The sequence below is a fragment of the Pseudomonas sp. NPDC086278 genome (assembly GCF_050280905.1).
Taxonomy (GTDB): Bacteria; Pseudomonadota; Gammaproteobacteria; order Pseudomonadales; family Pseudomonadaceae; genus Aquipseudomonas.
Map to the genome: position 1 here is coordinate 1 of NZ_JBNNWE010000046.1, position 45646 is coordinate 45646.

General features: G+C 61.4%; 38 protein-coding genes and 1 riboswitch. Of the genes, 25 read left to right on the plus strand and 13 right to left on the minus strand.

The annotated features are described in order from the left end of the window. The 6 genes from ACQKP4_RS15895 to ACQKP4_RS15920 form a co-directional block, all read left to right on the plus strand. A partial coding sequence (locus ACQKP4_RS15895; protein ID WP_427634571.1) for a carbamoyltransferase C-terminal domain-containing protein occupies positions 1 to 388 on the plus strand: 388 nt, incomplete at its 5' end. Further along, on the plus strand, positions 372 to 1502 hold the full coding sequence (locus ACQKP4_RS15900) for a glycosyltransferase (protein WP_427634573.1): 1131 nt from the start codon (positions 372 to 374) through the stop codon (positions 1500 to 1502). The genes ACQKP4_RS15895 and ACQKP4_RS15900, both read left to right, overlap by 17 nt. Continuing rightward, positions 1502 to 2398: an antimicrobial resistance protein Mig-14 gene (locus tag ACQKP4_RS15905; RefSeq protein WP_427634575.1), complete on the plus strand. Its 897-nt coding sequence runs from the start codon at positions 1502 to 1504 to the stop codon at positions 2396 to 2398. The genes ACQKP4_RS15900 and ACQKP4_RS15905 overlap by 1 nt, the downstream gene beginning before the upstream one ends. An 8-nt stretch (positions 2399 to 2406) precedes the next feature. Next, positions 2407 to 3849: a PIG-L deacetylase family protein gene (locus tag ACQKP4_RS15910; RefSeq protein ID WP_427634577.1), complete on the plus strand. Its 1443-nt coding sequence runs from the start codon at positions 2407 to 2409 to the stop codon at positions 3847 to 3849. Continuing rightward, positions 3846 to 5000: a glycosyltransferase family 4 protein gene (locus ACQKP4_RS15915; protein WP_427634579.1), complete on the plus strand. Its 1155-nt coding sequence runs from the start codon at positions 3846 to 3848 to the stop codon at positions 4998 to 5000. Before ACQKP4_RS15910 ends, ACQKP4_RS15915 begins: the two co-directional genes overlap by 4 nt. Beyond that, positions 4997 to 5881, plus strand: a complete 885-nt coding sequence (locus tag ACQKP4_RS15920) for a glycosyltransferase (RefSeq protein ID WP_427634580.1) — start codon at positions 4997 to 4999, stop codon at positions 5879 to 5881. Before ACQKP4_RS15915 ends, ACQKP4_RS15920 begins: the two co-directional genes overlap by 4 nt. A 24-nt stretch (positions 5882 to 5905) precedes the next feature. Here the strand turns inward: ACQKP4_RS15920 and ACQKP4_RS15925 are convergent, their stop codons facing one another. Both ACQKP4_RS15925 and ACQKP4_RS15930 read right to left on the minus strand, forming a co-directional pair. Continuing rightward, the gene (locus ACQKP4_RS15925) at positions 5906 to 7123 is read right to left on the minus strand and encodes an acyltransferase family protein (protein WP_427634582.1); all 1218 of its coding nucleotides are present in this window, start codon (positions 7121 to 7123) and stop codon (positions 5906 to 5908) included. Beyond that, the gene (locus tag ACQKP4_RS15930; RefSeq protein WP_427634584.1) at positions 7123 to 8985 is read right to left on the minus strand and encodes an O-antigen ligase family protein; all 1863 of its coding nucleotides are present in this window, start codon (positions 8983 to 8985) and stop codon (positions 7123 to 7125) included. The genes ACQKP4_RS15925 and ACQKP4_RS15930 overlap by 1 nt, the downstream gene beginning before the upstream one ends. Positions 8986 to 9141: 156 nt before the next feature. On the opposite strand from ACQKP4_RS15930, the gene msbA reads away from it, so the two are divergent. Both msbA and hldE read left to right on the plus strand, forming a co-directional pair. Continuing rightward, the gene (msbA, locus tag ACQKP4_RS15935) at positions 9142 to 10944 is read left to right on the plus strand and encodes a lipid A export permease/ATP-binding protein MsbA (protein ID WP_427634586.1); all 1803 of its coding nucleotides are present in this window, start codon (positions 9142 to 9144) and stop codon (positions 10942 to 10944) included. A gap of 215 nt (positions 10945 to 11159) precedes the next feature. Next, the gene (gene hldE, locus ACQKP4_RS15940) at positions 11160 to 12584 is read left to right on the plus strand and encodes a bifunctional D-glycero-beta-D-manno-heptose-7-phosphate kinase/D-glycero-beta-D-manno-heptose 1-phosphate adenylyltransferase HldE (protein ID WP_427634588.1); all 1425 of its coding nucleotides are present in this window, start codon (positions 11160 to 11162) and stop codon (positions 12582 to 12584) included. 92 nt (positions 12585 to 12676) lie between these two features. On the opposite strand, the gene ACQKP4_RS15945 is transcribed toward hldE, so the two are convergent. From ACQKP4_RS15945 to ACQKP4_RS15960, 4 genes are all read right to left on the minus strand, one after another. Beyond that, positions 12677 to 13645 (minus strand): metal ABC transporter ATPase, encoded by a 969-nt coding sequence (locus tag ACQKP4_RS15945; protein ID WP_427634590.1) that lies wholly within the window; start codon positions 13643 to 13645, stop codon positions 12677 to 12679. Between the two features lie 33 nt (positions 13646 to 13678). Continuing rightward, positions 13679 to 14491, minus strand: coding sequence for an aldo/keto reductase (locus ACQKP4_RS15950; RefSeq protein WP_427634592.1), 813 nt, complete (start codon positions 14489 to 14491; stop codon positions 13679 to 13681). Then, a complete protein-coding gene (locus tag ACQKP4_RS15955; protein WP_427634594.1) occupies positions 14488 to 15663 on the minus strand; it encodes an NAD(P)/FAD-dependent oxidoreductase in 1176 nt (391 codons plus the stop codon). Before ACQKP4_RS15955 ends, ACQKP4_RS15950 begins: the two co-directional genes overlap by 4 nt. A 193-nt stretch (positions 15664 to 15856) precedes the next feature. Continuing rightward, a complete protein-coding gene (locus ACQKP4_RS15960) occupies positions 15857 to 16189 on the minus strand; it encodes a DMT family transporter (protein ID WP_427634596.1) in 333 nt (110 codons plus the stop codon). A 103-nt stretch (positions 16190 to 16292) separates the two neighbouring features. Here ACQKP4_RS15960 and ACQKP4_RS15965 point away from each other — a divergent pair, with 103 nt between their 5' ends. Both ACQKP4_RS15965 and waaA read left to right on the plus strand, forming a co-directional pair. Further along, positions 16293 to 17213, plus strand: coding sequence for a LysR family transcriptional regulator (locus ACQKP4_RS15965; protein ID WP_427634598.1), 921 nt, complete (start codon positions 16293 to 16295; stop codon positions 17211 to 17213). Next, positions 17206 to 18486 (plus strand): lipid IV(A) 3-deoxy-D-manno-octulosonic acid transferase, encoded by a 1281-nt coding sequence (gene waaA / locus ACQKP4_RS15970; RefSeq protein ID WP_427634600.1) that lies wholly within the window; start codon positions 17206 to 17208, stop codon positions 18484 to 18486. Before ACQKP4_RS15965 ends, waaA begins: the two co-directional genes overlap by 8 nt. 187 nt (positions 18487 to 18673) lie before the next feature. On the opposite strand, the gene ACQKP4_RS15975 is transcribed toward waaA, so the two are convergent. Further along, positions 18674 to 20113 carry a TolC family outer membrane protein gene (locus tag ACQKP4_RS15975; protein WP_427634601.1) on the minus strand — a complete coding sequence of 480 codons (1440 nt, stop codon included), beginning with the start codon at positions 20111 to 20113 and terminating at the stop codon, positions 18674 to 18676. A gap of 192 nt (positions 20114 to 20305) precedes the next feature. Next, positions 20306 to 20411, plus strand: a riboswitch (TPP riboswitch). A gap of 168 nt (positions 20412 to 20579) precedes the next feature. Here ACQKP4_RS15975 and thiC point away from each other — a divergent pair. Continuing rightward, a complete protein-coding gene (gene thiC, locus ACQKP4_RS15980) occupies positions 20580 to 22469 on the plus strand; it encodes a phosphomethylpyrimidine synthase ThiC (protein WP_427634603.1) in 1890 nt (629 codons plus the stop codon). A 168-nt stretch (positions 22470 to 22637) separates the two neighbouring features. Then, complete coding sequence (gene cytX / locus ACQKP4_RS15985; protein WP_427634604.1) at positions 22638 to 23930, plus strand: putative hydroxymethylpyrimidine transporter CytX; 1293 nt, start codon at positions 22638 to 22640, stop codon at positions 23928 to 23930. On the opposite strand, the gene ACQKP4_RS15990 is transcribed toward cytX, so the two are convergent. After that, positions 23899 to 24642 (minus strand): RsiV family protein, encoded by a 744-nt coding sequence (locus ACQKP4_RS15990; RefSeq protein ID WP_427634606.1) that lies wholly within the window; start codon positions 24640 to 24642, stop codon positions 23899 to 23901. The two genes, cytX and ACQKP4_RS15990, sit on opposite strands and share 32 nt — an antisense overlap. Positions 24643 to 24870: 228 nt before the next feature. Here ACQKP4_RS15990 and ACQKP4_RS15995 point away from each other — a divergent pair, with 228 nt between their 5' ends. From ACQKP4_RS15995 to ACQKP4_RS16035, 9 genes are all read left to right on the plus strand, one after another. Then, positions 24871 to 25488: an NUDIX domain-containing protein gene (locus ACQKP4_RS15995; protein ID WP_427634608.1), complete on the plus strand. Its 618-nt coding sequence runs from the start codon at positions 24871 to 24873 to the stop codon at positions 25486 to 25488. Beyond that, the gene (locus ACQKP4_RS16000; protein ID WP_427634609.1) at positions 25479 to 25931 is read left to right on the plus strand and encodes a DUF1249 domain-containing protein; all 453 of its coding nucleotides are present in this window, start codon (positions 25479 to 25481) and stop codon (positions 25929 to 25931) included. The genes ACQKP4_RS15995 and ACQKP4_RS16000 overlap by 10 nt, the downstream gene beginning before the upstream one ends. Before the next feature lie 111 nt (positions 25932 to 26042). Next, positions 26043 to 26852, plus strand: coding sequence for a 3',5'-cyclic-AMP phosphodiesterase (gene cpdA, locus ACQKP4_RS16005; RefSeq protein ID WP_427634611.1), 810 nt, complete (start codon positions 26043 to 26045; stop codon positions 26850 to 26852). Between the two features lie 197 nt (positions 26853 to 27049). Further along, positions 27050 to 27658 carry a YqiA/YcfP family alpha/beta fold hydrolase gene (locus ACQKP4_RS16010; RefSeq protein ID WP_427634613.1) on the plus strand — a complete coding sequence of 203 codons (609 nt, stop codon included), beginning with the start codon at positions 27050 to 27052 and terminating at the stop codon, positions 27656 to 27658. Positions 27659 to 27700: 42 nt separating this feature from the next. Next, a complete protein-coding gene (gene parE, locus ACQKP4_RS16015) occupies positions 27701 to 29605 on the plus strand; it encodes a DNA topoisomerase IV subunit B (protein ID WP_427634615.1) in 1905 nt (634 codons plus the stop codon). After that, a complete protein-coding gene (locus ACQKP4_RS16020; protein WP_427634617.1) occupies positions 29605 to 30594 on the plus strand; it encodes an esterase-like activity of phytase family protein in 990 nt (329 codons plus the stop codon). The genes parE and ACQKP4_RS16020 overlap by 1 nt, the downstream gene beginning before the upstream one ends. After that, entirely contained in the window at positions 30591 to 31115 is a 525-nt protein-coding gene (locus ACQKP4_RS16025) for a retropepsin-like aspartic protease family protein (protein ID WP_427634619.1), read from the plus strand. The genes ACQKP4_RS16020 and ACQKP4_RS16025 overlap by 4 nt, the downstream gene beginning before the upstream one ends. A 7-nt stretch (positions 31116 to 31122) precedes the next feature. After that, positions 31123 to 33390, plus strand: coding sequence for a DNA topoisomerase IV subunit A (parC, locus tag ACQKP4_RS16030; protein WP_427634621.1), 2268 nt, complete (start codon positions 31123 to 31125; stop codon positions 33388 to 33390). A gap of 176 nt (positions 33391 to 33566) precedes the next feature. Next, on the plus strand, positions 33567 to 34280 hold the full coding sequence (locus ACQKP4_RS16035) for a PqiC family protein (RefSeq protein ID WP_427634622.1): 714 nt from the start codon (positions 33567 to 33569) through the stop codon (positions 34278 to 34280). A 231-nt stretch (positions 34281 to 34511) separates the two neighbouring features. Here ACQKP4_RS16035 and ACQKP4_RS16040 read toward each other — a convergent pair whose 3' ends face one another. Next, positions 34512 to 36053 carry an AhpA/YtjB family protein gene (locus ACQKP4_RS16040; protein WP_427634624.1) on the minus strand — a complete coding sequence of 514 codons (1542 nt, stop codon included), beginning with the start codon at positions 36051 to 36053 and terminating at the stop codon, positions 34512 to 34514. 135 nt (positions 36054 to 36188) lie between these two features. Between ACQKP4_RS16040 and serB the strand changes: the two genes are divergently transcribed. Further along, positions 36189 to 37403 carry a phosphoserine phosphatase SerB gene (gene serB, locus ACQKP4_RS16045; RefSeq protein ID WP_427634626.1) on the plus strand — a complete coding sequence of 405 codons (1215 nt, stop codon included), beginning with the start codon at positions 36189 to 36191 and terminating at the stop codon, positions 37401 to 37403. A 119-nt stretch (positions 37404 to 37522) separates the two neighbouring features. Here the strand turns inward: serB and ACQKP4_RS16050 are convergent, their stop codons facing one another. Then, positions 37523 to 39304 (minus strand): molecular chaperone, encoded by a 1782-nt coding sequence (locus ACQKP4_RS16050; RefSeq protein WP_427634628.1) that lies wholly within the window; start codon positions 39302 to 39304, stop codon positions 37523 to 37525. A gap of 258 nt (positions 39305 to 39562) precedes the next feature. Here ACQKP4_RS16050 and ACQKP4_RS16055 point away from each other — a divergent pair, with 258 nt between their 5' ends. Continuing rightward, positions 39563 to 39964 carry a lectin OAA family protein gene (locus ACQKP4_RS16055; RefSeq protein WP_427634629.1) on the plus strand — a complete coding sequence of 134 codons (402 nt, stop codon included), beginning with the start codon at positions 39563 to 39565 and terminating at the stop codon, positions 39962 to 39964. A gap of 139 nt (positions 39965 to 40103) precedes the next feature. Here ACQKP4_RS16055 and asd read toward each other — a convergent pair whose 3' ends face one another. Genes asd through ACQKP4_RS16070 form a run of 3 tightly spaced genes read right to left on the minus strand, consistent with a single transcriptional unit; the run spans position 40104 to position 43378 of the window. After that, positions 40104 to 40964 carry an archaetidylserine decarboxylase gene (asd, locus tag ACQKP4_RS16060; protein ID WP_427634630.1) on the minus strand — a complete coding sequence of 287 codons (861 nt, stop codon included), beginning with the start codon at positions 40962 to 40964 and terminating at the stop codon, positions 40104 to 40106. A 17-nt stretch (positions 40965 to 40981) separates the two neighbouring features. Beyond that, positions 40982 to 41797: a rhodanese-like domain-containing protein gene (locus ACQKP4_RS16065; protein WP_427634632.1), complete on the minus strand. Its 816-nt coding sequence runs from the start codon at positions 41795 to 41797 to the stop codon at positions 40982 to 40984. Between the two features lie 42 nt (positions 41798 to 41839). Further along, positions 41840 to 43378, minus strand: a complete 1539-nt coding sequence (locus ACQKP4_RS16070) for an HDOD domain-containing protein (protein WP_427634634.1) — start codon at positions 43376 to 43378, stop codon at positions 41840 to 41842. 166 nt (positions 43379 to 43544) lie between these two features. Here ACQKP4_RS16070 and motA point away from each other — a divergent pair, with 166 nt between their 5' ends. Beyond that, positions 43545 to 44396 (plus strand): flagellar motor stator protein MotA, encoded by an 852-nt coding sequence (motA, locus tag ACQKP4_RS16075; protein ID WP_427634636.1) that lies wholly within the window; start codon positions 43545 to 43547, stop codon positions 44394 to 44396. A 3-nt stretch (positions 44397 to 44399) separates the two neighbouring features. Continuing rightward, positions 44400 to 45437 (plus strand): flagellar motor protein MotB, encoded by a 1038-nt coding sequence (gene motB / locus ACQKP4_RS16080; RefSeq protein ID WP_427634637.1) that lies wholly within the window; start codon positions 44400 to 44402, stop codon positions 45435 to 45437. Positions 45438 to 45646 lie beyond the last annotated feature (209 nt).

Genomic DNA, 45646 nt, shown 5'->3' on the forward strand with positions numbered 1-45646 from the left:
TCGGTGCGCCGATGCAGCGTTCGCCGAAAAGTACCGAAGCGGTTTACTTGCTGGCCAAGCAATCCTTTGCGCTGGGCTATCGTCGCCTGGAGTGGCTGAAGAGTGGAAGACCCGCGTGCCGGAAGTCGTCCACGAGGACGGCACGTCCCGGGCCCAGGTGCTCAAGCGCGAATACAACCCGCGCTACTACGACATGATGAAAGCGCTGGAAGTGCTGACCGGCAACGGCGTGTCGCTGAACACCTCGCTCAACCGTCGCGGCGAACCGATGATCTGCTCGCCGACCGACGCGCTGAACATGTTCTTCGGCTCCGACCTGCAGTATCTGATCATGGAAGACATCCTGGTGGTCAAAGAGGGCGCTGACGCTTATGACACGCTCGGCTGAACGCCATGTGCTGCAGTTCTGCCACGGCTATGACGGGCCGTTTCTGGACTGCGCGCGGCAGTACGCCAGCCTGTTCGCGGGGACGGGTTATCGGGTCACCACGGTCTTTCTGACCGGGGTTGCCGATAGCGACGTCGCCGCGGGTTGCGCTTCCGATGAAGTGTTGTTCATGGAATACAGCTCCAAGGCCATTCGCGGCCTGAAGCTGGGCGCCATCGGCGATCTGCGCAAGATCGCCGCCTCGCGCAATTTCAGTTTCTGCATTGCCCATCGTTTCAAACCGATCTACATCGCCTTGCTCGGCACGTCGTTGCCGGTGATTGGCGTGCACCACGGGTTTGGCGATTACAAGCGCGGTACCCGCAAACTATTCGCCCATGTTTTCCGCAAGCGGCTGAGCCTGATCGGTGTCTCCGATGCCGTGCGGGACGACATGCGCAGTTGCCTGCCGAAATGGCCGGCAGCGCGGATTCAAACGCTCTATAACCGCATCGACGTGGACGCGTTGCAGGCCACTCAGGTGTCGGCGCAAGAGGCGCGGGAAACCCTCGGTCTGTCGGCAGATGCCTGGATTGTCGGCAACGTCGGACGGCTGCACCCGGACAAGGATCAGGCCACGCTGCTGCACGGTTTCGCCGCCGCATTACCGGGTCTGCCGGGCAACAGCCAACTGGTGATCCTCGGCAGTGGCCGGCTCGAACAGGACCTCAAGTCACTGGCCCGCGAGCTGGGCATTGGCGACCGTGCGCTATTCCTGGGCCAGGTCCCGGATGCGCGTAACTACTTTCGCGCGTTCGATGTGTTTGCGTTGAGTTCCGATCACGAACCGTTCGGCATGGTGCTGCTGGAGGCCATGGCCGCCGGCGTGCCGTTGCTTGCCACCGCGTGCGGTGGGGCGAAGGAAGTGGTCGAAGGCGTGGGCATTCTGTTCCCGCTGGGCGATGCCGAACACCTGGCGCAAGGCCTGCAACACCTGGCGGCAATGGACGAGCAGCAACGTCGGCAGTGCGCCGGGTTGATGCTGGATCGCTTGCGTGAACGTTTCTCCGACCGCGCCGTGCGCGATGCTTTCTGGCGTTTGCCACACGTTACCGAACTGGCACCGAGGGGCTGATGCTCAACCGATTTCAAGGCTGGCGCGAACGTGGCTGGACGGTGGTCGACGCCTCGACTTATGCACAAGCGTGGCAGCGATTTGGCGGCAGCGTCGCCACTCATCCGATGGTGGTCGAACGCCTGGCGCAGTTGGCTGGCATTCCGGTTCGCTACCTCGCCTGGGAGCAGAACGGTGAAGTCAGCGCCGCGATCCCGACCTGGGGGCGTGACCTGGCGCTGTCCAAGGATGTGCTCAAGCGCAGCGGCAAAAAAGGCCTGTTCGACCTCGGCAACGCCGAGTTGATCCTGCCGGCCGCCGCCGATGCCCAAGCGCCGTTGCGCCATCGCGCGCGGTACCTTTCGGTACTCAACGAAGGCCGTTTTACCGGCATCAAGTTGCAAACCGAACAACTGGCGATGGCGCGCACGCCCGAAGAATTGTCGAAGAAGTTTCGCTACAACCAGCGCCGCGAATTGCGTCTGCTGGAAGAGGCGGGCGGGGTGGTGCGGCCGGTCGCCGAGTTTTCCAGCGCTGAGCTGGCGGCGATCTATTGCGACCTGTTCCAGCGTCGCTGGGGCTTTGCGGCCACCGGCGCGCAGCGCATGGGCGAAGTGATCGAGCTGCTGCGCGAATTGCTGATTGGCTCGGTCATTTTCCTCAATGGGGCACCGATCGCGATTCAACTGGTCTATCGCGTCGAAGCGCCGCAGTGGATCAGCGTCGAGTACATCAACGGCGGCGTCGATCCCCAGACCCGTGAGTTCAGCCCCGGCAGCGTGCTGAGTTTCCTCAACACCCAAAGTGCCTGGGAGCATGCGCGGGCCGTGGACAAACCCCTGCGGTTTTCCTTCGGCCGCGCCGATCGTGAATACAAGGACCGCTGGTGCAATCCCGTGCCGGTCTTCACCGTGTGAGACAGCCCATGAGCCGCAAACAGCAACTGCTCAAACGCCATCGGCGCAATAAACGAATCGGTCTGCTTCTCGCCTTGGCGCTGCTGATCCTCATCGGCGTGCTGGTGGCCTGGTGGTTGCCGCTGATACTCGCGGTGCTGGGCTGGATTGCCCACGAGGCGTGGTTCGCCGATCACCTGTTCTACTCGCCCAAAGACGATTATCAATACAGCTTCCCGCCGTATACCCCGCAGCCCAAGGTGCGGCTCGACGGTGAACACCTGCGGCTGGACGAGAGCGTGATGCTGGTCGACGACGCCACGCTGGTGCTGGCGCTGCGGGTCAAAAGCACGTGGCTGGGACGCTTCATCGACCCGGTAGTCGAGCTGCTCGGCGGTGATAACCCCGACCGACAAACCTTTGAGCGTGGTGTAAACGGTCTGCGTTACCTCAACCTCAGCGGTCAGGCGCAGGTGTTGTCCCGAGGTGAATTGCGCTTGCGTGGCCGTCATTGCCGCCTGCTGGGCGAGCCGGTGCTGTGGGCGCTGGAGCAACCGGATTACCGTCGTCAGCGGGTGATGGTGATTGCGCCGCACGCCGACGACGCCGAACTGGCCGTATACGGTTTGTACAGCCAGGCCGACGAAGCCTGGATCGTCACCTTGACCGCCGGTGAGATCGAAGCCGAACACTATCAACAGATTGGCCTGAACAAGGTCGAGGCGGCGCGGCTCAAGGGCCGTTTGCGCGCCTGGGACAGCATCGCCGTGCCGCGTTGGGCCGGGGTGCCCGAGGCGCATTGCGTGCAGTTGGGGTATTTCTGCCTGCAACTGGCGGCGATGCAGGCCTCGCCGACGAAACCGGTCGGCTCGCGGGAAGCGGAGATGAGCGACACCCGGCTGTTTCGCCAACTCAATCCGTTCACCCTGCCAGGCGATGCCGACGGTGCGCCGACCTGGAACAACCTGCTCGCCGACCTGCGGGAACTGCTGATGCGCGCGCGTCCCGAGGTGATCGTGCTGCCGCACCCGACGCTCGATCCGCACCCTGATCATCTGTGCGCCCAGCAAGCCGTCCTCGAAGCCTTGCAAGGCCTGGACTGGCAACCGACAACCTTGCTCGGCTACGCCAATCACCTGCACGACAACGACCGCTGGCCGATGGGCGATGCCGGTCATGGCATCGCGCTGCCGCCGGCCTTCGACTCGGCGACACCGATGCAACCTTGCTGCCTGCCGCTGCCGCTGGCACTTCAGCGCGATAAAGCCATGGCGCTGGGCATGATGCACGACCTGCAACCGCGCATGCCGTTCAAGCGTCGCGTCCGCCGTTTGATTCAGCAGGTGTTGGCCCGCAGAAAAGCCCCGATCCATGGTGAGAACGAATTCTTTCGCAAGACGGTTCGGCGTCACGAACTGTTGTGGATCCTCAAGCACACACCCATCAACGCTACTTCGCGGGGAGAGTTATGAGCCAGCGGTCAAAGGTCCTGCAATTGCAGCCCGACTACAACGTCAAAGCCCATGATTTTGCCGACCTTGCGGAGCAGATCGTCAAAGCCCTGCCGAGCGAGCGCTATGAAGTGACGGCCGCATTCCTGCGCGGCAAACCCGGGCCGGGCGAGGCGGTGAGCCGGGCCGACCGTTCGGTGTACTTCGAGTTTTCCGACAAGTCCCTCAAAGGCCTGCGCCTGCGGGCGATGTGGACCCTGTACAAGTTTTGCCGCGCCGAGAAATTCGACGTGGTGATCTGCAACCGTTTCAAGCCCGTGAACATGATGCTGGCACTCAACCGCTGGCTGAAAGTGCCGCTGTGCATCGGCATTTCCCATGGTTTTGGCGAGTACGACCGGTTCTATCGGCGCCGTCAGACCCAGCGTCTGATCGATCGTCACTGGCGTTTTGTCGGCGTGTCACCGGCGGTGAAACAGTACTTGCTGGACTGCGACTGCGGTTTCACCGACCAGAACACTTATGCGATTACCAACGCCATCGACATCGAGCAGGCCGAGGGCTTGCAACACAGTCGTGAAAAGGCCCGCGAGATGCTGGGCATCGACCCGTCGGTGCGCTTGATCGGCGCCTTGGGGCGTTTGGTGCCGGTCAAGGGCCACACGTATTTGTTGCAGGCGTTTGCCGCGCTCAAGGACAAATACCCGAACACCCAACTGGCGATCATCGGTGCCGGCCGCGAAGAATCGAAACTGGCTGCCGAAATCGAACAACTGGGCCTGAGCGGTCGTGCGCACTTGTTGGGCTTCAAGGAGATCGCCCTCCAGTACATTCGCGCATTCGACGTCTGGACCATGCCGTCGCTCGCCGAAGGGTTGGGGCTGGCGCTGCTCGAAGGCATGAGCGGTCACCTGCCGGTCATCGCCTCCAACGTGCCGGCCATGCTGCCGCTGATCGAGGGCGCGGGCGGCCTGGCGATTACGCCGAAGGATGTGCCGAGCCTGGTTGCGGCGCTGGATAACTACCTCGGGCTGTCGGATGACGCGCTCAAGGCCAAGGGCGAACAAGCCTTTCGTTATCTGCAGCAAGAACACGACATCGAGGTGTTCCGTCAGGAATACCTGAACCTGATCGACTCCGGCCTGGAACAGGCCCGCAAGGAGCAAGCATGAGCGACGCGCAACCTCTCGTAACGGTCATCATCGCGTCGTATAACCACGGCCCTTACATCGAGGAAAGCATTCTCAGCGTCCTCAATCAGACCTATGAAAACATCGAGCTGCTGGTGGTCGATGACGGCTCGAAAGACGACAGCGTCGAGCGCATCAACCGGTTGCAGGCGCAGTATGGTTTCGATTTCCGGGTTCAGCAGAATCAGGGCCTGACCAATACCCTCAACGGTGCCATCGCTCGCTCAAAAGGCAGCTTGATCGTGCCGTTCGGTTCCGATGACATCATGCTGCCCGAGCGCATCGCGACGCAGGTGGCCTATATGGACGGCAAGCCCGAAGTCGGGATCTGCGCCGGCAACATCGAACTGATCGACGCTGACGGCAATCTGTACCCGGAGAAGCGTCAGCGCCGTGACGTGCCGTTCCGTCGCCTGGACTTCGACGATATGTTCCTGGAGCGCAAGCCTTATCCCCCGGCACCGACGCTGATGATTCGTCGCGAAGCGCTGGACAAGGTGGGCGGGTTTGATCCGAATATTCGTCTGGAGGACTTGCTGATCGAGCTGAAGGTGACGCATGCCGGTTACTTCATCGATGGCTTGAATGTGCTGATGGCGCGCTATCGCAAACACGCCACCAACTCGTACAAGAATCATCGTTTCATGATCGACAACATTCTGCGGTCCTACGCACTGTTCAGCGATCATCCGCTGTACGACGAGGTGCGTTACAAGTTCCTCAGTTCGATGTTCCTCAAGACCGCCAATCGCGACCGCAAGCTGGCCCGCGAACTGCTGGCGCAGATTCCGTTCAAGGCCTGGAACAAGAAGACCTGGCGTGGTCTGGGGCGGTTGTTGTTCTCGCCGCTGGAAAAAGACTGAAACCGGCCTGAAGATCGCTGCGTGCTAGCGGGCGATCTTCTCGGCCAGCGTCTTGTCGGCCTTGCGGCTGCGTCTAAACCACTGCAAAACCGTCTTGCCGGCGGTCATGCCCGGCTTCTCGATGTACAGGAATGTCAGGCTGCAAATGATGATCAGCAGGCATGAGCACACGGCCAGCAGCGCCAGGTAAGTCCACGTGTCACGTGCGTCCAGACCCACCAGCAGCGGCAGGCGCTGCACCATCACCCACAGCACGAAACCGTGCAGCAGATAGGTGCTGTAGCTGATTTCACCGAGCCAGCGGATGCTGCGCGGTCTGAGGGCGCCGAACAGAGTGTTCCCGGACGCGACGATCACGAAGAACAACGACATGAGCAGCAATGGCTTCAGGCTGAACGCGCGGTCGAATGCGGTAAACGCAACCGCCAGCGCCACCAACGCAACAATCCCCGCCAGTCGTGTCTGACCCCATGCCACCAGATTCGGCCGGCGAATCCAGTACGCCGCGCCGATGCCGCCAAGGAAGCTCGCCAGAAAGTGCTTCTTCAGCGAGTGCTCCCAGCCAATCAACTGGTACAGGGCGTAAATGCCGATCAGGCATAGCACCACTTGCAGCCAGCTGCCGCGATAAATGAACACCATGCCGGCCAGTGGCAGCGCCAGGTAGAAAAACACTTCGTAGCCCAGTGTCCAGGTGACGTTGGAGATCAGCATGCCGGTCTGGTGGTACTGGTTGACGTCCGGCCGGTCGAAGGTCAGCCACGCCAGAATCTGCCCGAGCAGTCGAATCCCAGATTCCTTCAGCTCCCAGCCTTGCAGATAGAACACGGTGACAAACACGATGAGCATCAGCGGCAAGTACAGCGGGTACAGCCGAAATACCCGGGATACCGCAAAGGCCAGCCAGTCATGCTGGCGTCCTTGAGTAAGCAAGCGGTTCCAGAACAGAAAGCCGGTGATCATGAAAAAAAGTGCGACGCTGCCTTGGCCAAGCTGTGAGTAGAAATTGCTCGGCGGAAAGTCGACGACTCCAGTGCGCAGGAAGATCCAGGTAATGATCGAGTGGTGCACGAACACACCAAACGCCAGATAGCCACGCAGCCCATCGATGCTGGCGTAACGGCTTTCACCGGAATGAGTGAGGTGCCGATTGATTTTCGGAACGGCGCGCAGCAGCAGCGCGGCGGTCACGATGGCCAGCGCATAGGCTGCCAGCGCAATGAGGGGGTTGGTTTCGGTCATCAATGAGCCCGGGCCGGGGCACTCCCGGCCAGCACTTGCCTGTGCAGATTATCAACAGCTGATTTTGACGCCTTCTTGGCGTATCCCTGGAGCAGCGCGTCGAAGTGGTCTTCGAACAGCCAGCGCCGATCCACCGTATAGCGCTGCATATGCCGCAGATTTCGTTGCCGCAGCGAAAGGCTCAATGAAGAAGGATAGATGCGCATATCGGCGACATCGATCAGGCCGAACTCCCCGTCATCAAGGACGAGGACGTTGCCCAGGTGCAGCGAGCGGAAATACACGCCTTGCTCATGCAGTTGCGCCATGAACTTGCCGAAACGCTCGACGAGCGCCTGGCGCACGGCCGGTGCGGTAATGCCCTGCAGGACCTGGCGCAAAGTGTTGCCCGGCAGCGGCGAATAGTGCACGGCGCTGCTGCCGTTTTCGAGCCGATACAGGGCGAGAATCTGCGGGGTGGGAATTCCCATGGTGCGCAATTGCTCGCTGTTGACGGCAAAGCGTTCGGAATAGGGATTAAAACTGCCCGAGGTGTACCAGCGGCGGCGGCGGAAGAGTTTCAGGAAGCTGCCATCGACCAGGCGCAAGACTTTGGGGCCCAGGCCATCCTCTTCAATGATCTGTGCCTGATCGGACAGTTGTTGCAGCGCCATCGGCGTGAGCGTGTTGACCGGCATTGCCAGCAGGCGTCTGGCACGCTGATTGATACTCAGCGCGGCGATCAGCGCCAACGGAATCCAGAGCAGGAACCAGTGCTCCTTGGGTCGCGAAATAATCCCGCCGCCTTCGGTCAGGCCTGCGCCGATGCCGAACACCAGCCAGGTCGACGCAATGATGAACAGCGGTTGCAGGCGATTGCGCCAGCTGTTCAGCAAACCCCAGGCCTGGAAGAACAACCAGGGCAGAAGACCGAAAATGCCGACGTAATAGAGCACGCCCAGGACAAAGCTGTGGGGTTCCTGAAAGGTGTATCCGACACCGGGGTCAATCGCCAGATTGGCGTTGTAGCCATGACCAATCCACGGGTGATCCGCAATTTCCTTAAGGGCCAGCTGCCATATTTCGAAACGGTAGGAGTCGCCTCGTCCGATGATCATCTGTGAAAAAAGTACGCTCACGGCCGACCCACAGACGAGCAGGGCACCCAGCAAGACGACAGACCTGCGCCCCCAGCAAATGAAGCACAGCCACAACGAAGCCATGGTCAGGGCCACCAGCGGGGTTCTGGAACCGGTTGCGATAACCGCGACGAACATGACAACCATCGCGGGAATACTCAGCCAGAGTATTTGCCGGCGCTTGCAAGTCATGCTCAGGCTTAGCCAGTACGCGCAGAAAAAGCCGAATATGTGGGAGCTGAGAAGCGGGTTGTCGAATGCCCCACCCCCGATCAAGCGAAGCCCGGGTTCATAGACTCGAGCGAATTTGAATAGAAAGTAGGCCGTGCCGATCAGCCCGACCATCGCGGCGCTGAACAGCAGCGGCTGGAGAATATCGTTGCGATAGCGCACCAGCAGATAACAGCCGGCAAACAGTAACAGGGTGTGCATCGGCGGCTTGAACTGGCCGGCGATACTTTGCCCGCCAGGGCTCCAGCACAGGCTCAACAGTGCCCAGGCCGCGAACACCACCAGTGCCACGAAAATGGGCTCACGCAGCAATTCCTTGAATTCACGGGGGCGCAGGCAAATGGCAATCAACGACGGAATGCTGAACAGGCCATAAAAAAGCTTGTGGTGCAAACTTCGGCCCGGCAGGAAAAACAGCGCGCACAAGAGCAGAAAGTAGCCGACCGGAAGAATCCAGAGGCAGATGAAATCGAAAACTCGATTGGACACGCTATTGAAACCGCTGACTTGCATGCTGAGAGATTCAATCCTGAAGTTGATCGGCCATTTCGGGGTGATGGCTATTTGATGCTGAATTCGATGCCTAACAATAACAGCCTTTATGCGATTGCCAGAACCCCAAGAAAGCTGTGCTAAAGTCAGCGTCCTTTTTATCGACATTCGCGTGATATGGCCGACTCCAGTCTCTCCGCAAGCCCTTCGAGCTTGAAAATCTACTTCCGCCTGCTCGGTTATGTCCGGCCGTACATCAGTCTGTTTCTGATCAGCATCGTCGGTTTTCTGATTTTCGCTTCGACCCAGCCAATGCTCGGCTACATCCTCAAGTACTTTGTCGACGGTCTGTCCAATCCGGAGGCGGTGCTGTTTCCGTCCGTGCCTTACCTGCGTGACTTGCAACTGCTGCAGGCCGTGCCGTTGCTGATCATCCTGATCGCCGCGTGGCAGGGGCTGGGATCTTATCTGGGCAACTACTTTCTGGCCAAGGTTTCCCTCGGCCTGGTCCATGACTTGCGAGTGCAACTGTTCAACAACCTGCTGGTTTTGCCCAACCGGTACTTCGACAAGCATAACTCGGGTCATTTGATTTCGCGTATCACCTTCAACGTGACCATGGTCACGGGGGCGGCCACAGATGCGATCAAGGTCGTAATTCGTGAAGGCATGACGGTGATCTTCCTGTTCGCCTCGCTGCTGTTCATGAACTGGAAGCTGACGCTGGTCATGGTTGCGATCCTGCCGTTGATCGCCGTGATGGTGCGCACCGCCAGCAAGAAATTCCGCAAGCAGAGCAAGAAGATCCAGGCTGCCATGGGCGACGTGACCCACGTGTCCTCCGAAACGATCCAGGGCTATCGTGTGGTCCGCAGTTTCGGCGGCGAAGTCTACGAGCAAAAGCGTTTCCTGGCGGCGAGCCAGGGCAACACCGACAAGCAACTGCGCATGACCCGCACCGGCGCCATCTATACCCCGCTGCTGCAACTGGTGATCTACAGCGCCATGGCCGTGTTGATGTTTCTGGTGCTGTACCTGCGCGGTGATGCCTCTGCCGGTGACATGGTTGCCTACATCACGCTCGCCGGCCTGCTGCCCAAGCCGATCCGCCAATTGTCCGAAGTCAGCTCGACCATCCAGAAAGGCGTGGCCGGTGCCGAAAGTATCTTCGAGCAGCTGGACGTCGCCCCTGAAGTCGATACCGGGACGGTGGAGCGCGATGCGGTCAGCGGTCGTCTGGAGGTTCGGCACCTGAGCTTTACCTACCCGGACACCGAGCGCCAGGTGCTCGACGACATCAGCTTCACCGTCGAGCCGGGACAGATGGTGGCGCTGGTCGGTCGGTCGGGCAGCGGCAAGTCGACGCTGGCCAACCTGATTCCGCGCTTCTATCACCACGACAAAGGCGAAATCCTGATCGATGGCGTTGAAGTGGAGCAGTACAAACTGCTGAACCTGCGCAAGCACATCGCTCAGGTGACCCAGCACGTCACGTTGTTCAGCGACACCGTGGCCAACAATATTGCGTATGGCGATCTGGCTGGCGCGCCTCGTGAAGACATCGAGAAAGCGGCGAAAGACGCGTACGCCATGGATTTCATCGCGCAGCTGCCCGAAGGCCTGGACACGCAGGTCGGCGAAAACGGCGTGCTGCTGTCCGGTGGCCAACGCCAGCGCCTGGCGATTGCCCGGGCCTTGCTGAAGAATGCGCCGCTGCTGATTCTCGATGAGGCGACCTCGGCCCTCGACACCGAATCCGAGCGACACATTCAAGCCGCGCTGGACCAGGTCATGAAAGGCCGGACCACCCTGGTGATCGCTCACCGCTTGTCGACCATCGAGAAGGCCGACCTGATTCTGGTCATGGACCAGGGCCGGATCGTCGAGCGCGGCACCCATGCCGAGTTGCTGGCACAGAACGGTTACTACGCTCGCCTGAACGCCATGGGCCTTGACGCCCCGGCCGAAGATATCGCCTGACCCTCATTCACCGGGCGCGCAATGCGCCCGGTGATGCGTATCCAGGTCGCTTGCTCCTCGTGACCAAACCTGAGTAAAGCTGCACGTCTACCGGTTTTTTGATCATTAAATGAGCAAAAAAACCCGATAAAACATCCCGTTGCAGCCGCCGCACAAGCCCGCGCCAACCCTGTGTTAATATCGCGCCCCTGTTCATTTTGTATGTGGGTTGCTCCATGAAGTTGTCCATGCCGCGATTCGATCAAGCCCCTGTCTTGGTGGTCGGCGATGTCATGCTCGACCGTTACTGGCATGGTGGTACCTCACGGATTTCCCCTGAGGCGCCGGTGCCGGTGGTCAAGGTCGAGCAAATCGAGGACCGTCCGGGCGGTGCCGCCAACGTTGCGTTGAACATTGCCGCGCTCGGCGCCCCGGCCTCGCTGGTCGGCGTGACCGGCGATGACGAAGCCGCCGACAGCCTGGCCAACAGCCTCAAGGGCGCTGGCGTGCGGGCGTTGTTCCAGCGCATCGCGCATCAGCCGACCATCGTCAAGCTGCGGGTCATGAGCCGTCACCAGCAACTGCTGCGTATCGACTTTGAAGAACCCTTCGCCACCGACGCGTTGGCGTTGGGCAAGCAGGTCGATGCGTTGCTGGATGGCATCAAGGTGCTGGTGCTCTCCGACTACGGCAAAGGCGCGTTGAAAAACCATCAGGTGTTGATCCAGGCCGCCCGCGCTCGTGGGATTCCGGTATTGGCCGATCCCAAGGGCAAGGATTTCTCGATCTACCGGGGTGCCAGCCTGATCACGCCGAACCTCAGCGAGTTCGAAACCATCGTCGGTGCTTGCGCCGATGAGCACGAGCTGGCGACCAAGGGCGCGCAATTGATGCACGACCTCGATCTCGGCGCGTTGCTGGTGACCCGTGGCGAACACGGCATGACCTTGCTGCGCCCGGATCACCCGGCGCTGCACTTGCCGGCCCGTGCCCGTGAAGTGTTCGACGTGACCGGTGCCGGGGACACGGTGATTTCCACCCTGGCGGCGGCGATTGCCGCCGGCGAAGAACTGCCGCACGCGGTGGCGCTGGCCAACCTGGCAGCGGGTATCGTGGTCGGCAAACTGGGTACGGCGGCGATCAGTGCGCCGGAACTGCGTCGCGCGATTCAGCGTGAAGAAGGTTCCGAGCGCGGCGTGCTCGGCCTCGAGCAATTACTGCTGGCGGTCGACGATGCGCGTGCGCACAACGAGCGGATCGTTTTCACCAACGGCTGTTTCGATATCCTGCACGCGGGCCACGTGACCTACCTCGAGCAGGCGCGTGCCCAGGGCGATCGTCTGATCGTTGCGGTCAACGACGATGCGTCGGTCAGCCGCCTGAAAGGGCCGGGTCGTCCGATCAACAGCGTCGACCGCCGCATGGCCGTGCTGGCCGGTCTGGGCGCCGTGGATTGGGTGATCAGCTTCTCTGAAGGCACCCCGGAAAACCTGCTGCGCGAGGTCAAGCCGGACGTGTTGGTCAAGGGCGGTGATTACGGGATCGACCAGGTGGTCGGCGCGGACATCGTCAGCGCGTACGGCGGCACCGTGAAAGTGTTGGGCCTGGTGGCAAACAGCTCGACGACCGCGATTGTCGAGAAGATCCGCAAGTCTGAGTGAAGCCATAAAAGATCGCAGCCTCGTTTCACCAACAGCGAGTCGCATTTCAATGCGGCAACTGTCGAGTGAAACAAGGCTGCGATCTTTTGCTTTTAAGAGCTGACTTTCTTGCGCGGCACAATCTTCTTCAGCAATTGCTTCGCTTTCCCCCGCAACCGCGCCAGTCCCGAATCCTTCCCCGGCGGCGCCAGCCCTTGTTGCCGCACCCAGTCCTTCCAGCGAATCCGCTCATCCCTGACCAGCCAGCCTTCCTGCTGGGCAAAGCTTTCGGCCAGGTACAACCCACGGGTGCTCGCCGGGTACAACTGATCCTTTTTCAGCGTGTAGAGCTCGGCCATCGGCTGGCCATCCTGCAACGGCATCAGATACAGGTCGGGGCGTTTGCGATCCAGCCGGGCGACCAGTTGATCGCCTTCCAGCCGCTCATCGACATGAAACAGGCTCAAGGATTTGGCTTCTCTGGGCACTTCCAGGCGCAAGTCGTAAATCAATTGCAGTGAGGCCGTCGGCAAATGCACATAAGCCCGGGGCCGTTCGATCAACTGCATGTTGGCGCAACGCACCGGCCGTGCCGAGCCGGACAACGGCGTCAGGCGAAACGGCAGCGCCTCGCGATAATGCAGCGCCGAGGCGTAAGGCGCCGGCAGCCACGTATCGTTGAAGCGTCCGCCGAGCCAGCCTTCCGGAGTTTCCAGCAAGCATTCTTCGGCAATCTCCTGGATGGCCGTGTGCAGTGGCAGGTTCAGCTCATGGGCCGGCACATAACCGGAGATCAGCTTGAGCACCACGTCGCCACGGTCCTGGCGGCGTTGGCGCACCAGTACCCAATAATCGCGATTCTGCCAATGCAGGGTCAGGCGCACCGAGACCCCGAGGTTGGCCAGCTCCACGGCGAACCGCTCGCTGTCCGCCACGGCCACGGGGCGGCGGCGTTGCAGGGTCTGGGAAAAATTGAGCGGCATCCCGACGCTCTGGTAACTCAGGCCTTCGGGAGTCGCTTCGACAAATAACGGCAGGGTCTTGAAGTTGCTCGGGTTCTTTCTTATGAGCGTACGCGGCATGTCGGCTCCTGCTTAAGGCCGCGTGGGGCGGCGTCAGTTGCTACGTAGGACCTGGGCAACGGTCGCGACGTTGTGGGCGAGGTGCAGCGGATTGATGGTCCCGACAATAGCACTGGCAACACCCGGATGTTCAAACAACAATTCGAAGCTGGCGCGCACCGGGTCCACGCCCGGGCTGAGGCAGACGTGACCGCTGGCGAGGGCTTTTTTGACCAGGATGGCTTTGCCGTGAGCAGCAGCATAGTCAATGACCGCTTTCTCATGCTGCTCGTTCAGATTGTAGGTGACCATCGCGCAATCGCCTTGTTCCAGCGCCTTCAGCCCGCCTTCGACGGTTTTACCGGAGAAGCCGAAGCCGCGAATCTTGCCCTCGGCCTTCAGCGCGGCGAGGGTCGCGTAGACCTCACTGTCGTTGAGAATCGCCAGGTCATTGCCGTCGGAGTGCACCAGCACCAGGTCGATAAAATCCGTTTCCAGACGTTGCAGGCTGCGTTCCACCGACAACCGAGTGTGCGCCGCGCTGAAGTCGTGGCTCGACTGGCCATCGGTAAACTCTTCGCCGACCTTGCTGACGATCACCCAATCCCTGCGCTGACCGCGCAGCAGCGGGCCGAGGCGTTCTTCACTGCGGCCATAGGCCGGCGCGGTGTCGATCAGGTTGATGCCCATGTTGTGCGCTAGCTTGAGCAGTCGGCGCGCGTCATCGTCATCGGGAATCTGGAAGCCATTGGGGTATTTGACGCCCTGGTCGCGGCCCAGTTTGACCGTGCCCAGGCCCAGCGGCGAGACCCGCAGGCCAGTGCTGCCCAAGGGACGATGAAAGTCGTGCAGGGTCGGTTGGCTCATGGCAGTAGTTGGTCCCAGGCAGGCACGCCCATCGGCGGTTTCGGTAATTCAGGCAACGGCGCCGGGTGGCTCGGCTGAATGCCGTCGTGTTGCAGGGTCGCGATGACGCGGTCGGCGAAGTCCGGCGCCAAGGCCAGTTTGGTCGGCCAGCCAACCAGCAAACGGCCCTGTTCGGCGAGGAACGCGCTGTCTGGACGGGTCAGGCCCGATTGCAGCGGTTCGGCGCGGTCCACGCGCAAGGTCGCCCAACGCACGGTGCTCAGGTCGATCCAGGGCAGCAACTGGCCGAGCTCTTTCTGCGCGGTGGCGATTTGCTCGGCGGGTTCGCGGGCAACGCCTTCCGACTCGGCGATGTCGCCGCCCAGGTACCAGACCCATTGGCCGTCGGCGGCCGGGTGCGTGGTAATGGTGATGCGCGGTTTGGTGCCGCCGCCCAGGCAGTGGGCGTACAGCGGTTTGAGGCTGGGGCCTTTGGCGATGATCATGTGCAACGGCCGGCGCTGCATGGCCGGCCGGCTCAGGCCCAAGGCTTCGAGCAATGCCGCCGTGCCGGCACCGGCGCTGAGGACGATGCGCTGGGCGCGGATCTCGCGCTCGTCGACCTTCAGGCCGATCAGCACGCCACCTTCCAGCAGCGGTTCGATCTTCTGACCGGCGAGCAAACCGTCACCGGCCAGGTCGGCCAGGCGTTGAACCAGGCTCGGCACGTCGACCACCAGTTCCGCCAGGCGGTAGACCTTGCCCTTGAAGCGCTTGTCTTGCAGCGCCGGCGGCAGTTGGTCGCCCGTGACCTGGTCGACCCGGCCGCGCACCGCTTTGCTGGCGAAGAAACTGGTGAGGTTGCCGGCGATGGTGCCGGGCGACCACAGGTAGTGCGCTTCGGACAACAGGCGCACACCGGACAGATCCAGCTCGCCGTCGCCGGCCAGGGCTTCACGCCAGCGGCGCGGCATGTCGGCGATGGCTTCCGACGCCCCCGTCAGGGCGCCGTGCAGTGCGTACTTGGCGCCGCCGTGGATGATGCCTTGGGACTTCACGCTCTGCCCGCCGCCGAGGCTGGCGTTTTCCACCAACACGGTCGAAAAGCCCTGGCGGCGCAGGCGCGCGTTGAGCCAGAGGCCGGCGACACCAGCGCCGACAATCAGAACGTCGGTGGAAATAACGGATGGCATGCAGCGACCTCAGTGTTCAAGACGAGGGCGCAGTATACAGACTCGAAGAACAGGGGAATTGCTGGCGATCAATCAGCTGGATGCCAACCCGTGTGGGAGCGGGCTTGCTCGCGAAGAGGCCGCGTCAGTCAGCATCGATGCTGCCTGACACGGCCTCTTCGCGAGCACGCCCGCTCCCACAGTGGATTGCGTTTCAGTGGCCGGCAGTTTTGGAGAAGAGCTGGATGACCACAACGCCGAGCACGATCAGCGCCATCCCCAGCATCGCCGGCAGATCCAGTTTCTGCCCGTAGATGAACAGCGCCGCGACGCTGACCATCACGATGCCCATGCCGGCCCACACGGCGTAAGCCACGCCGACCGGTACGCTGCGCACCACCAGGGTCAGCATCCAGAACGCGATGCCGTAGCCGACGATCACCAGCGTCAGCGGCAGCGGCGTGCTGAAGCCTTTGACGGCTTTCATCGAAACGGTCGCGATCACTTCGGCGCAGATGGCGATGGCCAGGTAGTAGTAAGCGGTCATAGGTGCATCCTCGTGTGAAGCGTTGCTCTCTGAGGTCGGCATTCTAGAGATTGTTCAGATGCGGTAAAGTCATTACCTATCTGTATTGGAGATGGGTTGATCGATGAATACGCAATGGAATTTGGAGCAACTGCGCCTGTTTGTCAGCGTAGCCGAGCAGCGCTCGTTTTCCGCTGTGGCGCGGGCGGAGCGCAAGGCGCAGTCGGCGGTCAGCAGTTCGATTGCGTTGCTGGAGGAGGACCTCGGCGTCAGCCTGTTCGAGCGCAGCAGCGGCCGTCAGCCGAAACTCACCGAGGCCGGTAATGCGCTGCTGGAAGAGGCGCGCGAAGTGCTGCGCCAATGCGAGCGGCTGAACGGTCGGGCCCTGGCGATGATGCGCGGTCAGGAGGCGCGGATACGCTTGGCGCAAGACGAAGCCATGCCGTTTCAACCGGTCATCGACAGCCTTGGCGCGCTGGCCGATCAGTTCCCCAGCCTGGAAGTGCAGTTGTCCAACGGCACCCAGGGCGATGTGGCGAGAAAACTGCTGGAGCGCCGCGCCGATCTCGGCTTGCTGTTCTACCACGAGCAAATCCCCGAGGCGCTGGAGCGGCGGGTGCTGGGCAGTATCGAAATGGTCACGGTCTGCGGCGTGGGCCACCCGTTGGCGGCGCTGGAGGAGGTTGACTGCCAGCAATTGGCGCAGCATCGACAATTGCTCATGGCGGCTCAATCCAGTGTCTATCCGGGCAGCGAGCCTGCGAGCCCGCAGGTTTGGCGGGCCGACAGCTTTTATGTGATCGCTGAATTACTGATGCGCGGCCTCGGTTGGGCCTGGCTGCCACGCAACGTCGTGCAGTATTCGGGTTATCGCAGTCAGATAGTTGAACTGGTCAGCGAATGGACCCCGCCGGCGCTGGTGGTGGAACTGGTCTGGCGTCGCGATGAACCGCTTGGCCCGGCAGCCCGCTGGCTGGCCGAACGTTTTGCCGTGCACTTGCAGGCGATCGGCGAAAAAACCGATAAACTCCGCCGCCATGAATAGAACTCTCTACACCGCGCTGTTTTACCTGGGGCTGCCACTGGTAGCGATTCGGCTGTGGCTGCGCTCGCGCAAGGCTCCGGCCTATGCCAAACGCATTGGCGAGCGGTTCTCCTTCGGCTTGCCGCCGATGAAACCGGGCGGCATCTGGGTGCACGCGGTGTCGGTGGGCGAGAGCATTGCCGCCGCCCCGATGATTCGCGCCTTGCTGCAACGTTATCCACACCTGCCGATCACCGTGACCTGCATGACGCCGACGGGCTCGGAACGCATCCAGGCCTTGTTCGCCAACGAGCCGCGCATCCAGCACTGCTATTTGCCGTACGACTTGCCGTGTGCGGCAGCGCGGTTTCTTGATCGGGTCCGGCCGACACTGGCGGTGATCATGGAGACCGAACTCTGGCCGAATCACATTCACCAATGCGCCAAGCGCGCCATTCCCGTGGCGTTGGCCAATGCACGATTGTCCGAGCGCTCAGCCAAGGGGTATGGCCGCTTCCATAAACTGACCGCGCCGATGCTGGCCGAGATGAGCCTGTTCGCGGTGCAGACCGAGGCCGAGGCTGAGCGCTTCCGCTCGTTGGGCGCGCGCCCGGAAACGGTCGAAGTGACCGGTTCGATCAAGTTCGACCTGACCATCGACCCGCAACTGTTGCAGCGCGCCGCCGAGTTGCGTGCGCAGTGGCAGACAGTGGAGCGTCCGGTGTGGATCGCCGCCAGTACGCACGACGGTGAGGACGAAGTCGTGCTGGCGGCCCATCGTCGGCTGCTGGGCGATCATCCCGATGCGTTGCTGATTCTGGTGCCGCGTCATCCGGAGCGGTTTAACGCGGTGTTCGAACTGTGTCGGCAGCAAGGTTTCGCGACGATTCGTCGCTCGTCCGGCGAACCGGTCACCGCGCGCACCTCGGTGTTGCTGGGCGACACCATGGGCGAGTTGCTGTTTCTGTATGCGCTGGCCGACAGCGCCTTCGTCGGCGGCAGTCTGGTGCCGAACGGCGGCCATAACCTGCTGGAACCCGCCGCGCTGGGCAAACCGGTGCTGAGCGGGCCGCACCTGTTCAACTTCCTCGAAATCGCCGCGCAGCTGCGCAACGCCGGGGCGTTGCAGGAAGTGGACGATGCCGAAGGGCTGGCGCTGGCGGTGCAGCGCTTGTTCGAGCTGCCGCGAGATGCGCAGCGCATGGCGCAGGCGGGGTTGAACGTGATGCGCAGCAATCAGGGCGCGTTGCAGCGGTTGCTGGAGGGGTTGGGGCGGTTGATCGATAAATCCTGATCCACCGCTGAGCAAACGGTGGGAGCGGGCTTGCTCGCGAAAGCGGTCTGACAGCCAAGCGGGATGTTGAATGTTATGACCCCTTCGCGAGCAAGCCCGCTCCCACATTAGATCTCCTGCGAACACAAAACTTGTGTACGAACGGACCCAATGTGGGAGCGAGCTTGCTCGCGAATGTTGTTCGCTTTTACTGACCCGGCCGCGCCTTCAGTTGCTCGGCCGCAGCCTTGGCCAGATCCGGCGGCAGGAAGTCTTTGTCCGGGTTGTAATCGGCCTTGAGATAACGCCCCAAATCCTGCAAGTCCCCCGGGTTCAACGTGCCCGCCGCCTGCTTCAGGCGCAGGTTGTCGAGGATGTAGTCGTAGCGCGTGTTGTTGTAATCGCGCACCGAGGTGTACAGCTGACGCTGGGCGTCGAGCACGTCTACGATGTTGCGCGTGCCTACCTGATAACCGATTTCGGTCGCTTCCACCGCGCTCTGGTTGGAGATGATCGACTGTTTGCGCGCCTGCACCTGTTCGACATCGGTGTTCACTGCGCGGTGCAGGTTGCGCGTGCTTTCCACGATTTGCCGGCGCAGGGCTTCACGTTGCTGCTCGGACTGGTCCAGTTGCGCGTACGACTGGCGCACCTGGGAGTTGATCAGCCCGCCGCTGTAGATCGGGATGTTCAATTGCAGGCCCACCGTCGTCTGCTCGACGTCGCCCTTGTAAGGGGCGCCGAACGCATTAGGGTTGGAAAAACCCAGCGCGTCGTTGTCGCCTTTTTCATACTTCGCCACCGCGTCCAGGGTTGGCGCATGGCCGGCCTTGCGCTGCTTGAGGGTTTCTTCGGCGGCGCTGACCGCGTAGTTGCTGGCCAGCAGGTTCAGGTTCTGTCTGGCGGCGGTGTCGACCCACGCCTTGGCGTCGTTCGGCGTCGGCGGCAGGATCGGCAGGGTGTGGACGACGCCCCAGATCGAGTTGTACTGACGATTGGTCAGGGTGATCAGGGCTTCGAACGCATCATCGACCTGACGCTGCGCGACGATTCGGTTCGCCCGTGCGGTGTCGTAGCTGGCTTGGGATTGCAGCACATCGGTCTTGTCCGACAGACCGACATCGAAGCGCTCGTTGGATTGATCGAGCTGACGTTTGAATGCCGCCTCTTCAGCCTTGGTCGAGGCCAGGTTGTCTTGCGTGCGCAGCACGTTGAAGTAGCTTTCGGCGCTCTGCAGGATCAGGTTTTGCTCGGTCGCCGAGAGTTGCAGCGAGGCTTGCTCGTTGACGTCCTTGGCGGCCTGGAACTGGAACCAGCGGTCGGCGCGGAACAGCGGCTGTGCCAGTGTCGCCTGATAGGAATGCGCGCTGCGGTTGGCGATAGCCGAAGGCTGATCGATCGACGTGCGAACGTTGGCCGTTTCGGCGCCGCCCGAGAGGTTGGGCAGCAAGCCTGCGCGAGCCTGGGGTACGACTTCTTTCTGTGCGCCGTATTGGGCGCGAGCGGCCGCGAGGTCGGCGTTGTTGTCCACCGCTTCCTGGTACACGCTGACCAGATCGTTTCGGGTGGATAAGGGCGCTTCAGCTGCCCAGGCCATTCCATTGGACGCACAAGACACGGCAAGGGCCAGTGAGAGTTTGCGCAGCATGAGGCCATCCCTAAAAAATTACGCTGATAATTTGAGCGCCAAAGGTACGGCGCAGCCTGCACACCGTCAAGCCGCGGCACGGCGTAGCGAGTGTAGTGGTGCGCACGTTCGGCAACAATCCGTTAATTACGCCATTCATCACGGTGTTTACTCCGGTGTTGGCGTTCTTCGCCTGTTGTGTCTAGACTGGCCGGGTTCTTGTCGGGGTGCCTTGCTATGAGGCTGAGATCGAATAATTTCGGATCCCGTTGAACCTGATCAGGTTAGCGCCTGCGTAGGGAACAAGATTTCTCGTCACCCGGCGAGTCCTCTTGTGCTTCGTCCGGGATGTTGTTCGACAATCGAACACCCCTCGAGCACTGAGCACAGCACCAACAGCGTTGTCATGGCTGATTGGTCGCGTCCATTCGTTACAGGTTCGCTCCGACAAAATTCCACTGCCTGGATGCTGTCTGGAGAGCCCGTGATGACGATAAAACTAAAAAATACGACGAACCTGAGTGATTCGGCCCAAGTCGATCAACAGTCGGTTCAGCCGTTTACCCGCTCGCAAAAAATTTATGTCCAGGGCTCTCGTCCGGACATCCTCGTGCCGATGCGCGAAATCAGCCTGGACGTGACCCCGACCGACTTCGGCGGCGAAATCAACGCGCCCGTCGTGGTCTACGACACTTCCGGCCCGTACACCGATCCCAACGTCATCATCGATGTGCGCAAAGGCCTGGCCGATGTGCGTTCGCCGTGGATCGAATCCCGGGGCGACACCGAGCGCCTGCCGGGCCTGAGCTCCAACTTCGGCCAGGAACGCCTGGCCGATGCCGAGCTGACCAAGCTGCGTTTCGCTCACGTCAACAACCCGCGCCGTGCCAAGGCCGGGGCCAACGTCAGCCAGATGCACTACGCGCGCCAAGGCATCATCACCGCCGAGATGGAATACGTCGCCATCCGCGAAAACATGAAGCTCGAAGTGGCTCGCGCCGCCGGGCTGCTGGACCAGCAACACGCCGGTCACAGCTTCGGCGCCAGCGTGCCGAAAATCATCACCCCTGAGTTTGTCCGTGACGAGATCGCCCGTGGTCGCGCGATCATTCCGGCCAACATCAACCACACCGAACTGGAACCGATGATCATCGGCCGTAACTTCCTGGTGAAGATCAACGGCAACATCGGCAACAGCGCCTTGGGTTCGTCCATCGAAGAAGAAGTGGCGAAACTGACCTGGGGCATTCGCTGGGGCTCGGACACGGTCATGGACTTGTCCACCGGCAAGCACATTCATGAAACCCGCGAGTGGATCATCCGCAACTCGCCAGTGCCGATCGGCACCGTGCCGATTTATCAGGCGCTGGAAAAAGTCGGCGGCGCCGCCGAAGACCTGACCTGGGAGCTGTTCCGCGACACGCTGATCGAACAGGCCGAGCAGGGCGTCGACTACTTCACCATCCACGCCGGCGTGCTGCTGCGCTACGTGCCGCTGACCGCCAAACGTGTGACCGGCATCGTTTCCCGTGGCGGTTCGATCATGGCCAAGTGGTGCCTGGCGCACCACAAAGAGAACTTCCTCTACACCCATTTCGAAGACATCTGCGAAATCATGAAGGCCTACGACGTCAGCTTCTCGCTGGGCGATGGCCTGCGTCCGGGCTCGATTGCCGACGCCAACGACGCGGCGCAATTCGGTGAGCTGGAAACCCTCGGCGAGCTGACCAAGATCGCCTGGAAGCACGACGTGCAATGCATGATCGAAGGCCCGGGCCATGTGCCGATGCAGTTGATCAAAGAGAACATGGACAAGCAGCTGGAGTGCTGCGACGAGGCGCCGTTCTACACCCTCGGCCCGCTGACCACCGACATCGCGCCGGGTTACGACCACATCACGTCCGGTATCGGTGCGGCGATGATCGGCTGGTTCGGTTGCGCCATGCTCTGCTACGTCACGCCGAAGGAACACTTGGGCCTGCCGAACAAGGATGACGTGAAAACCGGGATCATCACTTACAAGATCGCCGCGCATGCCGCCGACCTTGCGAAGGGCCATCCGGGAGCGCAGATTCGTGACAACGCCTTGAGCAAGGCGCGTTTCGAATTCCGTTGGGAAGACCAGTTCAACCTGGGCCTTGACCCGGACACCGCTCGTTCGTATCACGATGAAACCCTGCCGAAGGATTCGGCCAAGGTCGCGCACTTCTGCTCCATGTGCGGGCCGAAATTCTGCTCGATGAAAATCACCCAGGAAGTCCGCGAGTATGCGGCCAACCAGCGGATCGAAACCGTCGATGCCGAAGTCGCCCAAGGATTGGCGGAACAGGCAGAGCGGTTCAAGCAGGAAGGCAGTCAGCTGTACAAGAAGGTTTGATCTGACCTGTGATTGACGGCGCCTGTGCCGCCGTCTTCGCGAGCAAGCCCGCTCCCACATGGATTTGTGAACCACGCAGATCCACTGTGGGAGCGGGCTTGCTCGCGAAGGCGCCAGACCAGGCCGCGAAGATCTCAATAACAAACTTATCCCTCTGAGATAACACCCTTGAGCATTCAACCCAGCACTTACTCACCCGACATCGCCGTGCCGACCGACAAACGTGTGTTCGGCGGCCGCGATCTGTTTTCCCTGTGGTTCTCCCTCGGCATCGGCCTGATGGTGTTGCAGACCGGCGCATTGCTCGCGCCGGGTCTGGGCCTGTCCGGCTCGTTGCTGGCGATTTTTCTCGGCACGCTGGTGGGCGTGCTGCTGCTGGCCGCCGTTGGCGTAATCGGCAGCGACACGGGCTTATCGTCGATGGCCGCGCTCAAACTCAGCCTCGGTAAACATGGCGCGAGCCTGCCGGCGGTGCTGAACCTGCTGCAACTGATCGGTTGGGGCTCGTTCGAAATCATCGTCATGCGCGACGCCGCCAGCCTGCTCGGCGCGCGGGCCTTCAGCGAAGGCAACCTGTGGTCGAACCCGCTGCTCTGGACCCTGTTCTTCGGCGCGTTGGCGACCTTGCTGGCCGTCAGCGGTCCGCTGACCTTCGTGCGGCAGATCCTGCGCAAGTGGGGGATCTGGTTGCTGCTGGCCGCGTGTATCTGGCTGACCTGGAACCTGTTCGCCAAAGCCGATCTGGCCGCGTTGTGGGCGCAGGCCGGGGACGGATCGATGCCATTCGCCGTGGGCTTCGACATTGCCATCGCGATGCCATTGTCGTGGCTGCCGCTGATTGCCGACTACTCGCGTTTCGGCAAGCGTGCGAAAAACGTGTTCGGCGGTACGGCACTCGGGTTCTTTATCGGCAATTTCTGGCTGATGAGCCTGGGCGTGGCCTACACCCTGGCGTTCGCGCCGAGCGGTGAAGTGAATGCCTTGCTGTTGGCGCTGGCCGGTGCCGGCCTGGGGATTCCGCTGTTGCTGATTCTGTTGGACGAGTCGGAAAACGCCTTCGCCGACATTCACTCGGCGGCGGTGTCGAGCGGGATTCTGTTGCGCTTGAAGGTCGAGCACCTGGCGTTGGCCATTGGCGTGATCTGCACCTTGATCGCCTGCCTGGCGCCGTTGGCCCAGTACCAGAACTTCCTGTTGTTGATCGGATCGGTGTTCGCGCCGCTGTTCGGCGTGGTGCTGGTGGATCACTTCATCCTGCGCAAACGCAGTGCCCAAGTGGCGTCGGCCGCATTGCGCTGGCCGGCGTTACTCGCCTGGTTGGGCGGGGTGAGCACCTATCATTTGCTGGCCAATCTTTATCCGGACATCGGTGCAACCCTGCCGTCGCTGATTCTGGCAGGGCTGCTGCAACTGGTGCTCGGTCGAGCCTTCAGTTACGGCCAGGAAACAGCTCGGGCTTGATAATGCCGTTCAGGCGTGGGTAGGGGATCTTCAACTCGACGTGGCCCAGCGCGTAAGGCGCGATGGTGCTGGTTTCGTACTTGAGGATCACCCCGCCGTAGGTCAGCGCCACGTTCTGGGTTTTCTGGAACGGCCAGCTCTTCACGAACTCCGGTTCCTGATCGAGCTTGGTGCTGATCAACCAGCTGTTGTGCGCCACTTGCGCGGCTTTCCAGAACGCTTCTTCCTGCCCCGGCACCAACATGTCGGACAAGGTCAGCACTTTATGCTGCTGGCGCGAATAGTTGATGAAGCTGCGCCCCGGCGTGCCATGTGCGCCGCCCAGGTCCAGGTAGCTGGAAAACTCGACGATCACCAAGCCGTCATGCTGCTCACGTACCTTGGCTTGCAAGTAGCTGCTGGAACGCGGTTTGGCGGTGCGCAAAAACTGCTCGCGGTAGGCGGCCAGGGTCGGCGCCGCCGGGGTGTCCGGGGTACGGGTCAATTGCAGCAGGTTTTTTTCGACGATGCCGTCCAGCTGTGGCTCGGCCGGGAAGCGCACGGTGTCGATGTTCACCAATGGGCAATCCGGGGTGGTGCAACCCGGTTTCAGCGTTTCGCTGGCATCGCGGGTGACTTCCAGCGGCGTCCGGTAGTTGGGTTGGAACAGACTCTGGCAGGCGCCCAGGGTCAAGGCGATTGCAGCCACGGAGGCGATTTTAAAAAGCGACATGGGCGTCCTTGATAAAACAGGGAAAGGCAAAAAGTTATCCGCTTCGACTCTCAACGAAGCGGTCAGTTCGCCACTAAGCTAATTAGAGTGGGTTTCGCCCTCACCGTCTATCCCGCTGACGGGAAAGGGGCTGCATCAAACGCTGCGAGCGCGTTAGGATGGCGCGAAGTCGAGGTTGCAGGCAAAAAAAGCAACCTCGTAACGGATGTGCAGTAAACGAGGATTGTCATGACTGATTTTGCCAACGCCATTCCGACCGCCGTCGATATCGTGCGGCGCGAAAAGTGCTACGAGGGCTTTTACAAGCTCGACCGCGTGCACTTGCGTCATGAGTTGTTCGCCGGTGGCATGAGTCGCGAGATCAATCGTGAAGTTTTTGTTCGCCACGATGCCGTGTGCGTGCTGCCGTATGACCCACAGCGCGACGAAGTGGTGCTGATCGAGCAGTTTCGCGTCGGTGCGATGGGCAAGACCGACAACCCGTGGCTGATCGAACTGGTCGCCGGTCTGATCGACAAGGATGAAGTGCCGGAAGCAGTTGCTCACCGCGAAGCGCAGGAGGAAGCTGGGCTGGTGTTCGGGGCACTCTGGCCGATGGCCAAATATTTCCCGTCGCCGGGCGGCAGCAACGAATTTGTGCATTTGTACCTGGGGCGTTGCGACAGCACCGGTGTTGGCGGCCTGCATGGGCTGGAGGAAGAAGCAGAAGACATCCGCGTCACGGTCTGGGCATTCGACGATGCCTTGCAAGCCGTACGCGACGGACGAATTGCCAACGCGGCCAGCATTATTGCCTTGCAATGGTTAGCTTTGAACCGCGCTGAAGTGAGGGGGTTATGGTCGTAAACAAGCAGCGCGATCGCTATCGGGTTGACCTCGTGGGGCTGCAAGCCTCGTGCGAGGCCAACTACGCGCGCCTGATGCGACTGTTGCCCGACATGCGCAACGAGCCAGCCGCGCGGCGCATTGCCGTGACCCACGGTGATCAGATGCTCGGTGTGCTGGCGCTGGAAGTGCTGCAGGTCTGTCCATACACCACGACCCTGCAAGTGCGCCAGGAACACAGCCTGCCCTGGCTGCCGGTGCCGCAACTGGAAGTTCAGGTCTATCACGATGCGTGCATGGCCGAAGTGGTCAGCGCCGAACATGCGCGACGCTTTCGCGGCATCTATCCTTACCCGAATGCCTCGATGCATCAGCCGGACGAAAAGGCCCAGCTGAATATGTTTCTGGGCGAATGGCTGAGCCATTGCCTGGCGCTGGGGCACGAGTACGAAGTCGTCCGTTAATTGTGAGCCGCAGTTGTGAACTGCGTCAGGTTCGCAGGTTTCCCCTTTTGATCGTCCCCCAGCATAATCGCGGCATTCATCCATCCCGTGTGCATGCCCTGGGAGAACGCCTTGCCGAGCATTTTGACCACCGCCGATCCGGCGTTGCTGGTGCAGATTTCCGACAGCCACCTGTTTGCCGAAGCAGACGGAACGTTGCTGGGCATGAATACCCGCGAAAGCCTGCAAAAAGTCATCGAGCTGGTGACACTTCAGCAGCCGCAGATTGACCTGATCATTGCCAGCGGTGATTTGTCGCAGGACGGGACGCTGGAGTCGTATCAGCAGTTTCGCGACCTGACCGGGCAGCTGGATGCGCCCGCGCGCTGGATTCCCGGCAACCACGATGAGCCGCAGATCATGGCCGAAGCGGCGGTGCAGAGCGCGTTGCTGGAGCCCGTGGTGGATGTCGGCAACTGGCGCGTGACCTTGCTCGATTCGGCGGTGCCGGGGTCGGTGCCGGGGTATTTGCAGGATGAACAGCTGCAATTGCTGGCCCGCTCGCTGAGCGAAGCGCCGGAGCGCCATCATCTGGTGTGTTTCCACCATCATCCGGTGTCGATCGGGTGCCCCTGGATGGAGCCGATCGGCTTGCGCAACCCTGAGGCATTGTTTGCGGTGCTGGACCGCTTCCCGCAGGTGCGCGCGGTGTTGTGGGGGCATGTGCATCAGGAGATCGATCAGGAGCGCAACGGCGTGCGCCTGATCGCCTCGCCGTCGACCTGCATTCAGTTCGAGCCGGGCAGTGAGGATTTCAAGGTCGGGGAGCAGGCGCCGGGGTATCGCTGGTTGCGGCTGTTGCCGGACGGGCAGCTGGAAACCGGCGTGGAGCGGGTTACCGGGTTCGACTTCACGGTTGATTACGGCTCCAACGGTTACTGAATATTCGGCCAGACCGAGTCGCGGCCTTCGCGAGCAAGCCCGCTCCCACAGTAGATTCGGGAGCGCCATGGATCCCCTGTGGGAGCGGGCTTGCTCGCGAAGGCGCCCTCAAAGGCAACACAAACTTCAAGGATATCCCCCATCCCCCCGACTCCCTGTAAACTCCGCCTTCTTTACCCGACGCACAGGGAGCTCAAATGTCTGGTTCGATCCTTTATATCCACGGTTTCAACAGCGCGCCCTCGTCGAAAAAGGCCACGCAGTTGGTGCAGGTGATGGACCGGCTGGGCTTGAGCGATCAGTTGCGTGTGCCGGCCTTGCATCATCATCCGCGCGAAGCCATCGGTCAGCTGGAACAGGCGATTGCCGAGCTGGGGCGGCCACTGCTGGTCGGCAGCTCACTCGGCGGCTACTATGCGACTCACCTGGCCGAGCGCCATGGCCTGAAAGCCCTGCTGGTCAACCCTGCCGTCAGTCCGCACCGGATGTTCGACGGGTATCTGGGAACCCAGAAAAACCTGTATACCGATGAACACTGGGAATTGACCCACGACCATGTGACGGCCCTGGCCGAGCTGGAAGTGCCGGCGCCCCAGGACCCGCAGCGGTATCAGGTGTGGTTGCAGACCGGCGACGAAACGCTGGACTATCGCCTCGCCCAGCAGTATTACCGGGCCTGTGCCTTGCGCATCCAGGCCGGCGGCGACCATAGTTTCCAGGGTTTTGCCGCGCAGTTGCCGGCCATGTTGAGTTTTGCCGGCATCGGCGCAGATTTGTATCAGTCGATCGATTTCACCGCACTGTGAATCATCGCTCCCCCATTTCACGAACACTGACGACGAGACCCCATGGCCACTCCCAGCGCTAGCTCTTATAACGCAGACGCCATCGAAGTCCTCTCGGGCCTCGACCCGGTGCGCAAACGCCCCGGCATGTACACCGACACCAGTCGGCCGAACCACCTGGCCCAGGAAGTCATCGACAACAGCGTCGACGAAGCCTTGGCCGGGCACGCGACGTCGGTGCAGGTCATCCTGCACGCCGATCACTCCCTGGAAGTCAGCGATGACGGCCGGGGCATGCCCGTGGACATTCACCCGGAAGAGGGCGTGTCGGGCGTCGAGCTGATCCTCACCAAGCTCCATGCGGGCGGCAAATTTTCCAACAAGAACTACCAGTTCTCCGGCGGTTTGCACGGGGTGGGTATTTCCGTGGTCAACGCCTTGTCGACCGAAGTCCGGGTGCGCGTCAAGCGTGACGGCAACGAATACCAGATGACCTTCGCCGACGGCTACAAGAAAACCGAGCTGGCAGTGGTCGGCACCGTAGGCAAGCGCAACACCGGCACCAGCGTGTTCTTCGCGCCGGACCCGAAGTACTTCGATTCGCCGAAATTCTCCATCAGCCGCCTCAAGCACGTGCTCAAGGCCAAGGCCGTTCTGTGTCCAGGCTTGCTGGTCAGTTTTGAAGACAAGGCCACCGGCGAAAAAGTCGAGTGGCATTACGAAGACGGTTTGCGTTCCTACCTGGTGGACGCGGTCAGCGAGTTCGAACGCCTGCCAGACGAGCCATTCTGCGGCAGCCTGGCCGGTAATAAAGAAGCGGTCGACTGGGCGCTGCTGTGGTTGCCCGAAGGTGGCGACAGCGTGCAGGAAAGCTACGTCAACCTGATCCCGACGGCCCAGGGCGGCACTCACGTCAACGGTTTGCGCCAGGGCTTGCTCGATGCGATGCGTGAGTTCTGCGAATTCCGCAGCCTGCTGCCGCGCGGTGTGAAACTGGCGCCGGAAGACGTCTGGGAACGCATTGCCTTCGTGCTGTCGATGAAAATGCAGGAGCCGCAATTCTCCGGTCAGACCAAAGAGCGACTGTCGTCCCGTGAAGCGGCGGCGTTTGTCTCCGGTGTGGTCAAGGACGCGTTCAGCCTGTGGCTCAACGCCCACCCGGAAACCGGCATGCTCCTGGCGGAACTGGCGATCAACAACGCCGGCCGGCGTCTGAAGGCCAGCAAGAAGGTCGAACGCAAGCGCATCACCGCCGGGCCGGCACTGCCGGGCAAACTCGCCGACTGTGCCGGGCAGGACCCGATGCGTTCCGAGCTGTTTCTGGTGGAAGGTGATTCCGCCGGCGGTTCCGCCAAGCAAGCGCGGGACAAAGAGTTTCAAGCGATCCTGCCGTTGCGCGGCAAGATCCTGAACACCTGGGAAGTCGACGGCAGCGAAGTGCTGGCCAGCCAGGAAGTGCACAACATCGCCGTGGCCATCGGTGTCGATCCGGGCTCGGCCGACATCGCCCAACTGCGCTACGGCAAGATCTGCATCCTCGCCGACGCCGACTCCGACGGCCTGCACATCGCCACGCTGCTGTGCGCCTTGTTCGTCCAGCATTTCCGCCCGCTGGTGGATGCCGGTCACGTCTACGTCGCGATGCCGCCGCTGTACCGCATTGACCTCGGCAAAGAGATTTACTACGCCCTGGACGAAGCCGAGCGCGATGGCATTCTTGACCGTCTGGTGGCGGAGAAGAAACGCGGCAAGCCGCAGGTCACCCGATTCAAAGGTCTGGGTGAAATGAACCCGCCGCAACTGCGCGAAACCACCATGGACCCGAACACTCGGCGTCTGGTGCAGTTGACCCTGGAAGATTACGACGCGACGTCAGAGATGATGGACATGCTGTTGGCGAAGAAACGCGCCGGTGATCGCAAGTCCTGGCTGGAATCCAAAGGCAACCTGGCCGAGGTTCTTGGTTGATGCGGGTTGGCGTTGCCCTGGCGTGTGCGTTACTCCTGACCTCGGTGTCGGCGCTTGCCGAACCGGCGCCGGAATTGCGCGTGCTGTCCGAGCATCCGGTGGACGGCATGCGCGGCGGTAACCTGTCGGGGCTTGCCCTGTGTGGCAACGAGCTGTGGACGGTTTCCGACCGCGACGACGATCAGATCTATCGCCTCGACACCCGGCAAAACACCTGGCAGGCCGAAACCGTGCACATTGATGTGCCCGACGTGCCGGACACCGGTTTGCCCTGGGGTTTGCGTTCGCGCAACTGGGCGGCGTCGTTCGTGCGTGGCGGGGACCTCGACTTCGAAGGCATCACCTGCGACGGCGCCGGCAATCGCTACATCGTCAGCGAAGGCCATGCGGCGGTCCTGCAAGTGCCGGTCACGGGCCAGGCAAACTGGCTGAAAATTTCGCCGATGATGGTGCGCGAAGCGCGGGCCAGCGGCATGCTGCTGCAATTCAACGCGATTTTCGAAGGGCTGGCGATCAACCCGGCGGGCGATCAGATGTGGCTCGCCGCCGAGCGCCAAAGCCGTGGCTTGCTGCTGATCAAGCGCAAACAGACGGTGTGGGACTGCGATGGCGGGTGTGTGCTGCTCAGCGAAGGGGGCATGGAAATGCAACCGCCGCAGTTTCCCCACGCCAAACCGGTCAACAAGGACTTTTCGGACCTGTCCTTGTACAACGGCAAGCTGTTTACCCTGGAACGCAACGCCTATGAAATTTGCCGTCGCGATCCGCAAACCGCCAAGGTCGAGCGTTGCTGGTCGTATGCGGCCGAACTGTTGCAGCCAAGCCGTCGTTATTCACAGAACTACGGCCTGGAAGAGGCATTGATCATCGACGCTGACGGTGCCTGGATCGGTGTCGACAACAATTTCGGTCCCCGCGCCGATGGCGAGGTCCGCCCGATTGTCTGGCGCTTCGCCGCGCCGGAAGGTGGCTGGAGCGCCAAGCCTTGAGCCAGCAACCGCCGGGCAAACGCGCCGGCCGAGTATTGATGGTGCTGGCGTGGTGCGCGGCGCTGTTTCTGGCGACACGGTTTTTCGGCCAATGGGAGGAGCGTCAGCAAAATCCCAATGTGGTGGTGACGTCGGAGCAGGGTGAAGGATTTATCGAAGTGAAGCTGCTCGGCAACGCCCAGGGCCACTTCGTCGCCAGCGGCCAGATCAACGGCCAGCCGGTGAATTTCATGCTCGATACCGGGGCGACCGATGTGGCGATCCCGGCGGAAATGGCCGAACGGCTGAAACTGGAACAAGGCTTTGGGGTGACCCTGAGCACGGCAAACGGTCGTACCGAGGGCTATCGCACCCGCGTCGACCGGCTGCAACTGGGCGACATCGTGCTGCGCGATGTGCGCGCCATCGTTGTACCCGGCCTGGATGGCAATCAGGTGCTGCTCGGTATGAGCGCACTGAACAAACTTGAATTTACCCAGCGCGGTGGCACCATGCTGCTGCGCCAGACAACGAACCGATGAGGCCCGCATGAGCGACTCCCTTGATCTCAGCCTGGACGGTGTAGAACGCCGGTCGCTGGCTGACTTCACCGAAAATGCCTACCTCAACTATTCCATGTACGTGATCATGGACCGTGCCTTGCCGCATATCGGTGACGGCCTGAAACCGGTACAGCGGCGCATCATCTATGCGATGAGCGAGTTGGGGCTGGACGCCGATTCCAAGCACAAGAAGTCGGCGCGTACCGTCGGTGACGTGCTCGGCAAGTTCCACCCGCATGGCGATTCGGCCTGCTACGAAGCCATGGTCCTGATGGCCCAGCCGTTCAGCTACCGTTACACGCTGGTCGACGGCCAGGGTAACTGGGGTGCGCCGGATGATCCCAAGTCCTTCGCCGCCATGCGTTACACCGAAGCGCGGCTGTCGCGTTACTCCGAAGTGCTGCTCAGCGAACTGGGCCAGGGCACCGCGGACTGGGGCCCGAACTTTGACGGCACCCTCGACGAACCGCTGGTGTTGCCGGCGCGTTTGCCGAACATCCTGCTCAACGGCACCACCGGTATCGCCGTGGGCATGGCCACCGACGTTCCGCCGCACAACCTGCGCGAAGTCGCGACCGCCTGCGTGCGCTTGCTCGATGAGCCCAAAGCCACGGTCGAACAGCTCTGCGAACACATCCAGGGCCCGGATTACCCGACCGAAGCGGAAATCATCACGCCCCGCGCCGACCTGCTGAAAATGTACGAAACCGGCAAGGGTTCGGTGCGCATGCGCGCCGTGTACCACATCGAAGACGGCGACATCATCGTCACCGCGCTGCCGCATCAGGTGTCCGGCGCCAAGGTGCTGGAGCAGATCGCGGCGATGATGCAGGCCAAGCCGTCCAAGGCCCCGCAAATCGCTGACCTGCGCGACGAATCCGACCACGAGAACCCGTGCCGGATCGTGATCATTCCGGGCGCGCGGAAAAACTTCGACCACGACGCGCTGATGCAGCACCTGTTCGCCAGCACCGAGCTGGAGTCGAGCTACCGGGTCAACATCAACATCATCGGTCTGGACGGCAAGCCGCAGCTGAAAAACCTGCGTGCGCTGCTGGTGGAATGGCTGGAGTTCCGCGTTCAAACCGTACGTCGTCGCTTGCAATTCCGCCTCGACAAGGTCGAGCGCCGCCTGCACCTGTTGGACGGTTTGTTGATTGCCTACCTCAATCTGGATGAAGTGATTCACATCATCCGCACCGAGGAGCACCCGAAAGCGGCGCTGATTGCGCGTTTCGCCCTGAGCGAGATCCAGGCCGACTACATCCTCGACACCCGTTTGCGTCAGTTGGCGCGACTGGAAGAGATGAAGTTGCGTGCCGAGCAAGACGAACTGCTCAAGGAACAAGCCAAGCTGCAAGCCCTGCTGGGCAGCGAAGCCAAGTTGAAAAAACTGGTGCGTACCGAGCTGATCAAAGACGCCGAAACCTACGGCGACGACCGTCGTTCGCCAATCGTCGAGCGCACCGAAGCCAAAGCCCTGACCGAACACGACCTGCTGCCGAACGAGAAAGTGACTGTCGTGCTGTCGGAAAAAGGCTGGGTGCGCTCGGCCAAAGGGCACGAAATCGACGCCACCGGGCTGTCGTACAAGGCTGGGGATGGGTTCAAGGCCTTGGCGCCGGGTCGCTCCAACCAGTTTGCGGTGTTCATCGACTCCACCGGTCGCAGCTATTCGGTGGCCGCGCACACGTTGCCGTCGGCCCGTGGCCAGGGCGAACCGTTGACCGGTCGTCTGACGCCACCGCCGGGCGCGACGTTCGAGTGCGTGCTGATGCCGGACGACGATTCGCTGTACGTGATCGCCTCCGACGCCGGTTACGGCTTCGTGGTCAAGGGCGAAGACTTCCAGGCCAAGAACAAGGCCGGCAAGGCGCTGCTCAGTTTGCCGAACAACTCGAAAGTCATCCTTCCGCGCCCGGTTACGGATCGCGAGAACAACTGGCTGGCGTCGGTCACGACCGAAGGTCGCCTGCTGATCTTCAAAATCAGCGACCTGCCACAATTAGGTAAGGGCAAGGGCAACAAGATCATCGGGATCTCCGGTGAGCGTGTGGCCAGTCGCGAAGAATATGTCACGGACATCGCGGTATTGCCGGACGGCGCCACGTTGGTGCTGCAAGCCGGAAAACGTACCTTGTCACTGAAAGCCGACGACCTCGAACACTACAAAGGTGAGCGTGGCCGTCGTGGTAACAAATTGCCACGTGGCTTCCAGAGGGTGGATGCGCTGCTCGTCGAAAACCTCAATTAAGCGTCCTAGAGCGCTCGATCTACGATTTAACCCGTAGATCGACGCTTTGGCGCTGGAGTCGGAACGCATATTCACGGATGATATGGCCTTTCAAGCGCCGGCGTGGCCGAGCGTTCTTCATATTTATTGAGTATTTTCACTGTGGTTAGCCTTGTGGCAGCCACCTGGATGGGACGATGACTGCTCTGCGCCTTCCTTTTATTTTGATGCTCGCTGGCGTTCTTGGCCTGGCGGGTTGCAGCGTTCACCAGCCGGTGTCGCTGTATCAACTGGACAGCGGAAGTCCGGTTCAGCCTGCGCAAAGCGCGGGCATGGCTGTTTTGCTGGGCCCGGTGACGATTGCCGACTATCTGCAACGCGAAACCCTGTTGCAGCGTCAGCCGGACGGCAGCCTTCAGGCCTCGGTCGATGGTCGTTGGGCGGGCAGCCTGTCTTCGGACATCGATCAATTGCTGTTGCGTCAGGTTGCCGGTCATCTGGACAGCCAGCGCGTTGTCCTGGCCCCGGCCACGTTGGGCTTTGCACCGGACGTGCAGGTGTTGCTGTCGATTACCCGTCTGGACTCGGGTGAATCGCAACCGGCGATCCTTGATGCGCAATGGCGCTTGATTGACCGTCGTGGCCAGGTTCGCGATAACCGCATTGTGCATCTGCAGGAACAGCACGCTGGCGGTACGGCAGCGCAGGTTCAGGCGCAGGGCGTGTTGTTGCAGCGTTTGGCCGAGCAGTTGTCGGTGGCGCTCAAGCCGCTGGCCAACCAGCCACCGATTGCGGAAGCACCGCGCAAACCGGCCCCCAAGCCTGTGGCGCCGGCTGCCGAGCAAGAGAAACAGCCGAAGATCCCGATGGCTTCGCCGATCCGCACCGATATGGAAGTGTTCAGGTTCTAAGCCTGGAGTGATTCACCACAAAGCCCGCCGCGATGCGGGCTTTGTTGTTTTTGTAGGTCGGGAATCTCTGTTGTCTGTCCTGGCCTCTTCGCGAGCAAGCCCGCTCCCACATTATCTCGGTGAATGCGGTCCCCTGTGGGAGCGGGCTTGCCCGCGAAGGCGCCAGAACAAGCAACAAAAAACCCGCAGACAATCACTCATCTGCGGGCTTCTTTACATCAGGGCTAGTGCTTACGCCCGGCGCTCGTGCATCCGCGCCAGTTGCCGCTCAAGCATCGACGGATAAGGCTCCATCAACCGCTCTACACAGCAAGCGCCCTCAGGGCTGGCGATCGGACGAATCCGCGCCCGCTGGCGAATCAGCACATCGTCACTGATCTTGCGCTCCACCAGCAGCAGGTTGCGGCTGTGTTGCGACAGGGCCAGTGCGTCCTGCGCGGTTTCGGTCAGCAGCAGGTCAATCTGGCTCAGGCCGAACAACTCGTCACCCAGCGTCAGGCCCAGCTGCAATTGCAGGGTGATGCCGCTGTCGGCGACTTCGATCTGCAACTGATGGCCCAGCGCGCGCAGCAGCTCGCCGCAGCAGATCGCATTGGTCAGGTAGTCGTCGCCGCTGTCTTCGGTGTGGAACAACATCAGCGTGCTGCCGTCGTTCAGGGTGTGCACTTCGCCCTGATAGAGCGAAGCTGCCTGATCAAGGCAATCACGATAGCGTTTCAGCAGTTCTTCAAGACGCGTACGGGGCAGGCGCCGCAATTGATCCTGCGCGCCCAGTTGCACGGCCAGCACGGCGCTGTGCTGTGGCACGTTGGAAATCTGCGGTTTGGCGACTGGCTTTGGCGCGGTGGTGACGGACTCGTCACGCAAATCGGCAAACGCATCGTCGTCTTCATCGTCTTCATCGTCTTCCACCGTTCTGACGACATGCCGTGGCGCAGGCTTCAGGCCGGCCACAGGCGTGGTTTCGTCGAAGCTCGGGTCGCGCAGGTTGCGCACTTCGAAGGTCGGCTCGTTATCGTCCGCCTCTTCGTAGTCGCTGTCGTCGTATTCGGGTTCCGGCGCAGGCGCAGGCGCGGCCGGTTCCGGTGCGAAGTTGGCGTGCAGCTGGCGGGCAAGATCGCCGATTTCATCCTGACGCTCGGTGGCCGGGGTGTATTCGTCGATGTTGCGCAGCCACACGCGCAATTGCAGCAGCGGCGTGGAGATGTGCCGACCGAGGCGCAGGCTCAAGGCCAGGGACAGGGCCAACAGGATGGCGCTCAAAATGCCCATGCTTTGCAGGCTGATGGTCATCGGCTGCTGGAACTGGTCCATGTCGAGGCTGATGCGCAATTGCCCGGCGGTCACGTCCTGGAAGGTGATCTTGCTCTCGTACATGCCTTCGGCTTCGCGCAGCAGGCTGTGCTTGGGACGCTGACCGGCTTCGGCGAGGATGCGGTTATCCACGCTATAGATGGCGGCGTGGGCCACCAGCTTGTTTTTGGTCAGGTTGTTGAGCAGCACGTTGAGGCTGAGGATGTCGTTGGACACCAACAGCTCCGTGGCGGACGTGGCGGTCTGCGTGGTCAGGCTTTCGCCCAGTGCATCGGCCTGCTCGTGCATGGCCTGCTTGAACTGCAAACCCATCACGCAGGCATAGATGACCAGGGCCAGAGCGACCAGGATCACGTTATGGCTGGCGATGCGCAATGCAATCGGTACACGGCGGTGGCGCAGTGCCCGGAAGATCAGCAGAAAGAAGTTATCGGTTTTTACTGGCGTGGGCCGGTTCACTTGAGCTCGGCTCTTTTGTCCGTGAAGTTGACGCGCAGTATAGCGACAGGCCCTAGACCGGCAAAGCGCTCACGGTGCCCGATGGTCACTGAAAGTGGGTAGAATGCGGTTTTTTTCCACTTGCGGGGGTGCGCCTTGCGCGAAATCGTCCTGATAAACATCACGGGAGTCGACCGTCCGGGTCTGACTGCGGCCATTACCGGCGTTCTGGCCCAGGGTGGTGTGAACATTCTCGACATCGGTCAGGCGGTGATCCACGACACCCTGTCGTTCGGCATCCTGGTTGAAATCCCTGATACCGAGCAAGGCAAGTCGGTGCTCAAGGACATCCTGTTCACGGCGTACAAACTTGATCAGCAAGTGCGTTTCACGCCGGTGTCCGAAGCGGATTACCAGCAGTGGGTCGGTAATCAGGGCAAAAAACGCCATATCGTGACGCTGTTGACCCGAAAAGTGACCGCCGAACAGTTGCAGGCCGTGAGTTCGATCACCGCCAAATATGGCTTGAACATCGATCACATCGATCGTCTGTCCGGACGCATGCCGCTGGACACCCCGGCCGACAAGGGCAAGGGCTGCATCGAGTTTTCGGTGCGCGGCGAAGCGGCGGACCCGCAAGCGCTGCGAGCGGAATTCTTGAGCGTCGCCCAAGAGCTGAACGTCGACATCGCCTTCCAGGAAGATTCGCTGTTCCGCCGTAACCGCCGTCTGGCGGTGTTCGACATGGACTCGACGCTGATCGAAGCCGAAGTCATCGACGAACTGGCGAAGGCGGCCGGCGTGGGCGATCAGGTGTCTGAAATCACTGAGCGCGCAATGGCCGGCGAACTGGATTTCCGCGCCAGCTTCAAGGAACGCCTGGCCTTGCTGCAAGGGCTGGACGTCAGCGTGCTGGATTCGATTGGCGCTTCGTTGCGACTGACCGAGGGCGCCGAAACGCTGTTCGCCGAACTCAAGCGCCTGGGCTACAAGACGGCGATTCTGTCAGGCGGGTTTACCTATTTCGCCAAGCAATTGCAGGCGAAGTTGGGCATTGATTACGTGTTTGCCAACGAACTGGAAGTGGTCGACGGCAAAGTGACGGGCGTGGCGGTCGAGCCGATTGTCGATGCGCAGCGCAAGGCTGATCTGCTGCGAGAGCTGGCGCACAAGGAAGGCTTGCGTCTGGAGCAGACCATCGCGGTCGGCGACGGCGCCAACGATTTGCCGATGCTGGCGATTGCCGGGTTGGGCGTGGCGTTCCGTGCCAAACCGCTGGTGAAGCAATCGGCGAAGCAGGCGATTTCCACGCTGGGGCTGGATGGTGTGCTGTATCTGTTGGGCTTTCGGGATCGCGACGGGCAGCTCTGAGTGCTTGATTGACTGAACAGGCCTCTTCGCGAGCAAGCCCGCTCCCACATTTGAAATGCATTCCAGTGTGGGAGCGGGCTTGCTCGCGAAGGCCGCGCCACGGTTTCAGAGCGTCACCCTCACAACGACTTCCACAACGAATCAAATTCCTCCTCGGCGCCGCTCACCGCGGCGTTGTCGTTTCTGTTCGACTCCAGCGACCGATACGCAAACTGATTGAAGCTGTTGGTGCTCGCCACTCGCCGATCCAGCCCGGCGCGGCGTTCCAGGCCGTTGGTATTGATCAGTACTTTGTTGCCTTCCTGGAACGGCAGGCGCGGGGCGAGCAGGGTGGCTGGCAGGTCGATGGCGCTGATTTCCGGCAGCAACAGGCCGCGCAAATATTGGCTGTGATCGTCGTGGGTGCGCACCAGTTGCAACCCGCAAGGCTCGGCATAAGGTGCAACCTGTTCGATCCCCATTTGCGTGCCGCCGCCGCGCACCTGGCGAATCCAGCGCACCACCGCAATGCTCCAGCCTTTATTGACCGAGTCCTCGATGCCGACCATTTCTCCGGCTTGCAGCTCGGCGGGCACGGCGCCGGGCCAGGCCAGGCAATAGCCGCCGGGGCTGTGATTGATCACCGGCAAGGCATAAGTCGGGAAATGCCGATTGCTGTCCGCCGCTTCGTGGCTGTCGTCGTTCTGCAGTTGCGGGTATTCAATTTCTTCGTAGGGCAGCAGGGCGTCGGTGTTGCCGTTGGGCGCGGCGTCGAACGCTTGGCTCCAGTTGTCTTTGCCGCCACCGGCCGGAGACGTCGCCGCGAACTGCGCGAGCCGTCCGGCGGGGTTTTTCAGGAGGTCGCTGAACGAACGTTGCCCACCGAGATAGAAGTGCAGCGCGCTCATGCCTACACACAGCGTCAACGTGCCTTGGCCGACGGTACGCTGAAAACTGCGTTCGGCGGTCTGGCCCCACGCGGCGTGCAGGTGCTGCAACGTGTCCAGCGTCAGCCCGGCCGGCACGGGCAACGGCGTGGCGCGGTCATGATTGCCTTGCAGATGCGCCTCGATGGCATTGACCAGCGGCTGTGGATCAATCCCCAGCAAACTGTCTTGCTGCTCGGCCCTGAACTTGGAGCGGTAGCGCGGTCCGGTGTCGAGGTCCGGGGCGACCGCAAACAATCCATCCGCCGGTTGTCCGGGCTTCAGCTTGATCCAGCGACTCCAGGGTTCCAGCACTTCGGCGAGCCGGGCGATCTGGTTCTGGCGCAATTGATTGCAGCGTGAGGCGCCCAGCAACAGGGCGGCCACATAGGTCTGTTCAACACTCAGGGTGGGCGTCTGGCTGGCCAGTTCATCGCGCTGGCTGAGGTCCTGAAGTCGGTGTTCGCAGCCGATCCGGTACAGCTGATGCAGCTCCAGCCACAAACCTTCGGGCACCGGGCAATAGAGCTGGGTGGCGCGGATCAACTGGCCGTTCAGGCAATGAATCGCCCGTTGCAACGCCTGGGACAGCAACGATGCCCGGTCCTTGCTGAACCGCGGCGAGAGGCGGATGGCGATTTGTTTGTAGCCAATCGCAAGGTGACCTTGCAGGGCCTGGCAAAGGTTGGCGATCTTGCGCGAACGCTCGTCGAGGACGATGGCCTGATGCAGGAAATGCCGCTCAAGGTGTTTGCAGACGTAATACACCTCGGGCCGCAACAGTTCGAGCAGTTGCAGGCGATTGTCGCTCGGGGTCAACAGTTGGTTGAGTTCGCTCAAGCCCTGATAGAGCAGGCGAGCGGTTTCACCAATGTTGGCTTTGGGCAGGTTGGCGATCCAGCGTTTGAGGTCGCGCGGGGTCGGCTCACAGAACGACAGGCGCAACTGCGCGGGAGTCGGGGCGCGTAGCAGCAGGTGAGGACTGGTCTCATTCATGCCGTGTAAAAACTCCAACCGGGAAATGGGCAGTGAATGACCTGACTGTAGCAGCTATGGCCTGCCGAGGTCGCTTTCGGACCCTGTGAAGCTGCCAAGGCTGCGACGGTGAGCGTAGGAGGAATACCGTTTGTCTGTCAGCCGAGTGTCGTTCGAGGGTGCTACTAATCTGACAGACGTGCGACTGGATACGCACAGTCGTACGGCCTGCCGCTAATGCCGGGCAGGTCTCTTAGTAACTTCAAGGAGATGAGGTTCATGTCTAAATACGTAGTGGCAAATCAATGGGGCGGGAGTTCGGCACCCTGGCATCCGGGCGGAGACTGGGTGTTAGGCGCGCGGGACAAACAGAACGTGGTCGCGATCGAAATCAAATCGGGCGATGGCGGGAAGAGCTTCACCGGCACCATGACTTACGCGGGTGAAGGTCCCATTGGCTTCAAGGCTCAGCGCACGGGCCAGAACCAGTACAACGTTGAAAATCAGTGGGGCGGGAATGACGCTCCGTGGCATCCGGGTGGCAAGTGGGTCATCGGCGGCCGTGACAATCAGAACGTTGTGGCGTTGAGCGTGACCTCCAATGATGGAGGGAAAAACCTCAGTGGCACCAATACCTACGCCAACGAAGGGCCGATCGGCTTTCGTGGGCAGATAGAGTAGCGGCACCACCGAGTTGTGTCCGCCCCTTCGAAGACGTTCGAAAGGGCGGATCGGAGTCGCTGTCAGTCAGTTGCGCAATTGAACACCGCACCCCATGTGGGAACGAGCTTGCTCACTCCCACAGGTTTTGTGCGGGTGGTCAGGCTTTCGGCAAGCCCAGGCCCTGGCCCATCTGCACCGGCGAACCGGCTGCCAGTTCTTCAGCCCACTTCACTTGATCCGGCCCGAACAGCACGACAGCGGTCGAACCCAGCTTGAAGCGACCCAGTTCCGCACCTTTTTCCAGATGGATCGGCGCGCGGGCAGCTTCGTCGTAACGGAAGGTTTTCAGCTCGCGTTTCGGCGGCGTGACCAGCCCGGCCCACACGGTTTCAATCGAGGCCACGATCATCGCGCCCACCAGCACCACGGCCATCGGCCCGCGCTCGGTGTCGAAAATGCACGCCACACGCTCGTTGCGGGCGAACAGCTCGGGGACATTTTCTGCGGTGGTCTGGTTGACCGAGAAGATCCGGCCCGGGATATAGACCATTTCGCGCAGGGTGCCGGCCAGCGGCATGTGCACGCGGTGGTAGTCCTTGGGCGACAGGTAAATCGTTGCGAAGTCACCGCCCATGAACGGCGCGGCATTGGCGGCATCACCGCCGAGCAATTCCAGCACGCTGAAACTGTGGCCCTTGGCCTGGAACACACGACCGTGTTCTATCGGGCCGAGCTGGCTGACCGCACCGTCGGCCGGGCTGAGGATCGCGCCCGGGGTTTCGTCCAGCGGGCGCGCGCCGTCTTTCAAGGCGCGGGTGAAGAATGCATTGAAGTGCTCGTAGGCGGTCAGGTCTTCGACCAGCGCTTGCGACATGTCGACTTGATAACGCTTGGCGAACCAGGCGGTAAAGGCGTTCTTGAACCAGCGCACGCGGCATTCGGCGACGCAGCCGGCCAGTCGCGAGAGCAAGTGGTGGGGCAGCAGGTATTGGCTGAGGATAAACAGACGCTTGTTCATTAACTGTCCTTAAAACCTTAAATCTCTACGGGGGTGTCGGGGTGGTTGCCCCATTCGCCCCAGGAACCGGCGTAGCCTTTGACCCGCGGATAACCGAGGGATTTGGCCACCAGATAGGTGAAGCCAGAACGGTGATGAGTCTGGCAGTGGGTGATCACTTCTTTGTCTTTGGTGATGCCGATTTGCTCGAGGATCTGCGGCATGTCAGTGCGGATGCGCAGGTTGCGCGCCTGATCCATGCCGGCCGTCCATTCGAAATTCACCGCGCCGGGAATGTGCCCGGCCTTGGCGGCCAACACTTTCTCGCCGGAGTATTCCAGCGGCCCGCGCGCGTCCCAGATCGCCAGGTCGGCGGCGCCGAGACGGCTTTGCAGGTATTCGCGGGTGGCGGTGGGCTCGTCGTGCAAGGTCAATGCGACCGGGCCGCCGGCGGGCGCCGGAACCTGGATCGACATCGGCAAACCTTCAGCCAGCCACGCCGGCAAGCCGCCGTCGACATAGTGGTAGTTTTTGTGGCCGATGACATCCAGCAGCCAGATAAAGCGCCCGGCCCAGCCGCCGCCTTCGTCGTCATACACCACGTAGACCGCGTCGGGGTTGTGGCCCAACTCACCGAACAACGCTTCGAGCGCCGCTTGCGGCGGCATCAGCCCCGGCGCGGGCGCCTGGCCGAGTTGCGTGCGTTTCGGATCGACAAACCGCGCACCGGGAATATGCCCTGCGACATAGCGGGCGCTGCTGGTCAGGTCCACCAGAATCAGATCGCGGGCCTCAAGGCGAGGGAGCAAGTCGCTCGGCTCGATGACCAGCGCCAAGCCAGAGAAGTCAGACATGTGAGGCCTCCAGAGCACAAAGGGGTGGATTGTAACGCAGCATCATTGGCCGCGGCTGCTAAAGCTGTGGAGTGCCTTTTCGATGCACTGCGCGGTTTTGCCGAAGGCTTGCACGGTGATTTCCGAGAACGGCCCTCCGCCCTGATCGGCCACAACGAGCATGATCACCCGGCCGTTATTGACCAATGAGCGCAGCAGCAGGTGTTCGCCGCGAAACTGTGCGCGCAGGCTGGCCGGTAACAAAGCCGAAAACTGCGCGTTGTTGGCCGGCGTCAAACGCACTTGGGCCTGTTGCGAAAGCAGGCGTTGCAGCACGCTGCTCTGACTGACGACCAGGTTCAGCCCCGCCGACTCCTTCGGCAACCCGGCTGTTTGATGCGCGCGCAGATTGGCGTGCGTACGGTCAGCCATCAAAATCATCACCCGGCGCATGCCGCACGCGACCAGCGCGTCACGGGCAGCGGTGGTCAAGTGCATGGCGTTGGTGAAGCGGCTCGGCTCGACCAGCAACTCGGCGCATTGTTTGCGCCAGTTCCCCAGGTCTTCAGTGGTCGGCGCCGGGGCCGGCAGCAACCCGGCATGCACCCGGTTCGTGCCCCACGGCCAGAGCAGCGATACCGCCGGGTGCCAGAGGTCGGGCATGGCGTGCAGTCGCGCACTGTTGGCGGCTTGTTGGTGCAATTGCTGCTGCACCTCTTCCATCGGAATTTGCAGGTAGAGGCTGGTCAGGTATTGCCAGCGCTCACTGTGCGGACTGTCCCACGCCTGTTGCGCCGACAGTGCCAGGCCGTTGGCCAGCAGCACGGTGTTCGCGGGCTGATTGAGCCAGCGCCGCAGGGTCGGATCGTCATCGAGACGGTTTTGCTGACGCAACGGATGCTCGCTGTCACGGGCGATGCGCAGGACTTTCACCAGCTCGCGCTGCTCCGTGAGCAACAGCCGGTAGCCTTGCTGGACCCAGATGGGCAGGCGCCAGACGTCGACCAGCGCCTGGCAGATATCCAGCAGCCGCACGCCGAACAGTTGCTTCTCGACTTTGCGCGCGGATTCGCCTTTATGGATAACCCGCAGCTCCCATTCTTCGAGCAATTGCGGATGCGCCAGCGCCATCGGCCACAGCGGCGAGAGAAACAGCAAACTGCCCCAGTGGATGTCCTGCCACAACCGCGCCAGGCGGCTGGCGAAAAAACCATTGGCCTGTTGGGTCGCGTGCTGACTGATCAATTGCAACTGACGCAGCGCCACCGGAATCTGTGATTGCGGTTCGGCGGGCAGCCGGGCGAGCAATTCTTCGGTGCGCTTCAACCCGAGGCGATTGATCGCCACTTCGAGGTTTTCGGCCGGTGCCGTCATGCTGCCGTTGGAGTGCCGGTTGGCTTCGCGAATCACGCTCAAGGCCAGGGCCGGGCTGTCTTGCAACAGATCGGCGATATCGCGAATGGAGCTGCGGTTATCGGCGATGGCTTTGCAGACACGGTCATGGCTGTCTTGCGGAACGGGCAGGCGCACGTTATCCAGCAGCTTGACCCAGCCTTCGAGCGTGTTCGGTTTTGGGGTGGGGTTGTTCGTTTCGTTAGCCATGGTTGGACGTGATCATCGTCTGCATTACCTGTGCCCGGAGTGGGCTAAATTAGCTTTTCGCGTGAACTGGCTATAGTCTGGCGCAGTTTTGCCGATAAGGAGAAGAAGAGATTTTTCAACTTCCGAATATGACCTTGAACCCGACTCAGTAAGTGCTCCCCTACCTATGGCTAAAATTCTCGGCATCATCGTCGTATTCGCGAGCGTGCTCGGCGGATACGTGCTCTCCCACGGCAAGATTGCCGCCCTTATCCAGCCTTTCGAGGTGATGATTATCGGCGGTGCGGCCCTTGGCGCATTCCTGCAGGCCAACCCTGGCCACATGGTCAAGCGCGTTCTCAAGAAAGCGTTTGGGATGTTCAGTTCGCGCTTCAACCACACTTTTTACCTGGAAGTGCTGGGCCTGATTTACGAAATCCTCAACAAAAGCCGTCGCGAAGGCATGATGGCCATCGAAGGCGACATCGAAGATGCCGCCGCGAGCCCGATCTTCGCCAAGTACCCCGCGGTGCTGAAAGATGAACGCATGACCGCGTACATCTGCGACTACTTGCGCATCATGTCCTCCGGCAACATGGCTCCCCACGAGCTCGAAGGCCTGTTCGACATGGAGCTGACCAGCCTCAAGGAAGACCTCGATCACCCGGCCCACGCCGTAAACGGCATCGCCGACGCCATGCCCGGTTTCGGTATCGTCGCGGCAGTACTGGGCATCGTGGTGACCATGGCCTCCCTGGGCGAAAGCGATCAGAAAATGATCGGCGTGCACGTAGGTGCGGCACTGGTCGGTACCTTCTTCGGTATTCTCGCGGCGTACGGTTTCTTCGGCCCGCTGTCGCACGCGCTGGCGCACGATGCCAAGGAAGAACTGAACGTCTACGAAGCCATCAAGGCCTCGCTGGTCGCCTCGGCTTCCGGCATGCCGCCATCGTTGGCCGTAGAGTTCGGTCGCAAGGTTCTGTACCCGGCGCACCGTCCAAGCTTCGCTGAGCTGGAACAAGCGGTTCGCGGTCGCTAAGTCATGGAAAATAACCAGCCGATAATCATCAAGCGCGTAAAGAAATACGCGGGCGGGCATCACGGGGGCTCCTGGAAAATTGCCTTCGCGGACTTCGCGACGGCGATGATGGCGTTCTTCCTGGTGCTGTGGCTGCTGTCCACCGCGACCCCGGAACAGAAGATCGCCATCGCCGGTTATTTCAAGGACCCGGTCGGCTTCACCGAAAGTGGCACGCCCTACATCATCGATTTGGGCGGCACACCCACGCTGGCACCGGAGAACACCCTCAACCCCGAGGTGAAATCCCAGCCGCAGCCGGACAAAGTGACGGTGGACTCCGAGCAAGTCGAAGGCATGGCCGAACAGGTCGAGAAAGAACGCCTGGAATTGTTGCTGCAAGAGTTGCAGAACAAGGTCGACGAGAACCCGCAGCTGCAAAAATTCAAGGACCAGATCCTGTTCGAAATCACGCCGAACGGCCTGCGCATCCAGATCATGGACGCGGAAAACCGTCCGATGTTCGACTCAGGCTCGGCGCGTCTGAAACCGTACTTCGAAGACATCCTGCTGGCCATGGCCGACACCATCAAAGCGGTGCCGAACAAGATCAGCATCAGCGGCCACACGGATGCCAAGCCGTACAGCGGCACCGGCGATTTCGGTAACTGGGAATTGTCCGCCAACCGCGCCAACGCCGCCCGCCGTGCGCTGGTCGCCGGCAGCTACCCGGATGCACAGGTGGCGCGTGTCGTGGGTTATGCCTCGTCGGCGCTGTTCGACCGCAAGAACCCGTTCAACCCGGTCAACCGTCGCATCGACATCGTGGTGCTGACCAAGAAGGCCCAACAAGCCATCGAAGGCGCACAAGGTGCCGAACCCGCACCGGCCGCACCGGCTGCAACACCGGGGCACGGTGCCCCGGGCGAAGTACCCGCCACGCCAGTCGATCCGAATGCGTTGCCACCGGAGCAGCAACCGGTGCCAGCGCACGAACTGCGCGAACGCTTGAACCTGTTCGAGGATGCCGCGCCGAAACCGGGCGAGCCGCCGAAGCAGTGATCATGAGTCGATCATTTTCGTGGGGGTACGAAAATGATCGAGCCCGGCAAAACAATCTACAAAGACGCCGACAGTGATGTCGGCTTTTTTGTGCCCGTTGTTTTCTCAAGCCAAGGCTAATCAATCACCCCCTGTGATCGCTTTGTAGTGGTTGCAGCGATATTTTGAAATGCGGAAAGCTCCTACATACGTTATAGAGCCGTCCGACA

Bases quoted from the DNA above. Each gene is read 5' to 3' on its own strand.
- ACQKP4_RS15900 (WP_427634573.1), top strand. From the start codon at position 372: ATGACACGCTCGGCTGAACGCCATGTGCTGCAGTTCTGCCACGGCTAT.
- ACQKP4_RS15950 (WP_427634592.1), bottom strand. From the start codon at position 14,491: ATGAGCCAACCGACCCTGCACGACTTTCATCGTCCCTTGGGCAGCACT.
- motA (WP_427634636.1), top strand. From the start codon at position 43,545: ATGGCTAAAATTCTCGGCATCATCGTCGTATTCGCGAGCGTGCTCGGC.
- ACQKP4_RS15920 (WP_427634580.1), top strand. From the start codon at position 4,997: ATGAGCGACGCGCAACCTCTCGTAACGGTCATCATCGCGTCGTATAAC.
- parE (WP_427634615.1), top strand. From the start codon at position 27,701: ATGGCCACTCCCAGCGCTAGCTCTTATAACGCAGACGCCATCGAAGTC.
- ACQKP4_RS16020 (WP_427634617.1), top strand. From the start codon at position 29,605: ATGCGGGTTGGCGTTGCCCTGGCGTGTGCGTTACTCCTGACCTCGGTG.
- ACQKP4_RS15910 (WP_427634577.1), top strand. From the start codon at position 2,407: ATGAGCCGCAAACAGCAACTGCTCAAACGCCATCGGCGCAATAAACGA.
- ACQKP4_RS15995 (WP_427634608.1), top strand. From the start codon at position 24,871: ATGACTGATTTTGCCAACGCCATTCCGACCGCCGTCGATATCGTGCGG.
- ACQKP4_RS16055 (WP_427634629.1), top strand. From the start codon at position 39,563: ATGTCTAAATACGTAGTGGCAAATCAATGGGGCGGGAGTTCGGCACCC.
- ACQKP4_RS16050 (WP_427634628.1), bottom strand. From the start codon at position 39,304: ATGAATGAGACCAGTCCTCACCTGCTGCTACGCGCCCCGACTCCCGCG.
- ACQKP4_RS15965 (WP_427634598.1), top strand. From the start codon at position 16,293: ATGAATACGCAATGGAATTTGGAGCAACTGCGCCTGTTTGTCAGCGTA.
- msbA (WP_427634586.1), top strand. From the start codon at position 9,142: ATGGCCGACTCCAGTCTCTCCGCAAGCCCTTCGAGCTTGAAAATCTAC.
- ACQKP4_RS15960 (WP_427634596.1), bottom strand. From the start codon at position 16,189: ATGACCGCTTACTACTACCTGGCCATCGCCATCTGCGCCGAAGTGATC.
- asd (WP_427634630.1), bottom strand. From the start codon at position 40,964: ATGAACAAGCGTCTGTTTATCCTCAGCCAATACCTGCTGCCCCACCAC.
- ACQKP4_RS16070 (WP_427634634.1), bottom strand. From the start codon at position 43,378: ATGGCTAACGAAACGAACAACCCCACCCCAAAACCGAACACGCTCGAA.
- ACQKP4_RS15905 (WP_427634575.1), top strand. From the start codon at position 1,502: ATGCTCAACCGATTTCAAGGCTGGCGCGAACGTGGCTGGACGGTGGTC.
- ACQKP4_RS15930 (WP_427634584.1), bottom strand. From the start codon at position 8,985: ATGCAAGTCAGCGGTTTCAATAGCGTGTCCAATCGAGTTTTCGATTTC.
- ACQKP4_RS15925 (WP_427634582.1), bottom strand. From the start codon at position 7,123: ATGACCGAAACCAACCCCCTCATTGCGCTGGCAGCCTATGCGCTGGCC.
- ACQKP4_RS16000 (WP_427634609.1), top strand. From the start codon at position 25,479: ATGGTCGTAAACAAGCAGCGCGATCGCTATCGGGTTGACCTCGTGGGG.
- ACQKP4_RS16035 (WP_427634622.1), top strand. From the start codon at position 33,567: ATGACTGCTCTGCGCCTTCCTTTTATTTTGATGCTCGCTGGCGTTCTT.
- ACQKP4_RS15990 (WP_427634606.1), bottom strand. From the start codon at position 24,642: ATGTCGCTTTTTAAAATCGCCTCCGTGGCTGCAATCGCCTTGACCCTG.
- thiC (WP_427634603.1), top strand. From the start codon at position 20,580: ATGACGATAAAACTAAAAAATACGACGAACCTGAGTGATTCGGCCCAA.
- ACQKP4_RS15915 (WP_427634579.1), top strand. From the start codon at position 3,846: ATGAGCCAGCGGTCAAAGGTCCTGCAATTGCAGCCCGACTACAACGTC.
- ACQKP4_RS15945 (WP_427634590.1), bottom strand. From the start codon at position 13,645: ATGCCGCGTACGCTCATAAGAAAGAACCCGAGCAACTTCAAGACCCTG.
- parC (WP_427634621.1), top strand. From the start codon at position 31,123: ATGAGCGACTCCCTTGATCTCAGCCTGGACGGTGTAGAACGCCGGTCG.
- ACQKP4_RS16010 (WP_427634613.1), top strand. From the start codon at position 27,050: ATGTCTGGTTCGATCCTTTATATCCACGGTTTCAACAGCGCGCCCTCG.
- hldE (WP_427634588.1), top strand. From the start codon at position 11,160: ATGAAGTTGTCCATGCCGCGATTCGATCAAGCCCCTGTCTTGGTGGTC.
- waaA (WP_427634600.1), top strand. From the start codon at position 17,206: ATGAATAGAACTCTCTACACCGCGCTGTTTTACCTGGGGCTGCCACTG.
- motB (WP_427634637.1), top strand. From the start codon at position 44,400: ATGGAAAATAACCAGCCGATAATCATCAAGCGCGTAAAGAAATACGCG.
- ACQKP4_RS15975 (WP_427634601.1), bottom strand. From the start codon at position 20,113: ATGCTGCGCAAACTCTCACTGGCCCTTGCCGTGTCTTGTGCGTCCAAT.
- ACQKP4_RS15955 (WP_427634594.1), bottom strand. From the start codon at position 15,663: ATGCCATCCGTTATTTCCACCGACGTTCTGATTGTCGGCGCTGGTGTC.
- ACQKP4_RS16065 (WP_427634632.1), bottom strand. From the start codon at position 41,797: ATGTCTGACTTCTCTGGCTTGGCGCTGGTCATCGAGCCGAGCGACTTG.